At 66.7% G+C, this 41,100-nt stretch carries 46 protein-coding genes and 1 tRNA gene; 35 read left to right on the top strand and 12 right to left on the bottom strand.

What is annotated here, in order from left to right; genetic code table 11:
- From gspL to G3N61_RS22435, 3 genes are all read left to right on the top strand, one after another.
- Window positions 1–565, top strand: a 565-nt coding sequence (gene gspL / locus G3N61_RS22445) for a type II secretion system protein GspL (RefSeq protein WP_241017853.1), incomplete at its 5' end; no start/stop codon positions are given.
- A complete protein-coding gene (locus tag G3N61_RS22440) occupies window positions 562–1,068 on the top strand; it encodes a type II secretion system protein M (protein WP_043185212.1) in 507 nt (168 codons plus the stop codon). The genes gspL and G3N61_RS22440, both read left to right, overlap by 4 nt.
- Before the next feature lie 32 nt (window positions 1,069–1,100).
- Window positions 1,101–1,889, top strand: a complete 789-nt coding sequence (locus G3N61_RS22435; RefSeq protein ID WP_205823608.1) for a type II secretion system protein N — start codon at window positions 1,101–1,103, stop codon at window positions 1,887–1,889.
- A 22-nt stretch (window positions 1,890–1,911) separates the two neighbouring features.
- Here G3N61_RS22435 and G3N61_RS22430 read toward each other — a convergent pair whose 3' ends face one another.
- Both G3N61_RS22430 and G3N61_RS22425 read right to left on the bottom strand, forming a co-directional pair.
- The gene (locus tag G3N61_RS22430; RefSeq protein WP_205823607.1) at window positions 1,912–3,483 is read right to left on the bottom strand and encodes an efflux transporter outer membrane subunit; all 1,572 of its coding nucleotides are present in this window, start codon (window positions 3,481–3,483) and stop codon (window positions 1,912–1,914) included.
- A 269-nt stretch (window positions 3,484–3,752) separates the two neighbouring features.
- Window positions 3,753–4,037 carry a multidrug ABC transporter ATPase gene (locus G3N61_RS22425; protein WP_011350474.1) on the bottom strand — a complete coding sequence of 95 codons (285 nt, stop codon included), beginning with the start codon at window positions 4,035–4,037 and terminating at the stop codon, window positions 3,753–3,755.
- A gap of 174 nt (window positions 4,038–4,211) precedes the next feature.
- On the opposite strand from G3N61_RS22425, the gene G3N61_RS22420 reads away from it, so the two are divergent.
- The 4 genes from G3N61_RS22420 to G3N61_RS22405 all read left to right on the top strand — a co-directional run bounded on the left by G3N61_RS22420 (window position 4,212) and on the right by G3N61_RS22405 (window position 7,180).
- Window positions 4,212–4,703 (top strand): MarR family transcriptional regulator, encoded by a 492-nt coding sequence (locus G3N61_RS22420; protein WP_043184825.1) that lies wholly within the window; start codon window positions 4,212–4,214, stop codon window positions 4,701–4,703.
- 177 nt (window positions 4,704–4,880) lie between these two features.
- Window positions 4,881–6,443: a DHA2 family efflux MFS transporter permease subunit gene (locus G3N61_RS22415; protein WP_043184824.1), complete on the top strand. Its 1,563-nt coding sequence runs from the start codon at window positions 4,881–4,883 to the stop codon at window positions 6,441–6,443.
- 105 nt (window positions 6,444–6,548) lie between these two features.
- Complete coding sequence (locus tag G3N61_RS22410; protein WP_205823606.1) at window positions 6,549–6,797, top strand: type II toxin-antitoxin system prevent-host-death family antitoxin; 249 nt, start codon at window positions 6,549–6,551, stop codon at window positions 6,795–6,797.
- Window positions 6,794–7,180, top strand: a complete 387-nt coding sequence (locus G3N61_RS22405; RefSeq protein ID WP_205823605.1) for a type II toxin-antitoxin system VapC family toxin — start codon at window positions 6,794–6,796, stop codon at window positions 7,178–7,180. The genes G3N61_RS22410 and G3N61_RS22405 overlap by 4 nt, the downstream gene beginning before the upstream one ends.
- A 21-nt stretch (window positions 7,181–7,201) precedes the next feature.
- Here the strand turns inward: G3N61_RS22405 and G3N61_RS22400 are convergent, their stop codons facing one another.
- On the bottom strand, window positions 7,202–8,128 hold the full coding sequence (locus G3N61_RS22400) for a LysR family transcriptional regulator (RefSeq protein WP_205823604.1): 927 nt from the start codon (window positions 8,126–8,128) through the stop codon (window positions 7,202–7,204).
- A 138-nt stretch (window positions 8,129–8,266) separates the two neighbouring features.
- On the opposite strand from G3N61_RS22400, the gene G3N61_RS22395 reads away from it, so the two are divergent.
- The 17 genes from G3N61_RS22395 to G3N61_RS22315 all read left to right on the top strand — a co-directional run bounded on the left by G3N61_RS22395 (window position 8,267) and on the right by G3N61_RS22315 (window position 26,195).
- A complete protein-coding gene (locus tag G3N61_RS22395; protein WP_175026078.1) occupies window positions 8,267–8,743 on the top strand; it encodes a CidA/LrgA family protein in 477 nt (158 codons plus the stop codon).
- Between the two features lie 13 nt (window positions 8,744–8,756).
- Complete coding sequence (locus tag G3N61_RS22390; protein WP_043184819.1) at window positions 8,757–9,479, top strand: LrgB family protein; 723 nt, start codon at window positions 8,757–8,759, stop codon at window positions 9,477–9,479.
- Between the two features lie 300 nt (window positions 9,480–9,779).
- Window positions 9,780–10,316 carry a flagellar basal body-associated protein FliL gene (gene fliL / locus G3N61_RS22385; protein WP_143330941.1) on the top strand — a complete coding sequence of 179 codons (537 nt, stop codon included), beginning with the start codon at window positions 9,780–9,782 and terminating at the stop codon, window positions 10,314–10,316.
- A gap of 22 nt (window positions 10,317–10,338) precedes the next feature.
- The gene (gene fliM / locus G3N61_RS22380; protein WP_043184817.1) at window positions 10,339–11,337 is read left to right on the top strand and encodes a flagellar motor switch protein FliM; all 999 of its coding nucleotides are present in this window, start codon (window positions 10,339–10,341) and stop codon (window positions 11,335–11,337) included.
- Window positions 11,330–11,797, top strand: coding sequence for a flagellar motor switch protein FliN (gene fliN, locus G3N61_RS22375; RefSeq protein ID WP_089449618.1), 468 nt, complete (start codon window positions 11,330–11,332; stop codon window positions 11,795–11,797). Before fliM ends, fliN begins: the two co-directional genes overlap by 8 nt.
- Window positions 11,794–12,366, top strand: a complete 573-nt coding sequence (gene fliO, locus G3N61_RS22370; RefSeq protein WP_043184814.1) for a flagellar biosynthetic protein FliO — start codon at window positions 11,794–11,796, stop codon at window positions 12,364–12,366. Before fliN ends, fliO begins: the two co-directional genes overlap by 4 nt.
- Window positions 12,367–12,402: 36 nt before the next feature.
- On the top strand, window positions 12,403–13,164 hold the full coding sequence (gene fliP, locus G3N61_RS22365) for a flagellar type III secretion system pore protein FliP (RefSeq protein WP_043184813.1): 762 nt from the start codon (window positions 12,403–12,405) through the stop codon (window positions 13,162–13,164).
- Between the two features lie 19 nt (window positions 13,165–13,183).
- Entirely contained in the window at window positions 13,184–13,456 is a 273-nt protein-coding gene (gene fliQ / locus G3N61_RS22360; RefSeq protein WP_006491272.1) for a flagellar biosynthesis protein FliQ, read from the top strand.
- Between the two features lie 23 nt (window positions 13,457–13,479).
- Entirely contained in the window at window positions 13,480–14,262 is a 783-nt protein-coding gene (gene fliR, locus G3N61_RS22355; RefSeq protein WP_043184812.1) for a flagellar biosynthetic protein FliR, read from the top strand.
- 173 nt (window positions 14,263–14,435) lie between these two features.
- A complete protein-coding gene (locus G3N61_RS22350; RefSeq protein ID WP_043184811.1) occupies window positions 14,436–15,440 on the top strand; it encodes an ABC transporter substrate-binding protein in 1,005 nt (334 codons plus the stop codon).
- Window positions 15,441–15,562: 122 nt separating this feature from the next.
- Complete coding sequence (locus G3N61_RS22345) at window positions 15,563–16,360, top strand: ABC transporter ATP-binding protein (protein WP_043184810.1); 798 nt, start codon at window positions 15,563–15,565, stop codon at window positions 16,358–16,360.
- A 46-nt stretch (window positions 16,361–16,406) separates the two neighbouring features.
- On the top strand, window positions 16,407–17,255 hold the full coding sequence (locus tag G3N61_RS22340; RefSeq protein ID WP_043185210.1) for an ABC transporter permease: 849 nt from the start codon (window positions 16,407–16,409) through the stop codon (window positions 17,253–17,255).
- Between the two features lie 88 nt (window positions 17,256–17,343).
- Window positions 17,344–18,711: a sensor histidine kinase gene (locus tag G3N61_RS22335; RefSeq protein WP_043185207.1), complete on the top strand. Its 1,368-nt coding sequence runs from the start codon at window positions 17,344–17,346 to the stop codon at window positions 18,709–18,711.
- A gap of 12 nt (window positions 18,712–18,723) precedes the next feature.
- Complete coding sequence (locus G3N61_RS22330; RefSeq protein WP_041492705.1) at window positions 18,724–19,401, top strand: response regulator; 678 nt, start codon at window positions 18,724–18,726, stop codon at window positions 19,399–19,401.
- 281 nt (window positions 19,402–19,682) lie between these two features.
- On the top strand, window positions 19,683–20,813 hold the full coding sequence (locus tag G3N61_RS22325) for a porin (protein WP_089449614.1): 1,131 nt from the start codon (window positions 19,683–19,685) through the stop codon (window positions 20,811–20,813).
- A 337-nt stretch (window positions 20,814–21,150) separates the two neighbouring features.
- The gene (locus G3N61_RS22320) at window positions 21,151–23,169 is read left to right on the top strand and encodes a site-specific DNA-methyltransferase (protein ID WP_043184807.1); all 2,019 of its coding nucleotides are present in this window, start codon (window positions 21,151–21,153) and stop codon (window positions 23,167–23,169) included.
- Entirely contained in the window at window positions 23,169–26,195 is a 3,027-nt protein-coding gene (locus G3N61_RS22315; protein WP_089449612.1) for a DEAD/DEAH box helicase family protein, read from the top strand. The genes G3N61_RS22320 and G3N61_RS22315 overlap by 1 nt, the downstream gene beginning before the upstream one ends.
- 256 nt (window positions 26,196–26,451) lie before the next feature.
- Here the strand turns inward: G3N61_RS22315 and G3N61_RS22310 are convergent, their stop codons facing one another.
- The 5 genes from G3N61_RS22310 to egtB all read right to left on the bottom strand — a co-directional run bounded on the left by G3N61_RS22310 (window position 26,452) and on the right by egtB (window position 30,133).
- Window positions 26,452–26,832, bottom strand: a complete 381-nt coding sequence (locus G3N61_RS22310; RefSeq protein WP_205823603.1) for a hypothetical protein — start codon at window positions 26,830–26,832, stop codon at window positions 26,452–26,454.
- A gap of 188 nt (window positions 26,833–27,020) precedes the next feature.
- On the bottom strand, window positions 27,021–27,275 hold the full coding sequence (locus G3N61_RS22305; RefSeq protein WP_205823602.1) for a hypothetical protein: 255 nt from the start codon (window positions 27,273–27,275) through the stop codon (window positions 27,021–27,023).
- A gap of 37 nt (window positions 27,276–27,312) precedes the next feature.
- Window positions 27,313–27,615 carry a hypothetical protein gene (locus G3N61_RS22300; RefSeq protein WP_089449610.1) on the bottom strand — a complete coding sequence of 101 codons (303 nt, stop codon included), beginning with the start codon at window positions 27,613–27,615 and terminating at the stop codon, window positions 27,313–27,315.
- A 297-nt stretch (window positions 27,616–27,912) separates the two neighbouring features.
- Window positions 27,913–28,926, bottom strand: coding sequence for an L-histidine N(alpha)-methyltransferase (gene egtD / locus G3N61_RS22295; RefSeq protein WP_205823601.1), 1,014 nt, complete (start codon window positions 28,924–28,926; stop codon window positions 27,913–27,915).
- Entirely contained in the window at window positions 28,910–30,133 is a 1,224-nt protein-coding gene (egtB, locus tag G3N61_RS22290; RefSeq protein WP_089449608.1) for an ergothioneine biosynthesis protein EgtB, read from the bottom strand. Before egtB ends, egtD begins: the two co-directional genes overlap by 17 nt.
- Window positions 30,134–30,683: 550 nt before the next feature.
- Between egtB and G3N61_RS22285 the strand changes: the two genes are divergently transcribed.
- On the top strand, window positions 30,684–31,160 hold the full coding sequence (locus G3N61_RS22285) for a carboxymuconolactone decarboxylase family protein (protein ID WP_043184798.1): 477 nt from the start codon (window positions 30,684–30,686) through the stop codon (window positions 31,158–31,160).
- Window positions 31,160–32,041, top strand: coding sequence for a sigma-70 family RNA polymerase sigma factor (locus G3N61_RS22280; RefSeq protein WP_043184797.1), 882 nt, complete (start codon window positions 31,160–31,162; stop codon window positions 32,039–32,041). Before G3N61_RS22285 ends, G3N61_RS22280 begins: the two co-directional genes overlap by 1 nt.
- A 102-nt stretch (window positions 32,042–32,143) precedes the next feature.
- Here the strand turns inward: G3N61_RS22280 and G3N61_RS22275 are convergent, their stop codons facing one another.
- Entirely contained in the window at window positions 32,144–32,647 is a 504-nt protein-coding gene (locus tag G3N61_RS22275; RefSeq protein ID WP_043184796.1) for a DUF2628 domain-containing protein, read from the bottom strand.
- A 319-nt stretch (window positions 32,648–32,966) separates the two neighbouring features.
- Window positions 32,967–33,043, bottom strand: a tRNA-Val gene (locus G3N61_RS22270).
- A gap of 585 nt (window positions 33,044–33,628) precedes the next feature.
- Here G3N61_RS22270 and G3N61_RS22265 point away from each other — a divergent pair.
- From G3N61_RS22265 to G3N61_RS22240, 6 genes are all read left to right on the top strand, one after another.
- Window positions 33,629–33,883 carry a hypothetical protein gene (locus G3N61_RS22265; RefSeq protein ID WP_205823600.1) on the top strand — a complete coding sequence of 85 codons (255 nt, stop codon included), beginning with the start codon at window positions 33,629–33,631 and terminating at the stop codon, window positions 33,881–33,883.
- 25 nt (window positions 33,884–33,908) lie between these two features.
- A complete protein-coding gene (locus G3N61_RS22260) occupies window positions 33,909–34,220 on the top strand; it encodes an immunity 53 family protein (protein ID WP_043184793.1) in 312 nt (103 codons plus the stop codon).
- 17 nt (window positions 34,221–34,237) lie between these two features.
- Window positions 34,238–34,555, top strand: coding sequence for a hypothetical protein (locus G3N61_RS22255; RefSeq protein ID WP_241017854.1), 318 nt, complete (start codon window positions 34,238–34,240; stop codon window positions 34,553–34,555).
- A gap of 187 nt (window positions 34,556–34,742) precedes the next feature.
- Window positions 34,743–35,369, top strand: a complete 627-nt coding sequence (locus tag G3N61_RS22250; RefSeq protein ID WP_205823598.1) for a hypothetical protein — start codon at window positions 34,743–34,745, stop codon at window positions 35,367–35,369.
- Window positions 35,370–35,406: 37 nt separating this feature from the next.
- Window positions 35,407–36,318 carry an Imm72 family immunity protein gene (locus G3N61_RS22245; RefSeq protein ID WP_205823597.1) on the top strand — a complete coding sequence of 304 codons (912 nt, stop codon included), beginning with the start codon at window positions 35,407–35,409 and terminating at the stop codon, window positions 36,316–36,318.
- A 15-nt stretch (window positions 36,319–36,333) separates the two neighbouring features.
- Window positions 36,334–36,651: a hypothetical protein gene (locus tag G3N61_RS22240; RefSeq protein WP_043184788.1), complete on the top strand. Its 318-nt coding sequence runs from the start codon at window positions 36,334–36,336 to the stop codon at window positions 36,649–36,651.
- Window positions 36,652–37,465: 814 nt separating this feature from the next.
- On the opposite strand, the gene G3N61_RS22235 is transcribed toward G3N61_RS22240, so the two are convergent.
- Complete coding sequence (locus G3N61_RS22235) at window positions 37,466–38,224, bottom strand: anti-sigma factor (RefSeq protein WP_205823596.1); 759 nt, start codon at window positions 38,222–38,224, stop codon at window positions 37,466–37,468.
- A complete protein-coding gene (locus tag G3N61_RS22230; RefSeq protein WP_034200555.1) occupies window positions 38,221–38,742 on the bottom strand; it encodes a sigma-70 family RNA polymerase sigma factor in 522 nt (173 codons plus the stop codon). Before G3N61_RS22230 ends, G3N61_RS22235 begins: the two co-directional genes overlap by 4 nt.
- A 156-nt stretch (window positions 38,743–38,898) precedes the next feature.
- Here G3N61_RS22230 and G3N61_RS22225 point away from each other — a divergent pair, with 156 nt between their 5' ends.
- From G3N61_RS22225 to G3N61_RS22215, 3 genes are all read left to right on the top strand, one after another.
- Window positions 38,899–39,993 carry a catalase family peroxidase gene (locus tag G3N61_RS22225; RefSeq protein WP_205823595.1) on the top strand — a complete coding sequence of 365 codons (1,095 nt, stop codon included), beginning with the start codon at window positions 38,899–38,901 and terminating at the stop codon, window positions 39,991–39,993.
- Window positions 39,993–40,523 (top strand): cytochrome b, encoded by a 531-nt coding sequence (locus tag G3N61_RS22220; RefSeq protein WP_205823594.1) that lies wholly within the window; start codon window positions 39,993–39,995, stop codon window positions 40,521–40,523. The genes G3N61_RS22225 and G3N61_RS22220 overlap by 1 nt, the downstream gene beginning before the upstream one ends.
- A gap of 221 nt (window positions 40,524–40,744) precedes the next feature.
- Window positions 40,745–40,891 carry a hypothetical protein gene (locus tag G3N61_RS22215; protein WP_205823593.1) on the top strand — a complete coding sequence of 49 codons (147 nt, stop codon included), beginning with the start codon at window positions 40,745–40,747 and terminating at the stop codon, window positions 40,889–40,891.
- Window positions 40,892–41,100 lie beyond the last annotated feature (209 nt).

Here is a 41,100-nt window from a genome sequence, read left to right as displayed (position 1 = left end):
CGGCAGCCTGATGGTCAAGCAAGGCACGCCGGTCGAAACCGTGATGGCCGCGATCTTCGGCGTCGTGATAGCCGGGTCGTTCGTCGAGATGGGCGTGTCGCGCATCCTGCCGTTCGTGAAGCGCCTGCGCGTGCCGCTCGCGCTCGTCGCGGCGACCCTCGGCGTGGCGGTGATCGGGATGAACCTGCACTGGTGGAAGCTGTCGCGCGAGCGCGATGCACTGTCCGCACAGATCACCGAGACGCTGCTGTCCGCGTTCCCGAAGACGACGACGGTGCTCGATCCGCCCGCGCAGATGCAGCGCCAGCTCGACCAGTTGCGCCTGGCGGCCGGCGAGCTGTCGCCGAACGATTTCCTCGCGCTGTCGAGCGGGCTGTCGCGTTCGATGGGCGCGCTGCCGCTGAACGGCATCGCGTCGCTCGACTATCACGACCGGAAGCTCGATGTCGGCTTCAAGCCGGAGGTCAAGGTCGATCCCGATTTCACGCAGCGCCTCGCGCGTAACGGACTGTCCGGCGAAGTCGACAGCAACACGGGCAAATGGACGATCCGGAGCCGCTCATGAAGACCGAACAACTGAACCAGACGCTGGCCCAGTTCTGGGGCGAGCGCTCCCAGCGCGAAAAGATGTTGCTCGGTTGGGGCGGCACCGTGCTGGCGGTCGCGATCGCGTATTCGGTGCTGTGGTCGCCCGCGCAGGAAGGCCGCGCGCGGATCCAGCGCGAGCTGCCGACGATGCGCCGCGAGCTCGCGCAAATGACCGCGCAGGCGAACGAGGCGAAGTCGCTGACGGCCGCCGCGCAGGGCGTGGCACCGACCGGCCTCGCGCTGAAGGACGCGCTGACCGCGTCGCTGTCCGATCACGGGCTGCAGGGTGCGCAGGTGCAGATCGTCGGCAACGGCGTGCAGGTCCAGATGAAGAACGTGTCGTTCCCGGCGTGGACGCAGTGGCTCGACGATGCGCGCCGGCAGTTCAAGGTGCAGGTCGGCGAGGCGCATGCGACCGCGCTGAAGGACGACGGCCAGGTCGACCTGACGGCCGTGATGCAACCGTCTACGCAGAAATGACGCAGTTGGATGACGCAAGTGGCGGTCGGCCGATGAGGCCGGGGATCAAGCGGTTCGCCACCGCATTGCCGTGGGTACTGGCGGGTGGCTTGGCGACGGCGGTGACGCTCGTCGCGCTCGCACCGGCCGCGTGGATCGCACCGCAGTTCGCACGCGCGACCGGCGGGCACGTGAATCTCGTCGATCCCGACGGGTCGCTGTGGCACGGCTCCGGCACGCTGATGCTCGCGCCGGGGGTCGACCAGAGCGCGGCGACGCTGCTGCCGGGCCGGGTCGAATGGACCACGGGTTTCTGGCCGCTGCTGACCGGGCGCGTGCAGATGCGCATGCGGCAGACCGAGGCGATGCCCGATGCGGTCACGCTCGATGCGACGTGGCGCGGCGCGGTGCTGTCGGCGGGCACGATGGCCGTGCCCGCGTCGCTGCTCGCGGGGCTCGGCACGCCGTTCAACACGCTCGACCTGCAGGGCGACGTGCGGCTCGGCTGGAGCGACTGGCGCCTGATCGGCAACAACGCGTTCGGCCAGCTGACGGTGACGATCGACTCGATGAGTTCGCGCGTCTCGCGCGTGAAGCCGCTCGGTTCGTACCGTGCGGTGCTGCAGGCGAAGGGGGCCGGCGCCGACCTCGACCTGTCAACGACGCACGGCCCGCTGTTCCTCGACGGCCACGGCAACTTCGGCCCGGGCCAGGGATCGTTCCGCGGCACCGCGCATTCGGCGCCCGAACAGCAGGCGAACCTCGCGGGGCTGCTGAACCTGCTCGGCCACCCGATCGGGAACAACGAGGTATCGCTGATCTTCGGCGACGCGCAGCGCTGACGCGCGCGTCGCCCTTCCCTTCCTACTTCTGCGCGAGCGGCGCGGCAACCGACGGTGCGGTGGCCGCGGGCGCGGCCGCACCGGACGCCGGCACGGGTGCCGGTGCCGCCATGTCGCCGTTCTCGCGCGCCATCTCCGCTACGTTCCAGCCGCCGCCGAGCGCCTTCACGAGCCCGACCGACGACGTCATCCGCTGCCCGGAGATCGTCGCGAGCTTCTGCTGCGCGGTGAATGCGGTGGTTTGCGCGGTCAGCACGTTCAGGTAGGCGACCGTGCCGGCCTTGTACTGGTTCGTGACGATCGCGAGCGAATGCTCGGCGCTGTCGACCGCCTGCCGCTGCACGTCGATTTCCTGCGCGAGGATGCGTTGCGACGCGAGGTTGTCCTCGACGTCCTGGAACGCGGTGAGCACCGCGAGGCGGTACGCGGCGACGTCCTGGTCGTAGGTCGCGCGCGCGGCGTCGGTCTGCGCGGCGCGCAGTCCGGCGTCGAACAGCGTCGCCGCGAGCTGCGGGCCGACCGTCCAGAAGCGTGCCGGCAGCGTGAACAGCTGCGACCACACCGAGCTCTGGAAGCCGCCGGTGGCCGACAGCGTGAGGGTCGGGAAGAACGCGGCGATCGCGACGCCGATCTGCTCGTTCGCGGCCGCCGCACGGCGCTCGGCCGCGGCGATGTCGGGCCGGCGCTCGAGGATCGCGGACGGCACGTCGACCGGCGTGATCGGCGGCTCGGCCGTGAGCGGATTCGGCGGCAGCGAGAAGGTCGATGCCGGCTCGCCGATCAGCGTCGCGATCGCATGCTCGTACTGCGCGCGCGCGACGCCGTTGTCGATCGACGCGGCCTGCGCGCTCTGCAGTTGCGTCTGCGCCTGGATCACGTCCGCGCGCGCGGCGACACCCTGCGCGTACTGGTTCTGCGTGAGTTTCAGCGACTGTTCGTACGACTTCACGGTGTCGTCGAGCAGCTTCTGCAGCGCATCGGACGTGCGCAGCTGGAAATAGGTCTGCGCGAGCAGCGCCTGCTGCGACAGCCGCGCATTGGCGAGATCGGCCGCGGCGGCCGCTTCGCCGGCACGCTGTGCGCTGACGGTACGGCTCACCTTGCCCCACAGGTCGGGTTCCCAGCTCGCGTCGAGGCCGATGCTGTAGCTGTTGTTGATCGAGCCGGTCGAACCGCTGCCGAAACTCGACGATGAACCCGACGACACCGACGTGCGCGGCGTGCGGGCGCGCGAGCCCGATGCGGTCAGCCCGACGGTCGGGAAATACGCGGCCCGCGCCTCGGTGACGAGCGCGCGCGCCTGCCGGTACGCGGCGGCCGATTGCGCGATGGTCTGGTTCGATGCGTTGAGCTTGCCGATCAGCGCATCGAGCTGCGGATCGTTGTAGACCGACCACCACGCGCCGCGGTCGGTGCGGTCGGCGGGCTGCGCGACCTTCCAGCCGGCCGGCGCTTCCTTGTACGCGGCGGGGATCGACGTGTCGGGCCGGTGATAGTCGGGCCCGACGGCGCAGCCGGCGAGCAGCACGGCCGTCGCAACGGCGACGGCGGCGCTCAGCGGGCGAAGGGCGCGCGGGAGGGTGGCGTACGGCATGGTGATTTTCCTGTCTGGGCGCGACGGCCGGCGAGCGGCGTCGCGCGATGCGGTCGTCGTGCCGCTGGCGGACAAATGGTAACTGACGGCGGGAAAGCTGCGCAGCCCCAAGGGTACGGTGCGCGGCGACAGGAATGTGTTACCGGCACGAGCGGCCGGTTTACCGGCCATTACGGCCAGCGGGCGGGAAGACGGGTGTGCGACGCCGGCCGTGCGGGGCGCGGCCGGCGCTCAGTCGGAGCAGTCAGGAAGGCGGGAGACGCGCGATGTCAGTGGCAGCGCGCGGGCAGCGGGAGCGGTTCGGCGGCGGACCGCCATGTCGACGGCTCCGTCGCGGCCGGCTGGCCCGTGCGGCGAGCGCCGTCTTTCGCGTTGCGCTGCCGGCGATGATCGAACCATGCGAACCCGAGCGCCGCGAGCGAGCCGCCCGGGACCACCAGCATCGTCACGTACAGCGCGATCTTCCAGCCGCGGTGCGGCCCGGAAAACGCATGATGAGCGGTATCGGTCAGGTTGCGGCGCAGCGCGCCGGCGGCATTTTTCAGGAACAGCATCGCGAACATCCTCGGGGTGCCCGCAGCGCGGGCGCATCGGTCAGAACATAGTCTCCGGCAGTGCAACATGCACGTCGTAACTGGTTGCCTCAAATAATATTGACTAAGCAATCAATTTTCAAGATACTGGGCGCGTTTAAATCTGAAACGCACTATTGCTGCGCGCGCAATCGCATGACCGGCGGCCTCTACGATCCCGAGAACATCGCGCTGGAAACCAGCCTCGGCTATTACCTGTCGAAGGCGAAGCAGGCGCTCGTCGAGCGGATGGACCGTGCGCTCGAACCGCTCGACCTCACCGCGCAGCAGATCGGCGTGATCCTGCTGTTGTCGCGCGGCTACGCGCGCACGCCGTTCGAGCTGTCCCGCAAGATGTCGTATGACAGCGGCTCGATGACGCGGATGCTCGACCGGCTCGAACGCAAGGGGCTGGTCGCCCGCTCGCGCAGCGAGCAGGACCGCCGGATGATCGAGCTGACGCTGACCGAACGCGGCGCCGACGCCGCCCGGGCGCTGCCGTCGCTGATCGCGACTGCGCTCAACGCGCAGCTCGACGGTTTCTCGGCTGACGAGCTCGCGACGCTCACCGGCCTGCTGCAACGCTTCATCGCCAACGGGCCCGGCTCGACCGGTTGCCCGACACCCGACGAAGAGGCGGACGGCTGATGTGCGCGGAGGCCCCATGTCTAGGTTAAGCGTTCGCTTATTTATCTGTCTGGGCAGAAGATGACAGGGCACGCGCTCCCCTTTTCCGTTGATCCGTTCCACCCGGCCGGGCTGCGCTGCGGCGCACACCCGTGCGTTGTGCCGGCGCGTCGCGCGCGCCGCGTCTAGGAGATTTCGATGTCCGCCACCACGGCATCTGCCGCCTCGCCGGCCGCTTCGCCCGCACCGCTGTCCGGCGGTGCACTCGCGCTGCTCACCGTCGGGCTCGCGCTCGGCACCTTCATGGAAGTGCTCGACACGTCGATCGCGAACGTCGCGGTGCCGACCATTTCGGGCAGCCTCGGCGTCGCGACGAGCGAAGGCACCTGGGTGATCTCGTCGTACTCGGTGGCGTCCGCAATCGCGGTGCCGCTCACTGGCTGGCTCGCGCGGCGGGTCGGCGAGGTGCGCCTGTTCACGCTGTCGGTGCTCGCGTTCACGGTCGCATCGGCGCTGTGCGGCCTCGCGACCAACTTCGAGACGCTGATCGCGTTCCGGCTGCTGCAGGGCCTCGTGTCGGGGCCGATGGTGCCGCTGTCGCAGACGATCCTGATGCGCAGCTACCCGCCCGCGAAGCGAGGGCTCGCGCTCGGGCTATGGGCGATGACGGTGATCGTCGCGCCGATCTTCGGCCCGTTGCTGGGCGGCTGGATCAGCGACAACTACACGTGGCCGTGGATCTTCTACATCAACCTGCCGATCGGCATCTTCTCGGCGACCTGCGCGTATTTCCTGCTGCGCGGCCGCGAGACGAAGACGTCGAAGCAGCGGATCGACGCAATCGGCCTCGCGCTGCTCGTGATCGGCGTGTCGTGCCTGCAGATGATGCTCGACCTCGGCAAGGACCGCGACTGGTTCAACTCGACGTTCATCGTCGCGCTGGCGCTGATCGCGGTCGTGTCGCTCGCGTTCATGCTCGTGTGGGAGGCGACCGAGAAGGAGCCGGTGGTCGACCTGTCGCTCTTCAAGGATCGAAACTTCGCGCTCGGCGCGATGATCATCTCGTTCGGCTTCATGGCGTTCTTCGGCTCGGTCGTGATCTTCCCGCTGTGGCTGCAGACGGTGATGGGCTACACGGCCGGCAAGGCCGGCCTCGCGACCGCGCCGGTCGGGCTGCTCGCGCTCGTGCTGTCGCCGCTGATCGGCCGCAACATGCACCGGCTCGACCTGCGGATGGTCGCGAGCTTCGCATTCATCGTGTTCGCCGGCGTGTCGATCTGGAACTCGACGTTTACGCTCGACGTGCCGTTCAACCATGTGATCCTGCCGCGTCTCGTGCAGGGGATCGGCGTCGCGTGCTTCTTCGTGCCGATGACGACGATCACGCTGTCGAGCATCCCCGACGAGCGGCTCGCAAGTGCATCGGGGCTGTCGAACTTCCTGCGCACGCTGTCCGGCGCGATCGGCACCGCGGCCAGCTCGACGTTCTGGGAGAACGACGCGATCTACCACCACGCGCGGCTGTCGGAATCGGTGAGCGTGTATGCGCAGAGCACGACCGACTACCAGGGCGCGCTGTCGCAGCTCGGCATCGTCGGCCAGACGGCCAATGCGCAGCTCAACCAGCTCGTCACCCAGCAGGGCTTCATGATGGCGACCAACGACTTCTTCCTGCTGTCGGCGTTCATGTTCGGCGCGCTCGCGTTGCTCGTGTGGGTCACGAAGCCGAGGAAGGGTGCGGGGCCGGCGATGGGGCATTGAAAGCGGCATGACTGTCGGCTGGCGCTCTCGGTTTGCGCCTTGCTTGCTTTCCTCGATTGAACTAAGCTAACGAAATATTTGAACTTAGTTCAATTGGAGGATGCGATGCATACCTACAACATGCACGACGCGAAAACGAACCTGTCGCGTTTGATCGACGAGGCCGTTCATGCCGGCGAACCGTTCGTGATCGCGAAAGCGGGCAAGCCGCTCGTCAAGGTGGTTCCGATCGATACGCCGGATCCCGTCCGGCCAAGCCGGATCGGTTTCATGAAGGACCAGATCAGTGTCCCGGCCGATTTCGACACGATGGGGAGCGACGAAATCGGCAAGCTGTTCGAGGGTGACGCATGAAGTTGCTGCTCGACACACACTTGCTTCTTTGGGCGGCAGCCGGTGCGGCCGAGCTGCCCGCCCGTGCCAGTGCACTCATCGAGGATCCCGCCTGTACACCGCTTTTCAGCGTTGCGAGCCTCTGGGAGATCGTCATCAAGCGTGGACTGGATCGCGACGATTTCCAGGTAGATCCAAACGTGCTCCGTCGCAATCTCATTGATGTCGGCTACGTGGAATTGCCGATCACGAGCGCACACGCACTTGCGGTCGAACAATTGCCGTCGATTCACCGCGATCCGTTTGACCGTCTCCTGGTCGCCCAGGCGATCTCGGAAGGCATCACGCTGCTCACGCACGATCATACTGTCGCCCGCTATCCGGGCCCGATCAAGCACGTCTGATTGCGCCCGCCTCGGCGGGCCTCACTCCCTCGCCCGCAACCCGCCGAACGCCAGATCGTCGCCGGGCGCGATCGGCAGCGTCGCCCGCGCCACTTCAAGCCACGCGCGCGCCGCGTGCGACAGATACCCTTTCTTCAGCCAGCCGAGCGCGATCGCCCACGTGATCTCCGGCTCGACGATCGGCCGGCACGTGAACTGGCCCGCGTCGAGCCGCCGGCAATACGGCTCAGGCAGCAGCGCGATGCCGACTCCCGCATGCACGAGCGCGGCCATGAAATCCCAGTGGCCGCTGCGGCTCACGATCGACGGCGTGAAACCGACCTGCCGGCACGCGTCCAGCACCGCATCGTGCAGCGCGAGGCTTTCCGCGTAGAACACGAACGACTCGCGCGCGAGATCCCCGAGCGGCACCGCCGCATGCTCCTCCCAGCGCGACTCGCGTGGCGCGACGAGCCACAGCGGCGCGCGCACCATCGGCAGCCGCTCGAAGGTGCCGGGATCGACCGGCTCCAGCAGCCCGCCCAGCTCCAGCTCGCCCGACGTCAGCGCGGCCTCGATCATCCGCGCGCCCTGCTCGAACAGCTTCAACTCGATGTTCGGATAGCGCTGCTTGTACGCGGCGATGATCGGCGTGAACAGCGAGCCGCCGAGCGGCGGGATCCCGATCGTCAGCTCGCCGCGCCCGAGCGTGCCGAGATCGTTCAGCTCCGACTGCAGCTGCGCCTGCGCGGCGAGCACGTCCTGGCCGCGCTGGAACACGATCCGCCCCGCGTCGGTCAGTACCATCTGCCGCCCGTCGCGCAGCAGCAGCGGCGAGCCGATCTCGTCCTCGAGCGCCTTCACCATCTTGCTGATGGTCGGCTGGGTCACGAACAGCTTGTCGGCGGCCGCCGTGAAACTCTGCTGGCGAACCACCTCGACGAAGTACCGCAGCGCGCGCAATTCCATCGATGACTCCCCAAATTGGTGCGGCGATCTGAATGAATTCCGAATTGGAATGACAAGGATAGAGACAAGTCATTTTATTTATGGTTAGGGGAAACCCTATACTCCCACCATCAACGGAATATCTGTAGGGAGCCTGCCATGACCAAGCCGACCGCCGCACTCGCCGCCCGCCCCGCTGCTTCGGGCAGCATGGCGCACACGGGCCGGATCGCGCTGCAGGCCGCCGCGCTCGGCGTGCTGTGGATGGCGGTCGACTGGGCCGTGCGCAAGATCGGGCTGCCGATTCCGTCCGGCGTGATCGGCCTCGCGGTGCTCCTGGTGCTGCTGTTCTCGGGCCGCGTCGCGCCCGCGTGGGTGAAGGACGGCGCGAACTGGCTGCTGTCCGACATGCTGCTGTTCTTCGTGCCGGCCGCCGTCGCGGCCGTGCAGTACGGCGGGTTGTTCCGCGAGGACGGCTGGCGCATCGCGCTGGTGATGCTCGCCGGCACCGCGTTCGTGATGGTCGCGGTGGCCGTCGCGGTCGACCTCGCCGCGAAGCTCGAGCGCCGGCTCGCCGCGCAGCGCGTGTTCGCCGAACGCCGCCGCGCGCGCCTGAGCGCCGTGTCCGCCCACTGAGCCGGAGCCTGCCATGCTTGCCGCATTGTCGAACCTGTCCGCCGACCAGGCGAACACCGCGATCTCGTTCGGCTGCTTCGTGCTGACGGTCGTGCTGTACTTCGCGTCGAAGCGGCTCTACGCGTACAAGAAGACGCTGCTGTTCTCGCCGCTCGTGTTCGTGCCGGGCGTGCTGGTGCTGCTCGTCCTGCTGACCGGCATCCCGTATTCGGTCTACTTCCGCGACACGCGCTGGCTGATGTGGCTGCTCGGCCCGGCGACGATCGCGTTCGCGGTGCCGATCTACGACTATCGCGACCTGATCCGCCGCCACTGGCTGTCGCTGTCGGTCGGCGTCGCAGTCGGGATCGGCGCGGGCGTGTGCGGGTCGCTGCTGCTCGCGAAGCTGCTCCACCTGTCGCCCGACCTGCAGCGCTCGCTGATGACGCGCTCGGTGTCGACGCCGTTCGCACTTGCGGTGTCGGACAAGATCCACGCGCCGAAGGATCTCACCGCGCTGTTCGTGATCGCGACCGGCATCTGCGGGATGCTGCTCGGCGAGCTGGTGCTCGCGCTGGTGCCGATGCGCACGCGGCTGGCGCGCGGCGCGCTGTTCGGCGCGGCCGCCCACGGCGTGGGCACCGCGAAGGCACGCGAGATCGGCAGCGAGGAAGGCGTCGTGTCGAGCCTGACGATGATGATCGCCGGCGTCGCGATGGTGCTGATCGCGCCGCTCCTGACGCTGCTGCCGATCTGACCGGGCGGCCGACGCCCGCCGCGCGCCGGCACGACCCGATCGTGCCCGCCGCCTTTCGGCGCGACAGACCCCGAGCTGCGGAAACGGCACCACCTTCCGGCCACGCCTGCTCCTCCGTCCACCAGCCCGACGGCCTTTCCGCACCCGGCATGGTCGCCTTCTCCCGGCCAGGCCCGCTTCAGCCGCCAGCCCGGCGGCCCTTTCCGCCCCCACTTACCCTGCATCCGGCCGACAATCGGCTGAGATAGCCGCAAATCCCCCCTCTTTTCCACCCATCGGGCTCGGCCCGGATGCCGAACAATGCATGCTACGAGACATCACGCACGCATTCACATGGCCTCCACGACCGCAAACCCGACCGCCGACAAGCCGGCTTCATCCGGCAAGTTCAAGCGCATCGCGCTCATCGCCGTCATCGCGCTGGGCGCGGCGGCCGCCGCAGCCGGCGGCATGTACGTGTTCCTGAGCAAGGAAGGCGTCGGCCATGCGAGCACGCCCGCCGAGCCGGCACCGCTGGCGGCGCCGGTGTTCTTCCCGCTCGACCCGCTGACCGTGAACCTGCAGTCCGACGACGGCGCGCAGCACTACCTGCGCGTCGGCCTGTCGCTGAAGCTCACCGACCCGAAGGCGCAGGAGCAACTGACCGCGCGGATGCCGGAGATCCGCAGCCGGATCCTGCTCGCGCTGTCGAACAAGCATCCCGAGGAACTCGCGACGCCGGACGGCAAACGTTCGCTTGCGAAGGAACTGCGGGACCTGATCGAGCAGCCGACGCAGCCGGGCAACCAGCGCGCGAAGGTCGACGACGTGCTGTTCACCGAGTTCGTCGTCCAGTAACGCGGCCGCGAAAGGAGCGCGTATGGGTCACCAGGAGTTCATGTCCCAGGAGGAGGTCGATGCCCTCCTCAAGGGCGTCACGGGCGAAACCGATGCAGTCGACGAGCAGCGCGACACATCGGGCGTCCGCCCCTACAACATCGCGACGCAGGAGCGGATCGTCCGCGGCCGGATGCCCGGCCTCGAGATCATCAACGACCGCTTTGCGCGCCTGCTGCGGATCGGCATCTTCAACTTCATGCGGCGCACGGCGGAAATCTCCGTCAGCCAGGTGAAGGTGCTGAAGTACAGCGAGTTCACCCGCAACCTGCCGATCCCGACGAACCTGAACCTCGTGCACGTGAAGCCGCTGCGCGGCACGTCGCTGTTCGTGTTCGACCCGAACCTCGTGTTCTTCGTCGTCGACAACCTGTTCGGCGGCGACGGGCGCTTTCACACGCGCGTCGAGGGCCGCGATTTCACGGCCACCGAGCAGCGGATCATCGGCAAGCTGCTGAACCTCGTGTTCGAGCACTACACGACCGCGTGGAAGAGCGTGCGGCCGCTGCAGTTCGAATTCGTGCGCTCGGAGATGCACACGCAGTTCGCGAACGTCGCGACGCCGAACGAAATCGTGATCGTCACGCAGTTCTCGATCGAGTTCGGGCCGACGGGCGGCACGCTGCACATCTGCATGCCGTACTCGATGATCGAGCCGATCCGCGACGTGCTCAGCTCGCCGATCCAGGGCGAGGCGCTCGAAGTCGACCGCCGCTGGGTGCGCGTGCTGTCGCAGCAGGTGCAGGCCGCCGAAGTCGAGCTGACCGCGAACCTCGCCGAGATCTCGTCGACCTTCGAGAAGATCCTGAACCTGCGCGCGGGCGACGTGCTGCCGCTGGAAATCGAGGACACGATCACTGCCAAGGTCGACGGCGTGCCGGTGATGGAATGCGGCTACGGAATTTTCAATGGTCAATATGCGTTGCGCGTGCAGAAGATGATCAGCGCGGGCGATTCGATGAAGGAAGGTGGATATGAGTGAGCTGAACCAGACGCCCGAGGACGACGCACAAGCGATGGCCGACGCGGCCCTCGCGGCATCGGCCGCGGCGGAAGAAGATCCGGGCATGGACGACTGGGCGGCCGCGCTGGCCGAGCAGAACCAGCAGCCGGTGCAGGCGGGCGCGACGGGCGCCGGCGTGTTCCAGCCGCTGTCGAAGGCCGCGGCGACCTCGACGCACAACGACATCGAGATGATCCTCGACATCCCGGTCAAGATGACCGTGGAGCTCGGCCGCACGAAGATCGCGATCCGCAACCTGCTGCAGCTCGCGCAGGGCTCGGTCGTCGAGCTCGACGGCCTCGCCGGCGAGCCGATGGACGTGCTCGTGAACGGCTGCCTGATCGCACAGGGCGAGGTCGTGGTCGTCAACGACAAGTTCGGCATCCGCCTGACCGACATCATCACGCCGGCCGAACGCATCCGGAAGCTGAATCGATGAACGTAGTAGCGCCCGGCCGCCGCGTGCGCGTCGCAAGCGTGGCGGCGGCTGCCGCGGCCATGGCGGCGTCGCTTGCCTGCACACCGGCCGGCGCCGCCGACATGAACGCGGTGAACAACGCCGGGTCGATCGCATCGAGCGTGATGGTCGGCTCCGCCGCACCGTCGCTCGGCTTCGGCGCGGTGCTGCAGACGCTGGTCGGGCTCGCGGTCGTGATCGGTCTCGTATTCGCGTGCGCATGGCTCGCGCGCCGCTTCGGCTTTCAGCACGCCCGCCGCGGCGGCCCGCTGAAGGTCGTGTCGAGCGTCGCGGTCGGCGCGAAGGAAAGCGCGACGATCGTCGAGATCGGCGACACCTGGCTCGTGCTCGGCGTCGCGCCGGGCAACGTGCGACTGCTGCACACGCTGCCGGCCGGTTCGGCAGCGGCTCACGCGACGACGGCTTCGGCCGACGCGCCCGCCGGCGCCGCCCCGTCCGAAGGCGGCCTGCCCGGCACGTTCGGCTCGCGGTTTCGCGACGCGCTCGCGGGCGAAGCCGCGAAGCGCCTCGGTCGCGGCAAGGACCGCTGACATGGCGCCGCGCCCTTTTTCCGACCCCGCATTCCGATGAAACACGCCTTCCTGCATCGCGCGGCGCGCTTCGCGCCCGTGCTGATCCTCTGCCTCGCCCCCGCGCTCGCATATGCGCAGGCGAACGGCCTGCCCGCCTTCAACGCGAGCCCGGGCCCGCACGGCGGCACCACGTATTCGCTGAGCGTGCAGACGATGCTGCTGCTCACGATGCTGTCGTTCCTGCCGGCGATGATGCTGATGATGACGAGCTTCACGCGCATCATCATCGTGCTGTCGCTGCTGCGCCAGGCGCTCGGCACCGCGACGACGCCGCCGAACCAGGTGCTCGTCGGCCTCGCGATGTTCCTCACCTTCTTCGTGATGTCGCCGGTGCTCGACCGTGCGTACAACGACGGCTACAAGCCGTTCTCCGACGGCTCGATGCCGATGGAGCAGGCGGTGCAGCGCGGCGTCGCGCCGTTCAAGACCTTCATGCTGAAGCAGACCCGCGAGACCGATCTCGCGCTGTTCGCGAAGATCTCGAAGGCCGCGCCGATGCAGGGGCCTGAAGACGTGCCGCTGTCGCTGCTGGTGCCCGCGTTCGTCACGAGCGAGCTGAAGACCGGTTTCCAGATCGGCTTCACGGTGTTCATCCCGTTCCTGATCATCGACATGGTCGTCGCGAGCGTGCTGATGTCGATGGGGATGATGATGGTGTCGCCGTCCACCGTGTCGCTGCCGTTCAAGCTGATGCTGTTCGTGCTGGTCGACGGCTGGCAGCTGCTGATCGGCTCGCTCGCGCAGAGCTTTACGTAAGCGGCGGAGGAAACGCGCGATGACGCCCGAACAAGTGATGACCCTGGCGCACCAGGCGATGATGGTCGGCCTGCTGCTGGCCGCCCCGCTGCTGCTGGTCGCGCTCGCGGTCGGCCTCGTCGTGAGCCTGTTCCAGGCCGCGACGCAGATCAACGAGGCGACGCTGTCGTTCATCCCGAAGCTGCTCGCGGTCGCCGCGACGCTCGTGATCGCCGGCCCCTGGATGCTGACGACGATGCTCGACTACCTGCGGCAGACGCTGCTGCACGTCGCGACGCTCGGCGTCGGCTGAGCCGCGCGCACCACCCGGCGGCGATGTTCTCGGTTACCTACGCGCAGCTCAACGGCTGGCTCACGGCGTTCCTGTGGCCGTTCGTGCGGATGCTCGCGCTCGTCGCGACCGCGCCGGTCGTCGGCCACGCGGCGGTGCCCATCCGCGTGAAGATCGGCCTCGCCGCGTTCATGGCGCTGGTCGTCGCGCCCACGCTCGGCGCGATGCCGGACGTCACCGTGTTTTCCGCGCAGGGCATCTGGATCGTCGTCACGCAATTCCTGATCGGCGTCGCGATGGGCTTCACGATGCAGATCGTGTTCGCGGCCGTCGAGGCGGCCGGCGACTTCATCGGGCTGTCGATGGGGCTCGGCTTCGCCACCTTCTTCGATCCGCACACGAGCGGCGCGACGCCCGTGATGGGCCGCTTCCTGAACGCGGTCGCGATGCTCGCGTTCCTCGCGGTGGACGGCCACCTGCAGGTGTTCGCCGCGCTCACCGCGTCGTTCCAGTCGCTGCCGGTGTCGGCCGACCTGCTGCACGCGCCCGGCTGGCGCACGCTCGCCGCGTTCGGCACGACCGTGTTCGAGATGGGGTTGCTGCTCGCGCTGCCGGTGGTTGCGGCGCTCTTGATCGCGAACCTCGCGCTCGGCATCCTGAACCGCGCGGCGCCGCAGATCGGCGTGTTCCAGGTCGGCTTTCCCGTCACGATGCTCGTCGGGCTGTTGCTCGTGCAACTGATGATCCCGAACCTCGTGCCGTTCGTGTCGCACCTGTTCGACATGGGGCTCGACGCGATCGGCCGCGTGCTGACCGGCTGGCGCTGAGCGCCTCCCGCCCCTGTCCCCCGTTTCCCGCCTGTTCCGGCCCTGCGTTGCTGGAAAACCCCTAAAGGAATCGCCCGCCCGCGAAAGGTAGCGGAAGGTTTCGCCTCCCTATACTCGTCGTGACGATGCAGCAAGCATCGCGCCATACGAATACAACGAACGGAGACGACCCGATGCGACCCATCCTGCGCACCCTCGCCGTTGCAGCCAGCCTGAGCTGCGCGCTTGCCGCTCACCCCGCTTTCGCCGACGACGGCGGCAAGATCACGATCATGGTCGGCGGGATCGCGAAGCTGATCTACCTGCCCGCGCGGCTCACGCAGGAACTCGGCTACTTCAAGGCCGAAGGGCTCGACGTCGAGCTGCTGTCGCAGCCGGCCGGCGTCGACGCGGAGAACGAGCTGCTCGCGGGCGCCGTGCAGGGCGTGGTCGGCTTCTACGACCACACGATCGACCTGCAGAGCAAGGGCAAGGACGTGAAGGCGATCGCCGTGTTCGGCCAGGTGCCGGGCGAAGTCGAGATGGTGTCGACCAAGGCCGCGCCGACCTTCAAGTCGATGGCCGACTCGAAGGGCAAGACGCTCGGCGTGACCGGCCTCGGCTCGTCGACCAGCTTCCTCACCCAATACCTCGCGCTGCAGCACGGCGTGCCGTCGACGCAGTACACGATGCTGCCGGTCGGCGCCGACGCGAGCTTCATCGCCGCGATCAAGCAGGGCCGTATCGACGCCGGGATGACGACCGAGCCGACCGTGTCCGCGCTCGAGAAGATGGGCGACGCGAAGGTGCTGGTCGACATGCGCACCGTCGACGGCACGCGTGCGGCGCTCGGCGGCACCTACCCGGCCGCGAGCCTGTACGTGCAGTCGGCCTGGGCCGAGTCGCACAAGGCGCAGGCCACCAAGCTCGCGCATGCATTCGCGAAGACGATGCAGTTCATCCACACCCACAGCGCCGACGAAATCGCCGCGAAGATGCCGGCCGACTACCAGAAGGACAAGGCGCTGTACGTGAGCGCGCTGAAGGCGTCGCTGCCGATGTACACGGCCGACGGCAAGATGCCGGCCGACGGCCCGGCGACCGTGCTGAAGGTGCTGTCGGCGTTCAACCCGTCGGTGAAAGGCAAGCATATCGACCTGGCGCGCACTTTCACGAACGATTTCGTGAACGCGAAGTAAGCGATCCCGGTTGCGGCGCCGGCGGCGGCGATCCCGCCGCCGAGCGTTCCCCCGTTCCGGCCCGGTTGACCGGCCCGGCGTCGTCACGATGCGACGCCCTCCTCACCCGCAGGACGAATGCGATGAACCAGGCAGTCTCCCCGAGCACACCGGCGATCGAGTTTCGCAACGTGTCGTGCCGCTTCATCTCGCCGGAAGGCAAGGCCACCGTCGCGCTGCGCGACTTCAGCATGAGCGTCGCGCGCGGCGAGTTCATCGCGATCGTCGGGCCGACCGGCTGCGGCAAGTCGACCACGCTGAACATGATCACCGGGCTGCTCAAGCCCGTGTCGGGCGAGGTGCGCGTGATGGGCCGCCCGGTCGACGGGATCGATCCGCGCATCGGCTTCGTGTTCCAGGCCGACGCCGTGTTCCCGTGGCGCAACGTGATCGACAACGTCGCGGCGGGGCCGCTGTTTCGCGGCCGCTCGAAGGACGTCGCGTACGCGCAGGCCGAGGAATGGATCCGCAAGGTCGGCCTCGACAAGTTCACGAAGCACTACCCGCACCAGCTTTCCGGCGGGATGAGGAAGCGCGTCGCGCTCGCGCAGACCTTCATCAACCAGCCGGAAATCCTGCTGATGGACGAGCCGTTCTCCGCGCTCGACATGCAGACGCGCACGCTGATGCAGGACGAGCTGCTGCAGCTCTGGTCCGCGAACAAGGGCTCGGTCGTGTTCGTCACGCACGATCTGGAAGAGGCGATCGCCCTCGCCGACCGCGTGTTCGTGCTGACGGCGCGGCCTGCCACGCTCAAGCGCGTGTACGAGATCGACCTGCCGCGCCCGCGCGTCACGTCGGAGATCCGCTACGACACGCGCTTCATCGAAATTTCCAAGGACATCTGGCACGACCTGCGCGAAGAAGTGCAGATCGGCTGACGCATACGCTCAAGGCAAGAACAGCAAGGACAGGAGCATGACCGACATGACGCTTCCCACCACCGCCATTCCGGCGACGACGCTCGAGGACGACGAGCGCGCCGCGCAACGCCGGCTGCGCCGCCGGCGCAACCTGATCGTCACGCTGCGGATCGCCGTGCTGGTGATCGTGCTCGGCGGGTGGGAACTCGCCGCACGCCTCAAGTGGATCGATCCGTTCTTCTTCTCGATGCCGTCGCTGATCTTCGACCAGATCCAGGACTGGTTCGTGAACGGCACGTCGCAGGGCCCGCTGCTCACGCAGGTGTGGGTCACGCTCGAGGAAACCGGCATCGGCTTCGTGATCGGCTCGGTTGCCGGTGTGATCTGCGGGATCGTGCTCGGCCGCAACAAGCTGATGGCCGACGTGTTCGGCCTGTACATCCAGATCGCGAACTCGATTCCGCGCGTCGTGCTCGGCTCGATCTTCGTGATCGCGCTGGGCCTCGGGATGGCGTCGAAGATCGCGCTGGCCGTCGTGATGGTGTTCTTCGTCGTGTTCGGCAACGCGTTCCAGGGCGTGCGCGAAGCCGACCGCTACCTGATCGCGAATGCGCAGATCCTCGGTGCGTCGCGCCGGCAGATCACCACGGCGGTCGTGATCCCGTCCGCGCTGAGCTGGATTCTCGCCAGCCTGCACGTGAGCTTCGGCTTCGCGCTGGTCGGTGCGGTCGTCGGCGAATTCCTGGGTTCCAAGCAGGGCATCGGTTTGCTAATCTCCACCGCCCAGGGCGCGTTCAACGCGAGCGGCGTGTTCGCGGCGATGATCGTGCTGGCCGTGGTCGCGCTGGCCGCCGACTACCTGCTGACCTGGCTCGAGAAGCGGCTGCTGAAGTGGCGCCCCGCGGCGTTCTGAACGCCGCAGACGGACGCCTGACATGACACTCCCGACCGCGCCGGCGCTCCCGGCGCGGTTCGGCATTTCGGAGAAGGAGCGCAACAGGATGGCGCACAGCCTGCGCGGACGGCTGCTGTGGTGGCTGCTGCTGCCGCTCGCGGTGTTCATGCTGATCGCGGGCGCGATGTCGTACGACACCGCGCGGACCACGGCCGCGCTCGTGCAGGACAGCGCGCTCGTCGCGTCCGCGCGCACGATCGGCGAGGACATCGAATGGCGCAACGGGCTGCCGGTCGCCGACGTGCCGCCGGCCGCGCTGGAGATTTTCGAATCGCCATCGCGCGATTCGGTGTTCTACAAGGTGATCGACGGCCACGACCGCCTGCTCGCCGGCACGCCGGCGCTCGACGTGCCCGCGCGGCACGGCATCGAGCCGACGCTGTACGACACGTCGCTCGACGGCGTGCCGCTGCGCGCGGTGGCCTACGATCGCCAGCTGTACGACGAGGGACACGTCGAGACGGTCACGGTGGTCGTCGCGAAGACGACGCGCTCGCACCGCGCGATGGTCGCGACGATCTGGCGGCCGCAGCTCGTGCGCCTGTCGCTGATGCTGATGCTCGCGATGGGGCTCGTCTACCTCGGCCTCACCTTCGAGATGCGGCCGCTGATGCAGCTGAAGGACGACGTGGCCGACCGCGGGCCGATGGAGCTGGAGCCGATCCGCCCCGAGCGGCTGCAGCACGAACTGCGGCCGATCGTCGACGCGATCAACCAGTGCATCGCGCGGCTCAATACGCACACGGCCACGCAGCGCCGCTTCATCGCGGATGCCGCGCACCAGCTACGCACGCCGATCGCGGTGCTCGACACGCAGATCCAGTACGCGCAGCGGCGCGGGCACGACGATCCCGAGCTCGCATCGGTGCTCGACAGCATGCAGCGCAGCAGCCGCAAGATGGCCGACGTGACCGACAAGCTGCTGCTGCTCGCGCATGCGGAGGCGACGCCGTCGACGCTGCTGAACCATCGCGTCGATCTCGCGGCCGTGGTGTCGAGCGTGCTCGAGGAAACGATCGTGCTCGCGCAGCGGCGCGACATCGACCTCGGTGCCGATCTCGGCGAGCGGCTCGACGTCGCGGGCAGCGACAGCCTGCTGACCGCGCTGGTGATGAACCTCGTCGACAACGCGGTGCGCTACACGCAGCCGGGCGGCTGCGTGACGGTGGCTGCACGCCGCGACGGCGACGCGATCGTCCTCGACGTGGTCGACAACGGCCCGGGTATCCCGGCCGAAGCGCGGCCGCACGTATTCAAGCGGTTCTACCGCGTGTCGGCCGATACCGAGGGCTCGGGCCTCGGGCTCGCGATCGTCCGCGAGATCGCGCAGGCGCACGGCGGCAGCGTGTCGCTCGCGCCGGGGGCCGGCAATCGCGGTATCGTCGTGACCGTGCGGCTGCCCGCCTACGATTGAAGAGAAGTCGCCATGAAACTCCTGCTGGTCGAAGACAACGCCGAACTCGCGCACTGGATCGTAAACCTGCTGCGCGGCGAGGATTTCGCGGTCGATTCCGTCGGCGACGGCGAACGCGCCGATACGGTGCTGAAGACCGAACGCTACGACGCGGTGCTGCTCGACATGCGCCTGCCCGGCATCAGCGGCAAGGAGGTGCTCGCGCGGCTGCGGCGCCGCAACGACAACGTGCCGGTGTTGATGCTGACCGCGCACGGCTCGGTCGACGACAAGGTCGACTGCTTCGGCGCGGGCGCCGACGATTACGTCGTGAAGCCGTTCGAATCGCGCGAGCTGGTCGCCCGGATTCGCGCACTGATCCGCCGGCAGGCCGGTGTCGGCACGACGCAGCTCGTGTGCGGCGATCTCGTCTATGCGTTCGGCACGCGCGAATTCCGCTGCGGCGAAACGGTGCTCGCGCTGCGCCGCCGCGAGCACGCGATCCTCGAAACGCTGATGCTGCAGCAGAACAAGACGGTGTCGAAGGCGCGGCTGATGGACAGCGTGTTCGCGCTCGACGACGAACCGAGCGCCGACGCGATCGACATCTACATCCACCGGCTGCGCAAGCATCTCGCGGGCAGCACGGCCGAGATCATCACGCTGCGCGGGCTGGGCTACATCCTGCGCATGAAGAGCACGCAGGACTGACAAGCGCCTTTGCGCGCCCTGAATATCGATTCGTAGCACGAAACGTCATCGACGCATGCCGGCGCCCCCGGCTTGCCTGCTTCCGCCCGCCTGCCCGATCCGTGATTGTTGCGCGTTCGGTGTTTTCACCGATCCGATTCTTGCGCCCGGGAAAGCGTCGTGAAGGATTGCACCCTCTACGATGCTACGCGTCGGCCCTCTCGCTGTGGCCGGCAAGAGTCGGCATACATTACGTACTGCCAACGACCAGATTTCAATGCGGCAGCTCGGAGGAGACGATCTTGAAACGAAAAACCCTTGCCCTTTCCATCGCGGCGGCTGGCCTGTGCGCCGGTACCCAGGCGCATGCGCAGTCGAGCGTGCAGCTCTACGGCCTGATGGACCTGAGCTTTCCGACCTACCGGACCCACGCCGACGCGAACGGCAATCACGTGATCGGGATGGGCAACGAAGGCGAGCCGTGGTTCAGCGGCAGTCGCTGGGGCCTGCGCGGCGCCGAAGACATCGGCGGCGGCACGAAGGTCATCTTCCGCCTCGAAAGCGAATACGTGGTCGCGAACGGCCAGATGGAAGACAACGGCCAGATCTTCGACCGCGATGCGTGGGTCGGCATCCAGGACGAGCGCTTCGGCAAGCTGACGGCCGGTTTCCAGAACACGATCGCGCGCGACGCGGCCGCGATCTACGGCGATCCGTACGGCTCCGCGAAGCTGTCGACCGAGGAAGGCGGCTGGACCAATTCGAACAACTTCAAGCAGATGATCTTCTACGCGGCCGGCCCGACCGGCACGCGCTACAACAACGGCATCGCGTGGAAGAAGCTGTTCAGCAACGGCATCTTCGCGAGCGCCGGCTACCAGTTCAGCAACTCGACCGCATTCGCGACCGGCTCCGCGTACCAGGTCGCGCTCGGCTACAACGGCGGGCCGTTCAACGTGTCGGGCTTCTACAACCACGTGAACAACGGCGGCTTCACGAACCAGACGTTCTCGGTCGGCGGCAACTACGCATTCAGCATCGTGCGCCTGAACGCCGGCTACTTCCGCTACAACGGCGACCAGGGCTCGCTCGGCCAGCGCCACGACGATTCGTGGACCGTGTCGGTGAAGGTGGCGCCGCCCGGTGCGCTCGACTACGAGCTCGGCTACCAGCAGATGCGCGTGAAGAACGCCGCGTACAACACGGACGGTTTCGTCCCGAACGCGAACCTCGGCGCGTTCAGCCTGACGAACGGCGTCGGCAACGGCTTCAAGGAAACGATCTACGGGTCGGTGTTCTATCACCTGAGCAAGCGCACCGAGGTCTACCTCGCCGGCGACTACATGAAACTGCACGGCGGCTATACGGTGTCGTCGACGTTCGGCGCGAAGAACCAGCTCGAACTGACGTCGGGCATCCGCACGCGTTTCTGACCCCAAGCGGGGCCCGCCGGGCCCCGCCGCACCCTCCGTCCGGGATTCTCCATGCGGGCACGCCGGCGCTTGGCGCCGACCGTGCCCTTTTTTTCGTCCTTTCCGGCGTACCGCCGGGGACGCCCGCCAGGCGGCCGTCGGCCGGCCATGCGACAACCGGCCCGAAGCCGCTTGCGGCCCGTCCGGCGGGCGATCGCGGCCGATGTCCGCACGATCGCCCCACATCGGCGCTTGACCTCGGACGATCGACTCGATAGCGTTTCGGGTTTGCCCGGGCGGCCGTTGCCGCCGGTGCCGCGAGCGCGCCCGACGTCCTGGCGCGCGCGGCCGGGCTCCGATGGAAAAGACGATGCAGAAACTCGATGCGGCGAGCCCGCAGGCGATGTCGACCGATTTCACCGCCGACAACGTCGCGCGCCTGAAGGCGCTGTTCCCCGAACTCGTGACCGAAGGCCCCGGCGGCGCGTCGGTCGACGTCGACGTGCTGAAGGCGCTGATCGGCGAACGCACGGTCGGCGACGCCGACGAGCGCTACGGCTTCCACTGGCATGGCAAGCGCAGCGCGCGCCAGGCCGCGCTCACGCCGTCGACGGGCACGCTGCGGCCCTGCCCCGACGACAGCGTCGCGTGGGACGACACGCGCCATCTCGTGATCGAGGGCGACAACCTCGACGTGATGAAGCTGCTGCACAAGAGTTACGCAGGCAAGGTGAAGCTCGTCTACATCGACCCGCCGTACAACACCGGCAGCGATTTCGTCTATCCGGACGACTTCAGCGACAGCATCCGCCACTACCTGGCGATGACCGGGCAGACCCAGGGCGGCGTGAAGCGCAGCACCAACACCGAGGCGAACGGCCGGTTCCACACCGACTGGCTGAACATGATGTATCCGCGCCTGAAGCTCGCGCACGCGCTGCTGTCCGATGAAGGGCTGATCGCCGTCCACATCGACGAGCACGAAGTGCACGCGCTGGTGCTGATGCTGCGCGAGATCTTCGGCGAGGAGAACGAGCTCGGCGTGGCCGTGTGGGACAAGCGCAACCCGAAGGGCGACGCGCGCGGCGTCGCGTACCAGCACGAATCGCTGGTGCTGTTCGCGCGCAATGCAGAGACGCTGCTCGAACAGGCGCCGCTCAAGCGCCCGAAGCGCAATGCGCAGCGCATGCTCGACGCCGCGCACGACGCCGTGTACCGCAGCGGCAACGCGAAGGACGCGCAGAAGGCGTATCGGGCATGGATGAAGGCGCAGACCAACCTGTCCGGCGGCGAGGTGATGTACGACCGGCTGTCGGAAGAAGGCCGCGTGTACCGCCTCGTGTCGATGGCCTGGCCGAACAAGAAGAAGGCGCCGGAAGAGTATTTCACGCCGCTGATCCACCCGGTCACCGGCAAGCCGTGCGCGATGCCGGCACGCGGCTGGCGCAACCCGCCTGCGACGATGCAGGCGCTGATCGAGCGCGGCCAGATCGAATTCGGCGCGGATGAAAGCACGCAGCCGCAGCGGATCTACTACCTCGACGAGAACATGTACGAGAACGTGCCGTCGGTGCTGCCGTTCGCCGGCTCCGACGACGCGCTACTGAAGACGCTCGGGATCCCGTTCGACCTGCCGAAGCCGGTCGATTTCGCGGCGGCCGTGATCGGCTGGTGCACGCGCGGCGACGACATCGTGCTCGACTGCTTCGCGGGCTCCGGCTCGACCGGCCACGCGGTGATGCAGGTGAACGCGACCGACGGCGGCGCGCGCCGCTACGTGCTCGTGCAATTGCCCGAAGCGCTCGACCGCCGCGACAAGACGCAACTGGCGGCCGCCGATTTCTGCGCGAAGCTGAAGAAGCCGCTGACGCTCGCCGAAGTCACGAAGGAGCGCCTGCGCCGTGCCGCGCAGCAGGTCGCGCGCGACTATCCGGAAAGCTATGGCGACCTCGGCTTCCGCGTGTACCGGCTCGACACGACCAACGTGATCGAGTGGGACCCGCGCCGCGACGACTTCGACCACGCCCTCTTCGCCTCCGTCGAGCACGTGAAGACCGGCCGCACCGAGGACGACCTGCTCGCCGAGCTGACGCTGAAGCTCGGCCTCGACCTGTGCACGCCGGTCGAGCATCACCAGGTTGCGGCCAAGACCGTGCACCTGATCGGCCGCTCGATCGTCGCCTGCTTCGATGCGCGCATCGCGCGCGACGACGCGGGCCCGCTGGCCGACGGCATCGTCGACCTGCTCGACGCGACCGGCACGACGCACGACGTCACGTGCCTGTTCCGCGACAGCGGCTTCGTCGACGACGTCGCGAAGCTCAATCTCGCCGCGCTGCTCGAACAGCACGGCGTGAAGCGCGTGCGGAGCCTGTGATGCGGCTGCATTTCGAAGCGGATCTCGACTACCAGCGCGAGGCGATCGATGCCGTCTGCGACCTGTTTCGCGGCCAGGAATCGTATCGCGGCGACTTCAGCGTGCTCGCGAACGCCGCCCCCGGCACGACGGCCGCCGCGCAGGGCTCGCTCGGCTTCGCGGTGTCGGAACAGGGCGTCGGCAACCGGCTGTCGCTGACCGACGACGCGCTCGCGCGCAATCTCGCCGACGTGCAGCTGCGCGGCGGGCTGCCGCCGTCCGGCCTGCCCGGCTCGCGCGACTTCACCGTCGAGATGGAGACCGGCACCGGCAAGACCTACGTGTACCTGCGCACGATCTTCGAGCTGAACCGCCGCTACGGCTTCACGAAGTTCGTGATCGTCGTGCCGTCGATCGCGATCAAGGAAGGCGTGCACAAGACGCTCGCGATCACCGAGGATCACTTCCGCGCGTTGTACGCGGGCGTGCCGTACGACTACTTCCTGTACGACTCCGCGAAGCTCGGCCAGGTGCGCCACTTCGCGGCGAGCGCGGCGATCCAGGTCATGGTGATGACGGTGGCCGCGATCAACAAGAAGGAAATCAACAACCTCTACAAGGACAGCGAGAAGACCGGCGGCGAGAAGCCGATCGACCTGATCCGCGCGACGCGGCCGATCGTGATCGTCGACGAGCCGCAAAGCGTCGACGGCGGGCTCGAAGGCCGCGGCCGCGAAGCGCTCGCCGCGATGGCGCCGCTCTGCACGCTGCGCTATTCGGCCACGCACGTCGACCGTCACCACATGGTGTACCGGCTCGACGCGGTCGACGCGTACGAGCGCAAGCTGGTCAAGCAGATCGAGATCGCGTCGGCGATCGTCGAGGATGCGCACAACAAGCCGTACGTGCGGCTCGTGGGCGTGTCGAACCGGCGCGGCGCGATCAGCGCGCGCGTCGAGCTCGACGTCGCGACGACGGCCGGCGTGAAGCGCCAGATCGTGACGGCCACCGACGGCGACGATCTCGAACGCCTGACCAAGCGCGCGCTGTACGCGGGGCTGCGGATCGGCGAAGTGCATGCGGTGAAGGGTGCCGAATACGTCGAGCTGCGCCATCCGGAAGGCGAGGCGTTCCTGTCGCTCGGCGAGGCATTCGGCGACATCGACACGCTCGCCGTGCAGCGCGAAATGATCCGCCGCACGATCCGCGAGCATCTGGACAAGGAGCTGCGCCTGGCCGAACGCGGCGTGAAGGTGCTGTCGCTGTTCTTCGTCGATTCGGTCGAGCGCTATCGCCGCTACGACGAGAACGGGATGCCCGCGAAGGGCGACTACGCGCTGATCTTCGAAGAGGAATATGCGCGGGCGGCGCGCGTGCCGGCCTACCGCGCGCTGTTCGACGGCGTCGACGTCGCGCTCGAAGTCGGGCGCGCACACAACGGCTACTTCTCGATCGACCGCAAGGGCGGCTGGACCGACACGAGCGAAAGCAGCGCCGCGGCCCGCGAGAACGCGGAGCGCGCATACGGCCTCATCATGCGCGAGAAGGAAGCGCTGCTGTCGTTCGACACGCCGCTGAAGTTCATCTTCTCGCACTCGGCGCTGAAGGAAGGCTGGGACAACCCGAACGTGTTCCAGATCTGCACGCTGCGCGACATCCAGACCGAACGCGAGCGCCGCCAGACGCTCGGGCGCGGGCTGCGCCTCGCCGTCGACCAGGACGGCGAACGCGTGCGCGATGCGGGCGTGAACACGCTCACCGTGATCGCGACCGAGCGCTACGAGTCGTTCGCGGAGAACCTGCAGAAGGAAATCGAGGCCGATACGGGCATCCGGTTCGGGATCGTCGAGGAACACCAGTTCGCGGCGCTGCCCGTGCAGGAAGGCGACGGGCCCGCGCATGCGCTCGGCGTCGAACTGTCGTGCGTGCTGTGGAACCATCTGCACGAACAAGGCTACGTCGACGCGCAGGGCAAGGTGCTCGACCGGCTGAAGGACGCGCTGCGCCAGAGCGCGCTGGTGCTGCCCGATGCGTTCGAAATGCTGCGCGCGCCGATCGTCGCGACGCTGCGCAAGCTGTCGGGCCGCTTCGCGGTGCGCAACGCGGACGAGCGCCGTGCGATCGCGCTGCGACGCGACGCGTCGGGCAAGGCCGTCGTGTTCGGCGAGGAGTTCCGCGCGCTGTGGGACCGCATCCGTCATCGCACCGTGTACCGCGTCGAGTTCGACAACGCGAAGCTCGTGCGCGACTGCGCGGCCGCGCTGCACGCCGCGCCGGACATCGCGCGCGCCCGGCTGCAGTGGCGCAAGGCCGAGATCGACATCGGCAAGGCCGGCATCGAGGCGATCGAGGTGGCCGGCGCCGGCACGGTGCTGCTCGACGAAGGCGAGCTGCCGCTGCCCGACCTGCTCACCGAGCTGCAGGACCGCACGCAGCTCACGCGCCGTTCGCTGGCGACGATCCTGGCCGACAGCGGCCGGCTCGAGGATTTCCGCGTGAATCCGCAGCAGTTCATCGCGGTCGCGGCCGATGCGATCAACCGCTGCAAGCGGCTCGCGCTGGTCGCGGGCATCGCGTACCGCAAGCTCGGCGAGCGCCACGTACATGCGCTCGAATCGTTCGAGAGCGAGGCGCTGACCGGCTATCTGCGCAACCTGCGGCCCGATGCGCAGAAGTCGATCTACGAAGCGGTCGTGTGCGAGACGGACGCGGAGCGTGCGTTCGCCGATGCGCTCGAGGCGCACGACGGCGTGAGGCTGTACGCGAAGCTGCCCGCGTGGTTCCGCGTGTCGACGCCGCTCGGCAGCTATCACCCGGACTGGGCCGTGCTCGCGGAACAGGACGGTGGCGAACGGCTGTACTTCGTCGTCGATACGCCGAATGCGGACGGCAACGTGCCGAGCGAGCACGAGCGGGCGAAGCTCGCGTGCGGCGAGGCGCATTTCCGGGCGCTGGTGGACGGCGACGGCGCGGCGCGCTTCGTGCGCGTCAGGCAGGCGGACGCCTTGTTTGAACCTGCGGTGCCGCTGGCGGGCGCCGGGCGATAAAGCGAAGGGCGGCGATGAGCCGCCCTTTTTTATTGGTCGTTTCGACGCGGCCGGGCGCGCTTGCGATCCGCACGCTTCGCGCCGGTTTCCTGCCTGTCATCCACGTGTAAGCGTTCCGTATTCGCGCCCGTTCGCCGCGCGGTTACGGCTGGTTGCAAATCGGGTCGGCACGATGTTTTCGCGCGACAGCCGCGTGGCATTTCCGCCATGAAAAAAGGGCGCCGAAGCGCCCTTCCATCGCATTTGCGCGCCGCGCTTAAAGCGTGCGGCCCAATGCGTGGTGATGCGAATGATGCGTGGTCGTCGACGCGTGCGTGGCATGGCCATGCGCATGTCCGTGCGTGTGACCGTGGCCCGGCTGCACGCCGGCGCGATCGGCGATCGTGTCGGAGCGGTCGGCCGCGCGCGACAGGCCCTTGTCGCGGTCGCCCGCGTGCATGCTATTCGAGTTGCTCATCGCCTGGCCGCTCATGTGGCCGGCGGACATGCCGCCTGCATTGCCGCCCAAACCGCCTGCACCGTGACCGCCGCCACCACCGTTTCCGCCGCCATTGCCGCCGGCTGCGGCATACGCGGAAACCGTGCCGAGCGCGAGCAGCGCGGCCATCAGTACGGACAGGTATCGTTGCTGTTTCATCTTGTGCTCCCTGGAGCGCGTTCGTGTGACTGCATTCTATGAACGCGCAAAATTCGCGCCACACGACGTTGTAAATGATCGTAACGATGCGCGCGGCGCGCATTCATCAGATCAATCAGGATGGTGCGTGAACGGGGATCGAAGCAGGCGGGCGCGGCGCCGCTGCGCCGCCCCGGTGACGAGGGTGCTTACTGCGCCTGCTGCATGCCCTGCGCGGCGGCCTTGTGCTGCGCGGCCTCTTCTTGCGCGTGCTTCTTCGCCATGTGGTGACCGACGATACAGCCGCCAACCGCGCCGACGACCGCGTGGTGCCCCGCATAGTGGCCGGCCACACCGCCGACCACCGCACCCTTCATGCAGCCCGCCGCATGCGCGCTGCCGATGGTGGCAAGCGCAACGACGGCAGCGGTGGCGCACAGCCTGATGTGTCGAATGGGCATCATGTGTTCACTCTCCTCTTGTTGTGTTCAGTCGAACCGCTTAATCCCAGCGGCCGCCGCGCCAACCGCCGCGATCGTGCCATTCGTGCTCGCGCCATTCACGGCGGCGCCACTCGTGTTCGCGCCATTCGCGCTGACGCCAGCCATCGCCGCGCCAGCCGTCATCGCGATAGCCGACCGGTGCGTACATGACCGGCGGCGGCGGCGCCACGTAGACGGGCGCCGGCGCTGCATAGGCCGGTACGCCGATGCCGACCGACAGGTCGACGTGAGCCGATGCGACGCCCGAGGCTGCCAGCGCCGCTACACCGAGAACTGCACCGAGAATGAGTTTCTTGTTCATCTCGCGACTCCCTGCACGTGTCGTGCGTCATGTGAATACGGTTCGGAGTCTAGGCACCGGACACGGACACAGGTGAAACGGGTATGCGAGACAGGTAACGGACGTTTACGGGTGCCCGCAAAGCCTTGCCGGACAAGCGAGAGGCGGCATTCTACGCACCGTTTCAACCGTGCGTCGGGCCGGTAAAACGGGGATTTTCGGCACGAAGCCGCACGATCGGGCACGCGCCGGCGTGCGCGCGAATGCGCCGAAAGCGAACCGCCCGCATCGTACGCGAGCGGTTCGCCGGCGCGCGTGTCACGCGCGGATATCGTCGACGCTGCGCAGCCAGTGCACGCTGAACAGGTTGTCTGCGTCGGTCCACACGGTATCGGGCTCGAATCCTGCGCGGCGCGCGATCGCATGGAAGCCGTCGATCGTGAACTTGTGCGAATTCTCCGTGTGGATGCGTTCGCCTGCGTCGAAGCGGAGTGCGTGGCCGCGCACGTGCACGGTCTGCGCGATGTCGCTGACGAGATGCATCTCGATGCGCTGCCGCGTGCTGTCGTAGAACGCGCAATGCGAGAACGCATCGACGTCGAAATCCGCACCGAGCTCGGCGTTCGCGCGCACCAGCAGGTTCAGGTTGAACTGCGCGGTCACGCCCTGCGCATCGTTGTACGCGTCGTGCAGCGTGCGCGCGTCCTTCACCAGATCGGCGCCGACCAGCAAGCCGCCGCCGCGCAGCAACCGCGCGGCATCGCGCAGGAACGCATCGGCTTCTTCCGGCGAGAAGTTGCCGATCGTCGAACCGGGAAAGAAGCCGATGCGCCGCGCCGGTACCGCGGTCAGCTCGGCCAGTTGCTCGGCCTTCGTGTAGTCGGCCGCGATCGGCGCGACGTCGAGCCACGGATACGCGGCACGCAGCCGCGCGGCAGCGTCGTGCAGATAGTCGGCCGAGATGTCGACCGGCACGTAGCGCGCCGGCGCATTCGCATAGTTGCCCGCGAACGCGTCGAGCAGCACGCGGATCTTCTCGAGCGAGCCCGCGCCGAATTCGACGAGTTCCGCATGCGGGCCGACGCGCCGCACGATCTCGGCCGCGCGATCGCGCAGGATGCCGAGCTCGGTGCGGGTCGGGTAATACTCGGGCAACTCGCAGATGCGATCGAACAACGTGGAGCCGGCCGCATCGTAGAAGTATTTCGGCGGAATGCTGCGCGGCGTGCGCGACAGTCCGTCGATCAGGTCGCGCTCGAACGCGCTCGGCCGCGAATCGCGGGCGGGTTGCTGGCCACCGCTCGTGGCCGTCTGGTCAGACGTCTCGCGCAAGTCGCACTCCCGTGAATTGCCAGCGCGCGGCCGGCGGAAAGAAATTGCGGTACGTCGGCCGTTCGTGCCCGGGCGGCGTCGCGATGCTGCTGCCGCGCAGGACTTGCTGGCCGACCATGAACTTGCCGTTGTATTCGGCCGCGACACCCGCGAGCGGCCGAAAGCCCGGATACGGCTCGTAGGACGAGCGCGTCCATTGCCACACGTGCCCGAGCATCTGCCGGATGCCTTCGGCGGGGAACGCGGCTTCCCATTCGAATTCGGTCGGCAGGCGTGCGCCGGCCCATTCCGCATACGCGGCCGCTTCGTAGAAGCTCACGTGGCACACCGGCGCGTCGGGTGCGAGCGGCTCGACGCCGTGCAGGCCGAACGTACGCCGCACGCGCGTGGCGGTCGCATCGTCGTCGTCGGGCATCCAGTACGCGGGCCCTTGCCACCCTTCCCGCTGTACCGTGGCCCAGCCGTCCGACAACCAGAACTCGGGGCGCGTGTAGCCGCCGTCGGCGACGAACGCTGCAAATTCCGCGTTCGTCACCAGGCGGTTCGCGATCTCGTACGGCCGCACGAGCGCCGTATGGCGCGGCCGTTCGTTGTCGAACGAGAACGCATCGCCGTCGTGGCCGATCTCGACGAGCCCGCCCGGCTGGTGCAGCCAGTGCCGCGCGCCGGCGTCACCCGCGGCCATTGCACCCGCATCCGTCCCGTTGCGCGGCCGGAAGGCCGGCTTCAGCGGGTTGCACGAGAACGCGTGCAGCATGTCGGTGACGATCAGCTCCTGATGCTGCTGTTCGTGATGCAGGCCGAGCACGACCTCGGGCGCGATCGTCTCGAGCAGCGCCGCATCGGCACCGGCCAGCGCGCGCAGCATCGCATCGTCGACGTACTGCCGGTACGCATGCACTTCGTCGAGCGACGGACGCGTGAGCAGCCCGCGTTGCGGCCGCGGATGGCGCGGGCCGAGCGCTTCGTAATAGGAATTGAAGAGGAACTGGAAGGCCGCGTCGAACGGCGCGTAGCCGGGCACGCGACGCATCAGCACGACGGTTTCGAAGAACCAGGTCGTATGCGCGAGGTGCCATTTCGTCGGACTGGCGTCGGGCATCGACTGCACGGCCTGGTCTTCGGCGGAGAGCGTCGCGGTCAACGCGACACTATGCGCGCGCACGTTCTGGTAACGGCGCTGAAGCTGTGATGCAAGGAGGCTCATCGGTTTACCGTCCACGTCGCGATTCGCTGCGTTGCGTTGCCGGAAAAAGGAAAGCCTTGCGCGTGATGCGCGCGGCTGACGTGCGACCTGCTGCTGCGTCGTCGGGCAGCCGGCGCGCGCGCCGGGCCGCACATGCGGCGTCACTTCATCTGCCCGTGCAGAACAGTATGGGCTAGAAATGTGAATGCTGCTGATCGAGATGCGGACGAAACGGCTGCGAAATGTAAATGTAAGTAACCGATCTCCTGCCAATTGCTGACATCAGCGCATATCGCGGTGCGGGCGTCGCCCGTTGCGATCGGCGCACGCCGCGGGCCGTTCACGCGGCGGCGATCGTCACCATGACGTGAACGCGGAATCGTCTGACCTGCACGGGCGCACGAAGCATGCTCGCCGCATTTTTCGCGTTCGACGCGCACCCTGCCCGCCCTTGCCCGACAGCGTTCCGCGCCGGTCCGCTCGACGATTTCGAAAAATTTTTTCGCCGATGTCACATCCGCGGGGGGCTCGCTCGTCATATCACCGGAACCCACACGAAAGGAGAAGGACCATGACTGCGAAACTCAATCCGTTTGCCGCCGCGCCCGCCCTGATGAAGAACTGGATGACCGTTTCGGTCGCCGCCGCGCAGAGCCTCGAGCCGACGCTGATCGAGCTGGTCAAGATCCGCGCGTCGCAGATCAACGCGTGCGCGAACTGCATTAACATGCACACGGCCGAGGCACGCGAGCAAGGCGAGACCGAGCAGCGCATCTACCTGCTGTCCGCGTGGCGCGAAGCGCCCTGCTACACCGATCGCGAACGTGCAGCGCTCGGCTGGACCGAAGCACTCACGCGGCTGTCGGAGGGCCACGCGGCGCACGACGCAGCCTACGCGGCGCTGAACGACCACTTCAGCCAGGAGGAACAGGTGAAACTCACGCTGATGATCAACGTGATCAACGGCTGGAACCGTCTCGCGGTCGGCTTCGGGTTGTGGATCGATCCGGCCGACGCGAAGGCCGCCGCCGCGAAGATGGTGGCCTGATGCCGAACCTCGACCCGGCCAAGGGCAGCGCCGAAGAACGGGCCGATGCGGCCGCGAGCTTCGACCCGCTGCGCCGCACGCTGATCCGCGTCGCGTACCGGATGCTCGGTTCCGTCGCGGATGCCGAGGACATGGTGCAGGAGGCGTTCATCCGCTGGATGGACGTCGACCGCACCGAGGTGCGCGTACCGGAAGCGTTCCTGCGCCGCATGGTGATGCGGATGTGCCTCGACCAGCTGAAGTCCGCGCGGCACCAGCGCGAGACCTATGTCGGCCCGTGGCTGCCCGAGCCGGTCGTCGAGGAAGATGAACAGGAAGACGTCACGCTGCCGCTGCTGCTCGCGCTCGAACGGCTCTCGCCGCTCGAACGCGCGGCGTTCCTGCTGCACGACGTCTTCGGTGTCGAGTTCGACGAAGTGGCCACGACGATCCAGCGCGACCCGGCCGCATGCCGGCAGCTCGCCGCGCGGGCCCGCACGCATGTGCGCGAGGCGCGGCCGCGTTTCCATGTCGAGAAGCAGCGCGGGATCGAATTGGCGGAAGCGTTTTTCGCGGCGTCACGCAGCGGCGACATGCGCGCGCTCGGCGCGATGCTCGCCGAGGACGTGAGCCTGCATTCGGACGGCGGCGGCAAGCGCACGGCCGCGGGCAAGCCGGTGTTCGGTTTCGAGCGCGTGATGAAGGTGCACGAGCATCTGGCCGAGCTGTTCGCCACGCATGCATCGAAACTCGTGCGCGCGGGCTTCATCAACGGGCTGCCGGGCATCGTCACGCTGGAATCCGACGGCGAGCTGCAGACCACGGCGCTCGAGATCGAGGACGGCAAGATCGTCGCGATCTATGTCGTGCGGAATCCTGACAAGTTGAAGCATCTGCACTGAGTGCGACCGGATCGTGCGTCGGGTGTGCCGTGCGCACGCGCGGCCGCGATGCGCCCTTTCCCCGTCCTGCCGCCCTGCTTGACCAGCCGCCGGTTCCTGCGATCAATACGTCCCGGCCACCATGTAGATCAGAATGCCGAGTAACGGCGTTGCCACCGCGAAACCGGCCGCCGCGAGCCAGTTCGTGCCGCCCTGCGCTTCGAGCAGCGCGAGAAACGATTCACGCGACGTCGCGTTCGGGCGCAGCTTCTCGATCTGACGTTCGACGTGCGTCTTGTAGAGGCTGTTCCCGTACCAGCCGAGCGACACCGCGATCCCGATCGTGACCGGGTCGAGCGTGCTCGATTCGAAGTATTTCGGGAAGAACAGCAGCTCGACCAGCGTGATCGAGAGCGACGCGCCAAGGACGGCTGCCGCCTGCCAGTACATGGATCGATACGCCATCCAGACCGGGCCCAGGAAACAGGCTGCCCAGTTCCACGACAGCCGGTTCTTCCGCGACGCGGCGATCTCCCATTTCCGCTCGAACCAGGCGGCTTTCTTGCCGACGTAAGCGGCGATTTCGTCGTTGCTCGCGGACGATGTGGCGGTCGTGACGTCGGACATGGTCGTGTGCTCTCAGTCGCGCGGCTCGCGCGTCGTTGTTTTGATGCGGTTCGGAAGCGGTGAAGATCGAACGGCGTACGAAGCAGCCGCTTCGGTCGCACACGATTCTACCTGCCGTGCAGCGTCCGTCGTATGGCAAGTCGAGGTGTCGGTGAGGCAGGATGCGATGCCGGGGATCGCGCAACGCATCGGGGCGACATGCGTTGTTTCGGCCGGAAAAAGAAAAACGCCACGCGATGTTGCCGCGTGGCGTTTGTATGTTGGCGAGCCGCATTGCCTGTAGGCAAGTTGTGCTGCCAGACCCCTTCATTTTGTTCGTTGGTAGGCTCGATTGGATTCGAACCAACGACCCCCACCATGTCAAGGTGGTGCTCTAACCAACTGAGCTACGAGCCTAAGAAGCCGCGAATTATAGAGAGCGTTTTTGAGGAGCGCAAGCCCTTTCGTGAAAATTTTTTGAATCGGGGTGCGCGGGGGCCGACGATCGATGCTGACTCGCGATGCCGGGATCGCTGGCTTCAGCGGTTCGCATCACAGCAAAACGCGTCGACGCGCTGTGGGGTTATCCACATTGGCCTCTGGATAACCGTCCGATAAGCCTCTGGATTCACAGTGGAACGATTGAGGATATGTCGCCGCGGCTGTAAATCGACGAAAAGTTGTTCTGTGCTCCCCGGAGCTGTTCACGTGCGACACCCAAGGTTATGCATCCTGCTTCCTGTCGAGAATTCATGGGGTTAGGGACGTTATCCACTGTGAGGCACAGGGTTTGTTAACTATCACTACGTATGTATACGAACTCTGTTAACACCTTTGGATAAGCACAGTCCGCCGACTGTGATCCGTGCAGGATATGCACTGCGTGCAGCGATCGGATAAACGAAACGGCAAGCTGTGAGGGCATCGGACGATGCGCGAACCGCTGTGTCTGTAGAATCGCCGGCATTCAGGATGCGAGGGTCTGACGCACAGGCTCACGACATGAGCGATTCTTCGATGACCCGGCTCGACGCACTCGAGATCGATACCGTCGTACACCGGTTGCAGCGACACCCGGGCGACATCGTGTTCGAGCAGCGCGTGTCGATGCCGGAGGCCGATGTCCTGTGTTGCCGCTACAAAGGCGAGCGATTCAACGTGAAGTTCGATCTCGACTACGGGGTGTTCGTCGATCGGGTCGGGAAGCTGTCTCGCCGGGACATCGAAGAGATCGTCAGATGGCTCACCACAACGTGAGTCGGACGATGAGGGGCACAGGCACATGATTGATTCACTGACTGCGCTGCAGCGCTGGTACGCATCGCGCTGCGATGGCGTGTGGGAACACGCGCACGGCATCGAGATCGCCACGCTCGACAATCCGGGATGGGAGGTGAAGCTCAGCGGCGCGTCGTCCGGCAAGGCGATCGATCTGGCGATCGAGCGCGACGAGTCGGACTGGATATCCGTTCGCGCGACCCAGACTGAATTCGCCGGCTATGGCGGCCCGGGCAATTTGCCCGAGCTGCTGGCGCTCGCGGTCGAGTGGATCGACGGAAGCGCGACGAATGACGAAGGGCGAAGCGATCGATGAAGGCGCCTGTCAATGAGATGCTGGTGACGGACATTGCCAGCCACGTTGCGGTGGTCGTGACCGACGCGGAGTCTTCCGTCGATGCGCTGGCCCGGTTGGGCTTCGTCCGGCAAACCGATCGCTGGGAACGCGCGATCGCAGACGATACCGACCGCCGGGCGCTCGTGGCCGCGCTCGTCGAGCTCGATGCGCTGTTCTCCGCGGGCCGCGACTGGAGCCCGCAGGCGCTCGTCGAGTATTACCGGGGGATCGGCGTCGTTCGCAGCGCGTATCGTTCGATCGCATGGCGCGGGCCAGGGCAGGCCATCATCGAACGCCACGAATGTGGCGTGTGATCGATCGACGTTTTCACGACGCGATGAAACCGAAGAAAGAGCAGGGCGACGCGAGCGGCGCTCGCAATGGGAGCAGGTAATGGGATCGAGAGTTTGCCATCGGCACGGCGACAATTCGACAGCGACAACGTCGACGGGCGTTGCCGCACACATCAGGCTGCGCGGGCAGTGTGCGCCCGGCGAGCTCGTGAAGGTCTCGCTCGACCGGCCGAGATACAGCCGGGAGATGTGGATGCTGCGCGCTGAGCTCGACGCACACGAGGTCGATGCGACCTTTGTCGATCGGGTCGCACACGTGAAGGCATTTCCGAAGATCGCGGCGCTGGAGCGCTTGCGCGCGTATGTGTGTCTGGCGTGCCTGGACGAACTGCTGGTGCGCTCCGGCGAGACACCGCATAAACCGACGACGAAGGAGCAGGCGTTCGATACGTCCGTCGTTTCGGCGAATGCGAAATGGCCTCGCCATTTCGCGCGATGCGAGCTTCACGGCTTGATCCGGCCGACGCGGGCCTCACCGGATATCGAAACCGCGATTCTGACGATCGACGTGATCCGCGATTGTCACGTCGTGCGGGTGATCGATGCCAGGGGGGAGGGTGAATCCACGTACTGGTTTGACGAAGCGTTTCTGCGCAAGGTGTTCGGGCCGGATATCGACATCGTTGAATCGACGTTCCGGATCGACGATCAGGCCAGGTTCACGACGCTGTGGGACGCCGGTGAGTACGTGTGTCCGGTGTGTCTGCGGGAGGTGTTGAAACGCAGCGGCCTGGGCAACGACCAAACCGACGTGAACGCAACGGCGCAATCATGATGGACAGACAACCGGCACCGTTGCGCGAGGGTCAAGGATGACGGACACGATCTGGCGGGACGACCCGACTGACCGCCTGACGGACGACGCGGCGCGGCGCAAGATTTTCTGGCTGCTTCAACGCGTGAGCAGCCTGTCGCTCTGGACGCGCAAGCGCGACGCGTTTGCGCGATTCGCGAACGCGTACGAGCATGCCGTGAACACGTGGCCCGATGGCGATCCGGAGGCGATTCAGGACACCCACTTTCCGGCCATCGCCGACATTCTCGCGGTTTACGATCGAGGGCTGACCGAGTTGGCCCGAGGGAACCGGCGTGTCTGGAAGAGCAATGGGCCTTTCGAGGACCTGTTCTGGAAATATCACCATCTGAACGCGTATTTCTACCCTAATCCCGATTACTGGGATCGCGGTGGGCAGATTGCCCCATACCCGCCGAAGATCGACGCGCTGGCCCAACTGCTGCACGCGTCGGAATACCAGATGGACCATGCGCCGTTCGACCCGGGCAATCGATTCGGCGATACGGCAAAGCTGCGTTCGGCCAATCTCCTGCTGTCCCCGGATGCCTATGGGCACGGCTTCTACACGCTTCCGTATCCGGTGTTTCCGGCGGATCTGCCCGAGGTTCCGCAAGCCGTGGGCCAGGTGATCAAGACCGGCCAGAAAGTGCCGTGCGATGGCATCTGGGAGCCAGTCGTCTTCGAGTGGTCGAAGCGGCCGGGCATCCTGCCGATCATCAAGCGCAGTGCGCGCAACGACGGTTGCTTCAATTATTTCATTCGAGGCGTTCGAGCGCCGCACGTCAGGGATGATCTCAGGGGATTGTTCATCCGGGCGCGCTGGCGATTGTTATGGGAAGACCGGCGTTACGTGGACGGCGTCGTCCCCGACGAATCGCAGTATTTCCTGGAGCCGCAACAGGTGCCGCAGACGAGCGCGTGCCCGTGATATTCGGAGAACACCATGAGCAAGTTGAATTTCGGCACGGTCGATCGATGTTCCGTCCGGCTCAATACCGCGACGCTGCTCGGCCTGAAGGCCGCCTATGAGGATTTTGCGAAGACCGGGCAGGACCTGCGCAACTTCGAGATCTGCATCGAGGATGAAAGTGCCGCCAGAGTCGATCCGAAGCCCGAGGACGCCATCATCGGCGTGACGTTCTCGGCGAAGATGCCGCCCGGCATGCGCGGGCTCGGTAACGCGAGTCCGCTCGGGACGTCGATCAAATATGTCGTTTCTCCGGAAACCGGCGAGATCCTCAGGGTTTATCTGACCAAGTGACTTCGGAGGCGGTGAAGGGGGCCGCCTTCGGATGTGGATAACCGCGATACCAAACGACGAGAAACGCTGTGCAAGCAAGCGGTGAGCATGCATCCGGATCGCAAGCCGGGCGTGGATCCGGGCGAATTCTGACCGTGACACGCCGATCCGAATGCGCAAGTGCACGACTGGATGGCGGGCTACCGGTTCTACGACGTGGGCACATGCGGAATGCGCATCGCGTTTCATGCGCCTGCCGGCGGCTACGTGTGGACAACCCGCGCACCCAATCAGTCGAATCGCTGTGCGCCGAACGGGTGAGCGCCGTGCATTCGACTACATGAATCGGCCCGAACGCGTTGTCTGGCAAGACCTGTCAGGAATGGAACCGATGATGCGGAAAGCCTTTGCGTGATTCGTCGTGATGGAATGCCTTGTGGATATCGAGAAGTCAAAGCACTCGAAGGCCTGTGCATTCGGCGAGTGAGGGTAATCGAATTCGGAGCAGGTGTTCGCGCTATCTCACGGGTTGTGGATATCGCACGCCAAAGCAACCCGAAACGCTGTGCAGGCCGAAGATGGGCGAGCCGACCGATGGCCGCGCGCGGTGCCGCCATGATCGATGTGGATATCCTGTTCCGCAGCGACTCGAAACCCTGTGACCTCAAAGGGTGAGGGCACCGGAGGCGCGCCGGTGTGGACAACCGACCAGGAAAGTCAATCGAAACGCTGTGCAGGCGAGCAGTGAGCGTGAGCACGCTCAAGCCAGCGAAGCCACCGCGTTCGAGGCGCTGGCGGCCGCCGGGGCCCGCCAGCAGGGCGCGCATTGTACCGCTCAAGTCTGCTGGTCGAGCGCCTGCACGACCGCTTTCTCCGCGAGGCTCCCGGCTGGCCCGACCACTGCATAGTTGAGCCCGTTCACCGACCCATACCGTGCCAGCAGCGTGCCATCCACGCGTTGCCCGGCCGGCAGCAGCCGATGTACCGATTCCGCCGGCCGCAGATAAAAGCTCAGCGTTCGCCCGGCTGCGTCCTCATAGAGCACCATTGCAGCCGTGGCCCCGCTGTCCGTCGTGAACAACCGTCCGCCGACCGGCCTGAACCCCGCCGCGCTCAAATCCGGCAGCTTCGCCGATGCGCCTACGCGCCGGGTGAGCCACCCCTGCAAATCTCCCGCACCCGTCGGCCGGTAATCGACCTTCGCCGTCTGATCGACCACCATCATCCGGTAGGCCTCGACCGCATCGCTCATCGGCGCGATGGGCGGCGGCGCGTTCCACCCGCGCGCCTGCCACCCGCCCAACGTCCCCAGCCCGACGCAGAACACGAACGAAGCCGCCATCGCGAACCGCATCCGCGTGCGTTCCACGCGCCGTCCACGAATCGCCGCCGGATCCAGCGCAGGGTTATCCGCCGGCATCCGCACGCTCTCAAGCGCGGCCCGCAACCGCTGCGCATCCTGCTGCCATTGCTTCACCTGTTCCGCGCGCTCCGGATGCAGCGCGAGATAGCGCTCGACCGCGGCGCGCGCATCGTCGTCGAGCTGATCGTCGACGTAGGCCTGAAGGTCGTGTTCGTTCGGAGGCGTGTTCATTTCTTCATCAACCGGAGAGAAGGAGCGGGAAGCTCGCCGTCGCTGAGCTGGCGCAGCGCCTGGCGCGCGCGGGAGAGCCGCGACATCACGGTGCCGATCGGCACGTCGAGCAGGTCAGCGACTTCCTGATAGGTGAAGCCCTCGACCGCGACGAGCAGCAGCAGGCTGCGCTGCTCGTCCGAGAGCCGGCCGAATGCTTCGAGCGTCGCGCGCGCCGCGAATTCGCGTTCGGCGGACGGCCAGTGCGCTTCGTCGTCGTCGCGGATGCGGCCGAGCAGCCACGCGTAGCGCTTCGCGCTGCGTTTGCCGTCGAGAAACTGCCGATACAGGATCGTGAAGAGCCAGCTGCGCAATGACGCGTCGTCGCGGCGGCTCGTCCAGCGCGACAACGCGCGCTCGAGCGTCGACTGGACGAGATCGTCGGCCGCGTGGACATCGCGCGCCAGCCAGAGCGCGAAGCGTCGCAGCCTGGGGATGAGTTCGCGCAGCGCGTCGTCGTCGAGGGCGGTGGAGGGCATGGCCGGGCCGGTTGCCGAATGGGTCGAGATGCTGCGTAGGACGCCGGTCGGCGCCGCTTATTCCACCAGCATAGGAAAAATTTTTTCGTGGAATAAAGCGGTGGGGGCGGCGTCCTACGCGGGTTCGACAATGACCTGACGGTCGGGAGCACATTCATGGAGCGATCTTCTTCCTCTTCTTCGCCGCAGCGCGAGCCCGGGCGCGGCGGGTGGCGCTGGGCCGCGATCGGCGGCGCGGTGGCCGGCGTGGCCGTGGCGTTCGGGTACGTCGGCGGGTGGTTCGCGCCGGCGCGTCTGACCCCGCACCGGATCGTCGATGCGTTGCAGACGGCCGGCGGCGGTGCTCATCCGGGCTTCCGGCGCAATCACGCGAAGGGCGTGTGCGTGACCGGCTACTTCGAAGGCAATGGCGCCGCGAGCGCGTATTCGGTCGCGCCGTTCTTCAAGGCGGTGCGCACGTCGGTGGTCGGGCGCTTCGCGTTGCCGGGCGGGAATCCGTATGCGCCGGACAGCAGCGTGCCGATCCGCAGCCTCGCGCTGAAGCTCACCGCGCCGGACGGCGAGCAATGGCGCACCGGGATGAACGCGATGCCCGTGTTTCCGGTCGCGACGCCGCAGGCGTTCTACGCGCAATTGCTGGCGACCCGGCCCGATCCGAAGACGGGCAAGCCCGATCCGGCGAAGGTGAAGGCGTTTTTCGGCGCACACCCGGAGACGGGGGCGTTCCGCGAGTGGGTGAAGGGTGCGAAGCCGAGCGCGAGCTACGTCACCGAAAGTTATTACGGATTGAACGCGTTCTACTTCGTCGATGCGGCCGGCAAGCGCCAGGCGGTGCGGTGGCGCGTCGTGCCGGAGCAGACGGCCGGCGCGGGGGACGTCGCGACGGCGGCGGATCCGAACGTGTTGCAGCAGGACGTGACGCAGCGCATCGCGGCCGGTGCGCAGAAGTGGAAGCTGCTGGTCACCTTGGCGGAGCCTGGCGATCCGGTGGACGACGCGACGAAGGTCTGGCCCGCGCAGCGCACGACGATCGATGCGGGCACGCTCGTGCTCGACCGCGTGGAGGCGCAGGACAGCGGGCCGTGCCGCGATGTGAATTACGACCCGACGGTGCTGCCGCAGGGGATTCAGGTGTCGGGGGATCCGTTGCTGGCGGCGCGGTCGGCGGCCTATGCGGATTCGTATCTGCGCAGGACGAGTGAAGAGGCCGGCGTGGCAGGCGTGGCCCGGTTGAGTGCGGAGGGACGGTGATGAAGGCTTCTACTACGTTTGGTGTGCCGGCGCGGGTGCTGCACTGGGTGATGGCCGCGATGATCATCGCGATGCTGTTCATCGGGGTGGGGATGGTGGCGTCGGTTTCGGAGCGGCATGCGGTCTTGGTGGCGATTCACAAGCCGTTGGGCATCGCCGTGCTGGTGCTCGTGTGCGTGCGGATCGTGGTGCGGGTTCTGTCGAAGCCGCCGGCATTGCCGGAGGATCTGCCGTGGTGGCAGAAGGTTGCCGCGCACGGGTCGCATCTCGTGCTGTATGCGCTGATGCTCGCGATGCCGCTGATCGGATGGGCGATGCTGTCGGCGGGCGGGTATCCGGTGACGCTGGTTGATGGTGTGCAGCTGCCGGCGCTGGTGTCGGCTGATCCGGTGACCTTCGCGTGGCTCCGGGTCGCGCATCGGGTGCTGGCGTATCTGTTCTTCGCGACGTTCCTCGCGCACTTTGCCGCTGCGCTGTATCACGGGCTGATTCGGCGCGACGGCGTGGTGAGGGCGATGGTGGGGCGGTGAGCGACGGAGCGTTGCGCGTCCGATGCGGCGGGGCTGTTTCCGGGCGACCGAGACTGCTCCCGCCGTGTCGCTTATATATGACCATTGGAGAGGTTCAGCGACCCCCGGCACTGCATGTCAAAATAATTTCACAAAAGGGGTTGCGGAGATGGAAGCGGGTGCTTAGAATCACGCCTCTTTCGCGCTAACGGAAACGCAGCGCGGGAGAAAGAAGGGAAGCGGTGCTGTTGAAGTCGGTTTTAACGACTCCAGTGCACAAGAAATTAAACCGCAGTCGTCGCAACGAAGTAGTTAAAAAAGTTGTTGACGAGTTTGAAAAAATGGTTGATAATCTCGCTTCTCTGCTGCTGAAAACGCAGCGCTGCTGAGAAACACGAAGTTCCTCGCAGAAATGCTCTTTAAAAATTAACAGCCGATAAGTGTGGGCGCTTGATGGAAGCGAGCTGATCTTCGGATCAGATAGCGAAAGTATCAAGAGTCTCACACTAAAGTAAGTCAGGTTTATGAAGCAATTCATATTCCTGTCAGCTTTGAGTGAGCGACCGGTTCTTAACTGAACCGAAAACAGTAACAGGTT

It is taken from the genome of Burkholderia sp. Ac-20349 (assembly GCF_017104865.1).
GTDB classification, from domain to species: Bacteria; Pseudomonadota; Gammaproteobacteria; order Burkholderiales; family Burkholderiaceae; genus Burkholderia; species Burkholderia aenigmatica.
The sequence above is the reverse complement of the archived record's forward strand: the minus strand, read 5'-3'. Positions and strand labels throughout refer to the sequence as shown.

Excerpts from the sequence above, each read along its gene's own strand:
- G3N61_RS22440 (WP_043185212.1), top strand. The coding sequence starts at position 562 with ATGAAGACCGAACAACTGAACCAGACGCTGGCCCAGTTCTGGGGCGAG.
- G3N61_RS22435 (WP_205823608.1), top strand. The coding sequence starts at position 1,101 with ATGAGGCCGGGGATCAAGCGGTTCGCCACCGCATTGCCGTGGGTACTG.
- G3N61_RS22430 (WP_205823607.1), bottom strand. The coding sequence starts at position 3,483 with ATGCCGTACGCCACCCTCCCGCGCGCCCTTCGCCCGCTGAGCGCCGCC.
- G3N61_RS22425 (WP_011350474.1), bottom strand. The coding sequence starts at position 4,037 with ATGCTGTTCCTGAAAAATGCCGCCGGCGCGCTGCGCCGCAACCTGACC.
- G3N61_RS22420 (WP_043184825.1), top strand. The coding sequence starts at position 4,212 with ATGACCGGCGGCCTCTACGATCCCGAGAACATCGCGCTGGAAACCAGC.
- G3N61_RS22415 (WP_043184824.1), top strand. The coding sequence starts at position 4,881 with ATGTCCGCCACCACGGCATCTGCCGCCTCGCCGGCCGCTTCGCCCGCA.
- G3N61_RS22410 (WP_205823606.1), top strand. The coding sequence starts at position 6,549 with ATGCATACCTACAACATGCACGACGCGAAAACGAACCTGTCGCGTTTG.
- G3N61_RS22405 (WP_205823605.1), top strand. The coding sequence starts at position 6,794 with ATGAAGTTGCTGCTCGACACACACTTGCTTCTTTGGGCGGCAGCCGGT.
- G3N61_RS22400 (WP_205823604.1), bottom strand. The coding sequence starts at position 8,128 with ATGGAATTGCGCGCGCTGCGGTACTTCGTCGAGGTGGTTCGCCAGCAG.
- G3N61_RS22395 (WP_175026078.1), top strand. The coding sequence starts at position 8,267 with ATGACCAAGCCGACCGCCGCACTCGCCGCCCGCCCCGCTGCTTCGGGC.
- G3N61_RS22390 (WP_043184819.1), top strand. The coding sequence starts at position 8,757 with ATGCTTGCCGCATTGTCGAACCTGTCCGCCGACCAGGCGAACACCGCG.
- fliL (WP_143330941.1), top strand. The coding sequence starts at position 9,780 with ATGCATGCTACGAGACATCACGCACGCATTCACATGGCCTCCACGACC.
- fliM (WP_043184817.1), top strand. The coding sequence starts at position 10,339 with ATGGGTCACCAGGAGTTCATGTCCCAGGAGGAGGTCGATGCCCTCCTC.
- fliN (WP_089449618.1), top strand. The coding sequence starts at position 11,330 with ATGAGTGAGCTGAACCAGACGCCCGAGGACGACGCACAAGCGATGGCC.
- fliO (WP_043184814.1), top strand. The coding sequence starts at position 11,794 with ATGAACGTAGTAGCGCCCGGCCGCCGCGTGCGCGTCGCAAGCGTGGCG.
- fliP (WP_043184813.1), top strand. The coding sequence starts at position 12,403 with ATGAAACACGCCTTCCTGCATCGCGCGGCGCGCTTCGCGCCCGTGCTG.
- fliQ (WP_006491272.1), top strand. The coding sequence starts at position 13,184 with ATGACGCCCGAACAAGTGATGACCCTGGCGCACCAGGCGATGATGGTC.
- fliR (WP_043184812.1), top strand. The coding sequence starts at position 13,480 with ATGTTCTCGGTTACCTACGCGCAGCTCAACGGCTGGCTCACGGCGTTC.
- G3N61_RS22350 (WP_043184811.1), top strand. The coding sequence starts at position 14,436 with ATGCGACCCATCCTGCGCACCCTCGCCGTTGCAGCCAGCCTGAGCTGC.
- G3N61_RS22345 (WP_043184810.1), top strand. The coding sequence starts at position 15,563 with ATGAACCAGGCAGTCTCCCCGAGCACACCGGCGATCGAGTTTCGCAAC.
- G3N61_RS22340 (WP_043185210.1), top strand. The coding sequence starts at position 16,407 with ATGACGCTTCCCACCACCGCCATTCCGGCGACGACGCTCGAGGACGAC.
- G3N61_RS22335 (WP_043185207.1), top strand. The coding sequence starts at position 17,344 with ATGGCGCACAGCCTGCGCGGACGGCTGCTGTGGTGGCTGCTGCTGCCG.
- G3N61_RS22330 (WP_041492705.1), top strand. The coding sequence starts at position 18,724 with ATGAAACTCCTGCTGGTCGAAGACAACGCCGAACTCGCGCACTGGATC.
- G3N61_RS22320 (WP_043184807.1), top strand. The coding sequence starts at position 21,151 with ATGGAAAAGACGATGCAGAAACTCGATGCGGCGAGCCCGCAGGCGATG.
- G3N61_RS22315 (WP_089449612.1), top strand. The coding sequence starts at position 23,169 with ATGCGGCTGCATTTCGAAGCGGATCTCGACTACCAGCGCGAGGCGATC.
- G3N61_RS22310 (WP_205823603.1), bottom strand. The coding sequence starts at position 26,832 with ATGAAACAGCAACGATACCTGTCCGTACTGATGGCCGCGCTGCTCGCG.
- G3N61_RS22305 (WP_205823602.1), bottom strand. The coding sequence starts at position 27,275 with ATGATGCCCATTCGACACATCAGGCTGTGCGCCACCGCTGCCGTCGTT.
- G3N61_RS22300 (WP_089449610.1), bottom strand. The coding sequence starts at position 27,615 with ATGAACAAGAAACTCATTCTCGGTGCAGTTCTCGGTGTAGCGGCGCTG.
- egtB (WP_089449608.1), bottom strand. The coding sequence starts at position 30,133 with ATGAGCCTCCTTGCATCACAGCTTCAGCGCCGTTACCAGAACGTGCGC.
- G3N61_RS22285 (WP_043184798.1), top strand. The coding sequence starts at position 30,684 with ATGACTGCGAAACTCAATCCGTTTGCCGCCGCGCCCGCCCTGATGAAG.
- G3N61_RS22280 (WP_043184797.1), top strand. The coding sequence starts at position 31,160 with ATGCCGAACCTCGACCCGGCCAAGGGCAGCGCCGAAGAACGGGCCGAT.
- G3N61_RS22275 (WP_043184796.1), bottom strand. The coding sequence starts at position 32,647 with ATGTCCGACGTCACGACCGCCACATCGTCCGCGAGCAACGACGAAATC.
- G3N61_RS22265 (WP_205823600.1), top strand. The coding sequence starts at position 33,629 with ATGAGCGATTCTTCGATGACCCGGCTCGACGCACTCGAGATCGATACC.
- G3N61_RS22260 (WP_043184793.1), top strand. The coding sequence starts at position 33,909 with ATGATTGATTCACTGACTGCGCTGCAGCGCTGGTACGCATCGCGCTGC.
- G3N61_RS22255 (WP_241017854.1), top strand. The coding sequence starts at position 34,238 with ATGCTGGTGACGGACATTGCCAGCCACGTTGCGGTGGTCGTGACCGAC.
- G3N61_RS22245 (WP_205823597.1), top strand. The coding sequence starts at position 35,407 with ATGACGGACACGATCTGGCGGGACGACCCGACTGACCGCCTGACGGAC.
- G3N61_RS22240 (WP_043184788.1), top strand. The coding sequence starts at position 36,334 with ATGAGCAAGTTGAATTTCGGCACGGTCGATCGATGTTCCGTCCGGCTC.
- G3N61_RS22235 (WP_205823596.1), bottom strand. The coding sequence starts at position 38,224 with ATGAACACGCCTCCGAACGAACACGACCTTCAGGCCTACGTCGACGAT.
- G3N61_RS22230 (WP_034200555.1), bottom strand. The coding sequence starts at position 38,742 with ATGCCCTCCACCGCCCTCGACGACGACGCGCTGCGCGAACTCATCCCC.
- G3N61_RS22225 (WP_205823595.1), top strand. The coding sequence starts at position 38,899 with ATGGAGCGATCTTCTTCCTCTTCTTCGCCGCAGCGCGAGCCCGGGCGC.
- G3N61_RS22220 (WP_205823594.1), top strand. The coding sequence starts at position 39,993 with ATGAAGGCTTCTACTACGTTTGGTGTGCCGGCGCGGGTGCTGCACTGG.